At 59.6% G+C, this 54,413-nt stretch carries 64 protein-coding genes and 1 tRNA gene (2 of these 65 only partly in view); 8 read left to right on the forward strand and 57 right to left on the reverse strand.

Annotation, left to right across the window (positions count from 1 at the left end):
• From WDB88_RS12790 to crcB, 6 genes are all read right to left on the reverse strand, one after another.
• Positions 1 to 699, reverse strand: partial view of an ABC transporter permease subunit gene (locus tag WDB88_RS12790; RefSeq protein ID WP_339108054.1) — the 5' portion only. 555 nt of this gene lie to the left of the window's left edge; only the first 699 of its 1,254 coding nucleotides appear in the window; the start codon lies at positions 697 to 699; the stop codon falls past the left edge of the window.
• 130 nt (positions 700 to 829) lie between these two features.
• Positions 830 to 1,846 (reverse strand): amino acid ABC transporter substrate-binding protein, encoded by a 1,017-nt coding sequence (locus tag WDB88_RS12795; protein WP_339108055.1) that lies wholly within the window; start codon positions 1,844 to 1,846, stop codon positions 830 to 832.
• Positions 1,847 to 2,065: 219 nt separating this feature from the next.
• Positions 2,066 to 2,779: an ATP12 family protein gene (locus tag WDB88_RS12800; RefSeq protein WP_339108056.1), complete on the reverse strand. Its 714-nt coding sequence runs from the start codon at positions 2,777 to 2,779 to the stop codon at positions 2,066 to 2,068.
• Complete coding sequence (locus WDB88_RS12805; protein WP_339108057.1) at positions 2,776 to 3,438, reverse strand: HAD-IA family hydrolase; 663 nt, start codon at positions 3,436 to 3,438, stop codon at positions 2,776 to 2,778. The genes WDB88_RS12800 and WDB88_RS12805 overlap by 4 nt, the downstream gene beginning before the upstream one ends.
• Positions 3,438 to 4,493: an RluA family pseudouridine synthase gene (locus tag WDB88_RS12810; RefSeq protein ID WP_339108058.1), complete on the reverse strand. Its 1,056-nt coding sequence runs from the start codon at positions 4,491 to 4,493 to the stop codon at positions 3,438 to 3,440. The genes WDB88_RS12805 and WDB88_RS12810 overlap by 1 nt, the downstream gene beginning before the upstream one ends.
• Complete coding sequence (gene crcB / locus WDB88_RS12815; RefSeq protein WP_339108059.1) at positions 4,490 to 4,864, reverse strand: fluoride efflux transporter CrcB; 375 nt, start codon at positions 4,862 to 4,864, stop codon at positions 4,490 to 4,492. Before crcB ends, WDB88_RS12810 begins: the two co-directional genes overlap by 4 nt.
• A gap of 190 nt (positions 4,865 to 5,054) precedes the next feature.
• Here crcB and WDB88_RS12820 point away from each other — a divergent pair, with 190 nt between their 5' ends.
• The gene (locus tag WDB88_RS12820; protein ID WP_339109539.1) at positions 5,055 to 6,359 is read left to right on the forward strand and encodes a replication-associated recombination protein A; all 1,305 of its coding nucleotides are present in this window, start codon (positions 5,055 to 5,057) and stop codon (positions 6,357 to 6,359) included.
• On the opposite strand, the gene WDB88_RS12825 is transcribed toward WDB88_RS12820, so the two are convergent.
• The 30 genes from WDB88_RS12825 to rpsJ form a co-directional block, all read right to left on the reverse strand.
• On the reverse strand, positions 6,356 to 6,901 hold the full coding sequence (locus WDB88_RS12825; protein WP_339108060.1) for an autoinducer binding domain-containing protein: 546 nt from the start codon (positions 6,899 to 6,901) through the stop codon (positions 6,356 to 6,358). The genes WDB88_RS12820 and WDB88_RS12825 overlap by 4 nt on opposite strands.
• 273 nt (positions 6,902 to 7,174) lie before the next feature.
• Entirely contained in the window at positions 7,175 to 7,594 is a 420-nt protein-coding gene (gene rplQ, locus WDB88_RS12830; protein ID WP_339108061.1) for a 50S ribosomal protein L17, read from the reverse strand.
• Positions 7,595 to 7,749: 155 nt separating this feature from the next.
• Positions 7,750 to 8,766, reverse strand: coding sequence for a DNA-directed RNA polymerase subunit alpha (locus tag WDB88_RS12835; protein WP_339108062.1), 1,017 nt, complete (start codon positions 8,764 to 8,766; stop codon positions 7,750 to 7,752).
• 117 nt (positions 8,767 to 8,883) lie between these two features.
• Positions 8,884 to 9,273, reverse strand: a complete 390-nt coding sequence (rpsK, locus tag WDB88_RS12840; RefSeq protein ID WP_339108063.1) for a 30S ribosomal protein S11 — start codon at positions 9,271 to 9,273, stop codon at positions 8,884 to 8,886.
• Positions 9,274 to 9,288: 15 nt separating this feature from the next.
• Entirely contained in the window at positions 9,289 to 9,657 is a 369-nt protein-coding gene (gene rpsM, locus WDB88_RS12845) for a 30S ribosomal protein S13 (protein ID WP_339108064.1), read from the reverse strand.
• A gap of 181 nt (positions 9,658 to 9,838) precedes the next feature.
• Complete coding sequence (locus WDB88_RS12850) at positions 9,839 to 10,426, reverse strand: adenylate kinase (RefSeq protein ID WP_339108065.1); 588 nt, start codon at positions 10,424 to 10,426, stop codon at positions 9,839 to 9,841.
• A 13-nt stretch (positions 10,427 to 10,439) separates the two neighbouring features.
• Complete coding sequence (gene secY / locus WDB88_RS12855; protein ID WP_339108066.1) at positions 10,440 to 11,801, reverse strand: preprotein translocase subunit SecY; 1,362 nt, start codon at positions 11,799 to 11,801, stop codon at positions 10,440 to 10,442.
• 112 nt (positions 11,802 to 11,913) lie between these two features.
• Entirely contained in the window at positions 11,914 to 12,384 is a 471-nt protein-coding gene (rplO, locus tag WDB88_RS12860; protein ID WP_339108067.1) for a 50S ribosomal protein L15, read from the reverse strand.
• 150 nt (positions 12,385 to 12,534) lie between these two features.
• Complete coding sequence (locus tag WDB88_RS12865) at positions 12,535 to 12,927, reverse strand: hypothetical protein (RefSeq protein WP_339108068.1); 393 nt, start codon at positions 12,925 to 12,927, stop codon at positions 12,535 to 12,537.
• A 3-nt stretch (positions 12,928 to 12,930) separates the two neighbouring features.
• Positions 12,931 to 13,257, reverse strand: a complete 327-nt coding sequence (locus tag WDB88_RS12870) for a ribonuclease E inhibitor RraB (protein WP_339108069.1) — start codon at positions 13,255 to 13,257, stop codon at positions 12,931 to 12,933.
• 87 nt (positions 13,258 to 13,344) lie between these two features.
• The gene (rpmD, locus tag WDB88_RS12875) at positions 13,345 to 13,530 is read right to left on the reverse strand and encodes a 50S ribosomal protein L30 (RefSeq protein ID WP_339108070.1); all 186 of its coding nucleotides are present in this window, start codon (positions 13,528 to 13,530) and stop codon (positions 13,345 to 13,347) included.
• Between the two features lie 12 nt (positions 13,531 to 13,542).
• Entirely contained in the window at positions 13,543 to 14,097 is a 555-nt protein-coding gene (gene rpsE, locus WDB88_RS12880; protein WP_339108071.1) for a 30S ribosomal protein S5, read from the reverse strand.
• 155 nt (positions 14,098 to 14,252) lie between these two features.
• Positions 14,253 to 14,612 (reverse strand): 50S ribosomal protein L18, encoded by a 360-nt coding sequence (gene rplR / locus WDB88_RS12885; RefSeq protein ID WP_339108072.1) that lies wholly within the window; start codon positions 14,610 to 14,612, stop codon positions 14,253 to 14,255.
• Positions 14,613 to 14,623: 11 nt separating this feature from the next.
• Positions 14,624 to 15,157, reverse strand: coding sequence for a 50S ribosomal protein L6 (gene rplF, locus WDB88_RS12890; protein ID WP_339108073.1), 534 nt, complete (start codon positions 15,155 to 15,157; stop codon positions 14,624 to 14,626).
• Positions 15,158 to 15,168: 11 nt separating this feature from the next.
• The gene (gene rpsH, locus WDB88_RS12895) at positions 15,169 to 15,567 is read right to left on the reverse strand and encodes a 30S ribosomal protein S8 (RefSeq protein WP_339108074.1); all 399 of its coding nucleotides are present in this window, start codon (positions 15,565 to 15,567) and stop codon (positions 15,169 to 15,171) included.
• 11 nt (positions 15,568 to 15,578) lie between these two features.
• Positions 15,579 to 15,884 carry a 30S ribosomal protein S14 gene (gene rpsN / locus WDB88_RS12900; protein WP_339108075.1) on the reverse strand — a complete coding sequence of 102 codons (306 nt, stop codon included), beginning with the start codon at positions 15,882 to 15,884 and terminating at the stop codon, positions 15,579 to 15,581.
• A gap of 18 nt (positions 15,885 to 15,902) precedes the next feature.
• The gene (gene rplE, locus WDB88_RS12905) at positions 15,903 to 16,460 is read right to left on the reverse strand and encodes a 50S ribosomal protein L5 (RefSeq protein WP_339108076.1); all 558 of its coding nucleotides are present in this window, start codon (positions 16,458 to 16,460) and stop codon (positions 15,903 to 15,905) included.
• Positions 16,460 to 16,765, reverse strand: coding sequence for a 50S ribosomal protein L24 (gene rplX / locus WDB88_RS12910; RefSeq protein WP_339108077.1), 306 nt, complete (start codon positions 16,763 to 16,765; stop codon positions 16,460 to 16,462). The genes rplE and rplX overlap by 1 nt, the downstream gene beginning before the upstream one ends.
• A complete protein-coding gene (gene rplN, locus WDB88_RS12915) occupies positions 16,765 to 17,133 on the reverse strand; it encodes a 50S ribosomal protein L14 (protein WP_339108078.1) in 369 nt (122 codons plus the stop codon). Before rplN ends, rplX begins: the two co-directional genes overlap by 1 nt.
• A 96-nt stretch (positions 17,134 to 17,229) precedes the next feature.
• On the reverse strand, positions 17,230 to 17,463 hold the full coding sequence (gene rpsQ / locus WDB88_RS12920; RefSeq protein WP_339108079.1) for a 30S ribosomal protein S17: 234 nt from the start codon (positions 17,461 to 17,463) through the stop codon (positions 17,230 to 17,232).
• 11 nt (positions 17,464 to 17,474) lie between these two features.
• Positions 17,475 to 17,678, reverse strand: a complete 204-nt coding sequence (rpmC, locus tag WDB88_RS12925) for a 50S ribosomal protein L29 (protein WP_339108080.1) — start codon at positions 17,676 to 17,678, stop codon at positions 17,475 to 17,477.
• Between the two features lie 210 nt (positions 17,679 to 17,888).
• Positions 17,889 to 18,302 (reverse strand): 50S ribosomal protein L16, encoded by a 414-nt coding sequence (rplP, locus tag WDB88_RS12930; RefSeq protein WP_339108081.1) that lies wholly within the window; start codon positions 18,300 to 18,302, stop codon positions 17,889 to 17,891.
• A 13-nt stretch (positions 18,303 to 18,315) separates the two neighbouring features.
• On the reverse strand, positions 18,316 to 19,029 hold the full coding sequence (gene rpsC / locus WDB88_RS12935; protein WP_339108082.1) for a 30S ribosomal protein S3: 714 nt from the start codon (positions 19,027 to 19,029) through the stop codon (positions 18,316 to 18,318).
• Entirely contained in the window at positions 19,029 to 19,409 is a 381-nt protein-coding gene (gene rplV / locus WDB88_RS12940) for a 50S ribosomal protein L22 (protein WP_339108083.1), read from the reverse strand. Before rplV ends, rpsC begins: the two co-directional genes overlap by 1 nt.
• 5 nt (positions 19,410 to 19,414) lie before the next feature.
• Positions 19,415 to 19,693: a 30S ribosomal protein S19 gene (gene rpsS, locus WDB88_RS12945; RefSeq protein WP_339108084.1), complete on the reverse strand. Its 279-nt coding sequence runs from the start codon at positions 19,691 to 19,693 to the stop codon at positions 19,415 to 19,417.
• A 3-nt stretch (positions 19,694 to 19,696) separates the two neighbouring features.
• The gene (gene rplB / locus WDB88_RS12950) at positions 19,697 to 20,536 is read right to left on the reverse strand and encodes a 50S ribosomal protein L2 (RefSeq protein WP_339108085.1); all 840 of its coding nucleotides are present in this window, start codon (positions 20,534 to 20,536) and stop codon (positions 19,697 to 19,699) included.
• 304 nt (positions 20,537 to 20,840) lie between these two features.
• Positions 20,841 to 21,137, reverse strand: a complete 297-nt coding sequence (locus WDB88_RS12955; protein WP_339108086.1) for a 50S ribosomal protein L23 — start codon at positions 21,135 to 21,137, stop codon at positions 20,841 to 20,843.
• Positions 21,134 to 21,754 (reverse strand): 50S ribosomal protein L4, encoded by a 621-nt coding sequence (gene rplD / locus WDB88_RS12960; protein ID WP_339108087.1) that lies wholly within the window; start codon positions 21,752 to 21,754, stop codon positions 21,134 to 21,136. The genes WDB88_RS12955 and rplD overlap by 4 nt, the downstream gene beginning before the upstream one ends.
• Positions 21,751 to 22,470 (reverse strand): 50S ribosomal protein L3, encoded by a 720-nt coding sequence (gene rplC / locus WDB88_RS12965; protein WP_339108088.1) that lies wholly within the window; start codon positions 22,468 to 22,470, stop codon positions 21,751 to 21,753. Before rplC ends, rplD begins: the two co-directional genes overlap by 4 nt.
• 12 nt (positions 22,471 to 22,482) lie before the next feature.
• Positions 22,483 to 22,791, reverse strand: coding sequence for a 30S ribosomal protein S10 (rpsJ, locus tag WDB88_RS12970; RefSeq protein WP_339108089.1), 309 nt, complete (start codon positions 22,789 to 22,791; stop codon positions 22,483 to 22,485).
• 335 nt (positions 22,792 to 23,126) lie between these two features.
• Here rpsJ and WDB88_RS12975 point away from each other — a divergent pair, with 335 nt between their 5' ends.
• Positions 23,127 to 23,693 (forward strand): type 1 glutamine amidotransferase domain-containing protein, encoded by a 567-nt coding sequence (locus WDB88_RS12975; protein ID WP_339108090.1) that lies wholly within the window; start codon positions 23,127 to 23,129, stop codon positions 23,691 to 23,693.
• A 58-nt stretch (positions 23,694 to 23,751) separates the two neighbouring features.
• On the opposite strand, the gene WDB88_RS12980 is transcribed toward WDB88_RS12975, so the two are convergent.
• From WDB88_RS12980 to tuf (WDB88_RS13070), 19 genes are all read right to left on the reverse strand, one after another.
• Positions 23,752 to 24,744 carry a zinc transporter ZntB gene (locus WDB88_RS12980; protein WP_339108091.1) on the reverse strand — a complete coding sequence of 331 codons (993 nt, stop codon included), beginning with the start codon at positions 24,742 to 24,744 and terminating at the stop codon, positions 23,752 to 23,754.
• 171 nt (positions 24,745 to 24,915) lie between these two features.
• Positions 24,916 to 26,091: an elongation factor Tu gene (gene tuf / locus WDB88_RS12985; protein WP_339108092.1), complete on the reverse strand. Its 1,176-nt coding sequence runs from the start codon at positions 26,089 to 26,091 to the stop codon at positions 24,916 to 24,918.
• Between the two features lie 68 nt (positions 26,092 to 26,159).
• Entirely contained in the window at positions 26,160 to 28,283 is a 2,124-nt protein-coding gene (gene fusA / locus WDB88_RS12990; protein ID WP_339108093.1) for an elongation factor G, read from the reverse strand.
• A 20-nt stretch (positions 28,284 to 28,303) separates the two neighbouring features.
• Positions 28,304 to 28,774 carry a 30S ribosomal protein S7 gene (gene rpsG / locus WDB88_RS12995; RefSeq protein WP_339108094.1) on the reverse strand — a complete coding sequence of 157 codons (471 nt, stop codon included), beginning with the start codon at positions 28,772 to 28,774 and terminating at the stop codon, positions 28,304 to 28,306.
• 21 nt (positions 28,775 to 28,795) lie between these two features.
• The gene (rpsL, locus tag WDB88_RS13000; RefSeq protein WP_096433949.1) at positions 28,796 to 29,167 is read right to left on the reverse strand and encodes a 30S ribosomal protein S12; all 372 of its coding nucleotides are present in this window, start codon (positions 29,165 to 29,167) and stop codon (positions 28,796 to 28,798) included.
• A 208-nt stretch (positions 29,168 to 29,375) separates the two neighbouring features.
• The gene (locus WDB88_RS13005; RefSeq protein ID WP_339108095.1) at positions 29,376 to 30,128 is read right to left on the reverse strand and encodes a phosphatase PAP2 family protein; all 753 of its coding nucleotides are present in this window, start codon (positions 30,126 to 30,128) and stop codon (positions 29,376 to 29,378) included.
• Complete coding sequence (locus WDB88_RS13010) at positions 30,118 to 31,524, reverse strand: glycosyltransferase family 39 protein (RefSeq protein ID WP_339108096.1); 1,407 nt, start codon at positions 31,522 to 31,524, stop codon at positions 30,118 to 30,120. Before WDB88_RS13010 ends, WDB88_RS13005 begins: the two co-directional genes overlap by 11 nt.
• A complete protein-coding gene (locus WDB88_RS13015) occupies positions 31,514 to 31,822 on the reverse strand; it encodes a lipid-A-disaccharide synthase N-terminal domain-containing protein (RefSeq protein ID WP_339108097.1) in 309 nt (102 codons plus the stop codon). Before WDB88_RS13015 ends, WDB88_RS13010 begins: the two co-directional genes overlap by 11 nt.
• A complete protein-coding gene (locus WDB88_RS13020; protein WP_339108098.1) occupies positions 31,819 to 32,553 on the reverse strand; it encodes a glycosyltransferase family 2 protein in 735 nt (244 codons plus the stop codon). Before WDB88_RS13020 ends, WDB88_RS13015 begins: the two co-directional genes overlap by 4 nt.
• A 181-nt stretch (positions 32,554 to 32,734) precedes the next feature.
• Entirely contained in the window at positions 32,735 to 36,967 is a 4,233-nt protein-coding gene (rpoC, locus tag WDB88_RS13025; protein ID WP_339108099.1) for a DNA-directed RNA polymerase subunit beta', read from the reverse strand.
• Between the two features lie 56 nt (positions 36,968 to 37,023).
• Positions 37,024 to 41,160: a DNA-directed RNA polymerase subunit beta gene (rpoB, locus tag WDB88_RS13030; RefSeq protein WP_339108100.1), complete on the reverse strand. Its 4,137-nt coding sequence runs from the start codon at positions 41,158 to 41,160 to the stop codon at positions 37,024 to 37,026.
• A 240-nt stretch (positions 41,161 to 41,400) separates the two neighbouring features.
• Positions 41,401 to 41,772 (reverse strand): 50S ribosomal protein L7/L12, encoded by a 372-nt coding sequence (rplL, locus tag WDB88_RS13035; protein WP_339108101.1) that lies wholly within the window; start codon positions 41,770 to 41,772, stop codon positions 41,401 to 41,403.
• 72 nt (positions 41,773 to 41,844) lie between these two features.
• Positions 41,845 to 42,357, reverse strand: coding sequence for a 50S ribosomal protein L10 (gene rplJ / locus WDB88_RS13040; RefSeq protein ID WP_339108102.1), 513 nt, complete (start codon positions 42,355 to 42,357; stop codon positions 41,845 to 41,847).
• Between the two features lie 337 nt (positions 42,358 to 42,694).
• A complete protein-coding gene (gene rplA, locus WDB88_RS13045; protein ID WP_339108103.1) occupies positions 42,695 to 43,393 on the reverse strand; it encodes a 50S ribosomal protein L1 in 699 nt (232 codons plus the stop codon).
• Positions 43,394 to 43,396: 3 nt separating this feature from the next.
• Positions 43,397 to 43,849 (reverse strand): 50S ribosomal protein L11, encoded by a 453-nt coding sequence (rplK, locus tag WDB88_RS13050; protein ID WP_339108104.1) that lies wholly within the window; start codon positions 43,847 to 43,849, stop codon positions 43,397 to 43,399.
• Between the two features lie 84 nt (positions 43,850 to 43,933).
• Positions 43,934 to 44,476 carry a transcription termination/antitermination protein NusG gene (gene nusG, locus WDB88_RS13055; protein ID WP_339108105.1) on the reverse strand — a complete coding sequence of 181 codons (543 nt, stop codon included), beginning with the start codon at positions 44,474 to 44,476 and terminating at the stop codon, positions 43,934 to 43,936.
• A 202-nt stretch (positions 44,477 to 44,678) separates the two neighbouring features.
• The gene (gene secE / locus WDB88_RS13060) at positions 44,679 to 44,861 is read right to left on the reverse strand and encodes a preprotein translocase subunit SecE (protein WP_339108106.1); all 183 of its coding nucleotides are present in this window, start codon (positions 44,859 to 44,861) and stop codon (positions 44,679 to 44,681) included.
• Between the two features lie 117 nt (positions 44,862 to 44,978).
• Positions 44,979 to 45,054, reverse strand: a tRNA-Trp gene (locus tag WDB88_RS13065).
• A 249-nt stretch (positions 45,055 to 45,303) separates the two neighbouring features.
• Positions 45,304 to 46,479: an elongation factor Tu gene (gene tuf / locus WDB88_RS13070; RefSeq protein ID WP_339108092.1), complete on the reverse strand. Its 1,176-nt coding sequence runs from the start codon at positions 46,477 to 46,479 to the stop codon at positions 45,304 to 45,306.
• A 412-nt stretch (positions 46,480 to 46,891) separates the two neighbouring features.
• Here tuf (WDB88_RS13070) and WDB88_RS13075 point away from each other — a divergent pair, with 412 nt between their 5' ends.
• Entirely contained in the window at positions 46,892 to 47,743 is an 852-nt protein-coding gene (locus WDB88_RS13075; RefSeq protein ID WP_339108107.1) for a DUF533 domain-containing protein, read from the forward strand.
• 89 nt (positions 47,744 to 47,832) lie between these two features.
• On the opposite strand, the gene parC is transcribed toward WDB88_RS13075, so the two are convergent.
• Positions 47,833 to 50,091 (reverse strand): DNA topoisomerase IV subunit A, encoded by a 2,259-nt coding sequence (parC, locus tag WDB88_RS13080; protein ID WP_339108108.1) that lies wholly within the window; start codon positions 50,089 to 50,091, stop codon positions 47,833 to 47,835.
• Positions 50,092 to 50,249: 158 nt separating this feature from the next.
• On the opposite strand from parC, the gene WDB88_RS13085 reads away from it, so the two are divergent.
• The 5 genes from WDB88_RS13085 (at position 50,250) to WDB88_RS13105 (ending at position 54,213) form a co-directional block, all read left to right on the forward strand.
• On the forward strand, positions 50,250 to 50,804 hold the full coding sequence (locus tag WDB88_RS13085; RefSeq protein ID WP_339108109.1) for an SH3 domain-containing protein: 555 nt from the start codon (positions 50,250 to 50,252) through the stop codon (positions 50,802 to 50,804).
• A 112-nt stretch (positions 50,805 to 50,916) separates the two neighbouring features.
• On the forward strand, positions 50,917 to 51,756 hold the full coding sequence (locus WDB88_RS13090) for an SDR family NAD(P)-dependent oxidoreductase (protein ID WP_339108110.1): 840 nt from the start codon (positions 50,917 to 50,919) through the stop codon (positions 51,754 to 51,756).
• A 49-nt stretch (positions 51,757 to 51,805) separates the two neighbouring features.
• The gene (locus tag WDB88_RS13095) at positions 51,806 to 52,378 is read left to right on the forward strand and encodes a cob(I)yrinic acid a,c-diamide adenosyltransferase (RefSeq protein WP_339108111.1); all 573 of its coding nucleotides are present in this window, start codon (positions 51,806 to 51,808) and stop codon (positions 52,376 to 52,378) included.
• Between the two features lie 156 nt (positions 52,379 to 52,534).
• Positions 52,535 to 53,293, forward strand: coding sequence for an electron transfer flavoprotein subunit beta/FixA family protein (locus WDB88_RS13100; protein ID WP_339108113.1), 759 nt, complete (start codon positions 52,535 to 52,537; stop codon positions 53,291 to 53,293).
• On the forward strand, positions 53,293 to 54,213 hold the full coding sequence (locus tag WDB88_RS13105; protein WP_339108114.1) for an FAD-binding protein: 921 nt from the start codon (positions 53,293 to 53,295) through the stop codon (positions 54,211 to 54,213). Before WDB88_RS13100 ends, WDB88_RS13105 begins: the two co-directional genes overlap by 1 nt.
• 53 nt (positions 54,214 to 54,266) lie before the next feature.
• Here the strand turns inward: WDB88_RS13105 and WDB88_RS13110 are convergent, their stop codons facing one another.
• On the reverse strand, positions 54,267 to 54,413 hold the end of the coding sequence (locus tag WDB88_RS13110; protein ID WP_339108115.1) for a DUF6473 family protein. 675 nt of this gene lie beyond the right edge of the window; the window shows 147 of its 822 coding nt (coding positions 676-822); its start codon lies beyond the right edge, outside the window; it ends in the stop codon at positions 54,267 to 54,269.

The following is a 54,413-nucleotide window of genomic DNA, read 5'->3' on the forward strand; positions in this document are numbered from 1 at the left end:
TTGCACGCGGGCCGCATGGGCGCGCAGCTTGCGATTGGCCCAGAGCGACAGCAAGACCACAGCGGCGAAGGCGAGGAAGTTCAAAGAGATCGGCGCAAGCGGTGTATCGATCACGCCCAGACCGCGGGAAAATTCGACCCCCGGAATATGGGTGCCGCGATTGGTGAAGGCCACCGTATCAAACAGCAGCATCGAGGCCGCAGGATGCTCGCCGCGATAGGCCGCAGGCGACGGCGTCAACTCGGTCAGCACGGCCACAGCCACCAGAATCCAGAGCAGCACCGGCACATTGCGGAACGCTTCGACATAGATCGTCATCAGGCGCGAGATCAGCCAGTTTTTCGACAGCCGCAGGATCCCCGCGACCACGCCGAGGATGGTGGCCGCCACACAGCCAAGGAACGAGACCCAGAGCGTGTTCAGCAGCCCCACCAGCGCCGCGCGGGCATGGGTGTCATCATTGCTATAGGGGATCAGGGTCTGGGCGATGTCATAGCCCGCCCGCTGCCCCAGAAAGCTGAAATTAAAATCCTTGCCCAGCAGCGCGAAATTCGCGATCACGTTATCGACGAGCCAGAGCACGCCAAGCATCACGAGGATCAACGTGACGATCTGGATGGTCAGAGACCGGTAGCGCGTATCGTATATGAGATCGCTGAGCCGGAAGCCACGCTCCGGCCCATCATGCGCATTTGACATGAGTTATACCCCTGTATCCGGCAGAGCGGCGGATTGGTCGCCAATGAGGTCGTTGCCTCGCCTGCAGGCTTGTTTTTATTGGAATGGAAAAGGGGCGCCCGGTTGCCCTGCGCCCCTTCTCGCGTTGTGCTTAGCGGAAGGGCGGCGCGTAAAGCAGACCGCCTTGGGTCCACTGTGCGTTCAGCCCGCGCGCCAGACCGATCGGAGTGGATTCACCGATGGTGGCGGCGAAGATCTCGCCATAGTTGCCGCCCGCCTTGATGGCGCGCTTGGCCCATTCCGCGTCCAGACCGAACATCTTGCCCAGATCGCCCTCGGTACCCAGAATCCGGCGAATTTCCGGATTCTCGCTCGAGCTGGCCAGCTCGTCGGCATTGGTCGAGGTGATGCCGTATTCCTCGGCGGCGATCAGCGCGTTCAGCGTCCAGCGGACGATGTCGCCCCACTGGTTATCCCCATGACGCACCGACGGGCCAAGCGGCTCTTTGGAGATGATTTCCGGCAGGATGATGTAATCGCCCGGATTGGCGAAAGCGGCACGGGTGGCAGCCAGACCCGACGCGTCGGTGGTATAGGCGTCACAGGCCCCTGCGAGGAATTGCTGCTCGCCTTCCGAGTTGGTGTCGACCGAAACCGGATTATAGCTCATGCCATTGGCTTTGAAATAATCGGCAAGGTTCAGCTCGGTGGTGGTGCCGGTCTGGATACAGACGGTCGCACCATCAAGTTCCTTGGCCGAGGTCACGCCCAGATCCTTGCGGACCATGAAGCCCTGACCGTCATAATAGTTCACGCCCGCAAAATCGAGTTTCAGGTCGACATCGCGCGAGAAGGTCCAGGTGGTATTGCGCGACAGCAGGTCGATTTCGCCCGAGCTCAGCGCCGTGAAACGGTTCTGGCTGGATACCGGCACATAGGTGACCTTGCTGGCATCGCCCAGAACGGCGGCAGCAACGGCTTTACAGATCGCGACGTCGAAGCCGGTCCAGTTGCCATTCGCATCCGGCGTTGCAAAGCCCACCAGACCCGAGTTCACGCCACAGTTGAGCGTGCCGCGCGCCTTCACATCATCCAGCGTCGAAGCGGACGCGATGCCGGCGGTCAGACCGGTCGCGGCCAATGCGCCGAGAAGTGCAAGTTTAGTCATTATTACCTCTTCCTGAGTTGCCACTCTTTTGAGCGGTTCTTAAGCGGTTCTCTTCCGGTCATGTCTCCGCAAGAGACTGTGAGGTTATCCCCAGTGCCAGAATTGTGAGCGAGTTACCGCGCGGAGGTCAAGGGACCAATCCACTTTCAACCAAGAAAATCGCTCAGCGAATAGGCAAATGCTCAGGAAGAAATCGAAAACCTAGCCATTTAGACAGGCTTATTTACCATGTAATAAAAGCCAAAACCGCTCGGCATCCAGTAGCGCCTGTTTTTTGACCATATCTGCAAGATGGGCCTCTTCGTCCTGCCCCCACTCTTCGGCCTGAAAGCTTTCGTCGATCCGCGAAAGCGTGAAGGCAGATTCTGCCTGCAGATGGCCCTCGATGACTGCCAGCCCGAGAATCAACGACCCCGTGATTCCGACCAGATCATGCAGCGCCGAAAGCTGGAAAGGCGTCAGAGCCGCCACATGGGCACGCAGAACCTGCAGATCCGCCTCCGGTTGCGCCACCGGCAAAAGCCCCTGTGTCACGTTCAGCACGACCCCGAAACGGTCTTTGGCCCATGCCAGAAGCGGGTCCCAGCCCTGCGCCTGACGCTCGGCCAGAACGGCGGGCGTCGTCGCACGATAACACAGCAGATCGGTGCCGCCATATTCGGCGATATAGGCCGCAACTTCGGCATGCTGGCTGGCAACCTTGTCGATTGCGGCATTGGCAGCACGGGTCAGCGGCATGGTTTCGGGCCGGATCTCGCCCTCCTGCGCCTCCCATTCCGCAGCGATCGCCTGCGCCAATGCGCGGCTTGGCACGGCAAACGGTGCCTTGGCGGGGGTTTTCACCGCACGCCCATCCAGCGCCACGCCGAAGCCGTCATCATGCGCCGTAACGGTGGTCTCTTTCCAGAAACGTTTCGCAGTCCAGGTGCTCATTTTTGCGCCTCCGCCATATTGCCCAGAAGCTCCTCAAGCTCGTCAAAATCCGTCACGATACGGTCGGCCCCCACCTCGCGCAGCGCCTCGACAGGATGATAGCCCCAGGACACACCGATGGTCCGGACGCCCGCTGCCCGCCCCATCTGGATGTCATAGCTGGTATCGCCGATCATCACCGCCTGATCCGCCCTCATCCCCGTCTCGAGCAATGCCGCCTCGACCATCGAGGGATGCGGCTTCGACGGGTGGTCATCGGCACATTGCAGCGACTGGAAATGCGTCTCCAGCCCGTGATATTCCACCAGCGCCCGCAACCCGCGACGCGACTTTCCGGTGGCCACTGCCAGAACGGTATCCTCGCGCCGGTGGAGACGGTCCAGCAGCTCCCGCGCGCCCGGATAAAGCGGGGCCGGACTGGCGGCACGGGCGGATTTGTAACTGGCTTTATAGCCCGCAACCACCGCATCGCGGATCTCCTGCGAGGCCTCGGGCAACAGCCGCACCAGCGCCTCGGGCAGGGACAGCCCGACGATCGACAGCACTTCGGATGTCGGCAGCGGCGTCAGCCCAACGGCTTCGAACCCCATCGCCATCGCATGGGTAATATGGTGCTGACTGTCCGATATCGTGCCATCGACGTCGAAAATGGCCAGCATCACATCATATCCTCGAAGGGATCGGCGGGCACGTCATTCTCGTGCCAGTCCAAGAGCTTCCATGTCCGCTTCATATGCTCGGGCAGAGGTGCCTGAAGGGTGATGCGCTTGCCGGTGATGGGGTGGTCGAAACTGATCTGGCGGGCATGCAGATGCAGTTTGCGCGACACTTCGCCGCCCAGCTGCGCCCCCCAGCCATCGCCCATATTGTCCTGCCCCGAGCCGCCATATTTGCCATCCCCCACGATCGGGTTGCCCAGCTCGGCCATATGCGCACGCAACTGGTGGGTGCGCCCCGTGATCGGCACCAGCGCGACCCATGACAGGCGCTGCCCAAGGATATGCAGCGTGAAATAATCGGTGGTGGCGCGCTTGGCCTCGGGATGTTCGTTCATTTTGGCCGGATGCACGCAGATCATCTTCTCGCCCGCACCATGCGGCCCGTGCCCGCCCTGCTTTTCCAGACCATAGCGGATGGTGCCGAATTTCGGCTGCGGCGCACCGGCCACGGCAGCCCAGTAGATCTTGCGGGTGGTCTTGCGGCGGAAGGCCTCGGACAAGCGGCGCGCCACGCGGTCGGTGCGCGCCAGCAGCAGCACCCCCGAGGTATCCTTATCCAGACGGTGCACCAGCTTGGGGCGCTCCTTGTAGCCGAACATCAGCGCCTCAGCGAGGCCGTCCACATGGACATGCCCCTGCCCCGAGCCACCCTGCGACGGCAGCCCCGGCGGCTTGTTGAGAGCGATGATATGCTCGTCTTTCCAGATCACACAGGACTGGATCATCTTCTCCTGCTCGGGCGTGATTGGCCCGCGCGCGGCGCCATCGATCTTCGGCTCGGGACGTTCCTCGGGCAGCGGCGGCACGCGCACCTCTTGCCCTTCTTCCAGACGATGGGCCGGTTTCACCCGCCCGCCATCCACGCGGATCTGCCCCTTGCGGCAGAGCTTTTCGACCATGATCTGTGTGATCTGCGGGAAGCGCTTCTTGAGAAAGCGGTCCAGCCGCATCTCTGCCCCATCCGCGTCGACTTTGATGTTTTGAACCTTGCTCATGCCAGCACCCAGCGCATTACATGCACTCCGAAAATCAATCCAAGAAGAGACGCGATCAGCGAAATCGCGACATAGACACCCGCCAGACCGGTCTCTCCGCGCTCGATCAGCGTCCAGGTCTCCAGCGAGAAAGAGGAGAAGGTGGTGAACCCGCCCAGAATACCGGTCGCCAGAAAGGCGTTCCAGTGGGTCAGTTCCTTCTGCCCCAGAAAGGTGATCAGCGCGCCCATCAGAAACGAGCCGACGATATTGACGAAGATCACCCCCAACGGGATCTGTTGCGGCCCGATCAGCCGCAAGATCGCCACGCCGGACAGATAGCGCCCCGATGCCCCGATCGCGCCACCCAGCGCCACTTGTACTACCGTCATCAACATCCGCGTCTCCTGTCGTGGGCGCTCAAACCCCGCATACGGGCCGATGTCAACCGGTCGGCCCGCGCCTTGCCTGCGCGCTTGTGCCATATTCAAACCGTCAATGCACCGCAAATCCCGTATTCATCTCGTGCAATATCGGGATTACTGTGCCGATATGAGTGATCTGTTCGACAATAGCCCCGAGATGCCCGCCTCCACGCCGCCCGCCCGCGCCAGCGAATCGCGCGACCGGCCATTGGCGGATAGCCTGCGCCCGAAAGACCTGAGCGAGGTGATCGGCCAGACGCATATTCTTGCCCCCGATGCGCCTCTGGGGCGGATGCTGGCCACTGGCAAACTGTCCTCGATGATCCTCTGGGGGCCGCCGGGGGTGGGCAAGACAACCATCGCGCGGCTGCTGGCGGATGCCTCCGACCGCCACTTCGTCCAGATCAGCGCGATCTTTTCGGGTGTGCCCGAATTGCGCAAGGTGTTTGACGCCGCCAAGACCCGCCAGCGCGCGGGTCAGGGCACGCTGCTATTCGTGGACGAGATCCACCGCTTCAACAAGGCCCAGCAGGACGGCTTCCTGCCGCATATGGAGGATGGCACCATCGTGCTGGTGGGAGCGACCACCGAGAACCCCAGCTTCGAGCTGAACCGCGCCCTTCTGTCCCGCGCGCAGGTGATGGTGCTGCACCGGCTGGACGCAGCCGCGTTGGGCGAGCTGCTGACACGCGCCGAAGCCGCCCGCGGGACGCCCCTGCCCCTGACCGAGGAGGCGCGTGCCACGCTGGTGGCTATGGCCGATGGCGACGGGCGCGCGATGCTGAACCTTGTCGAACAGGTGGCCGCCATCCGCACCAGCCAGCCGATGGATGCCAAAGAGCTGGCCCAACGCCTGCAACGCCGCGCGGCCCAATATGACAAGACGGGAGACGAGCATTACAACCTGATCTCGGCGCTGCATAAATCGGTGCGCGGCTCCGACCCTGACGCCGCGCTCTACTGGTATGCGCGGATGCTGGAGGGCGGCGAAGACCCGCGCTATCTGGCGCGGCGCTTCGTGCGCATGGCGGTGGAAGATATCGGGCTGGCCGACCCACAGGCGCAAAGCCACGCGCTGCATGCATGGGAAATCTACGAGCGTATCGGTTCGCCTGAAGGCGAATTGGCGCTGGCGCAGACAGTGATCTATCTGGCCTTGGCCCCGAAATCCAATGCGGGCTATGTGGCCTATAAAGGGGCGCGGGCGCTGGCCAAGCAGACGGGGTCGGCCCCGCCGCCGAAACATATCCTCAATGCGCCGACCAGCCTGATGAAAGAGCAAGGCTATGGCGAGGGCTATGCCTATGACCATGATGCCGAAGACGGGTTCTCCGGTCAGAACTACTTCCCCGACAACGTTCCGCGAACGCAGCTTTACGACCCGCCCGACCGCGGGTTCGAACGCGAGATGCGCAAACGGATCGACTGGTTCGCCAAGCTACGCGCCAAAAGGACCCCCTAGATCAGGCGGTGTTCACGCGCCTTGCGGATCGCCTCTGACGTGGTGCGGGCACTCAACCGGATACGCGCCGATTTGAGCCGCGCCTTGAACGCGCTTTCGGTAATGCCCAAACGCGCCGCCGCCGCTGTATGCCGGTCCCCTGCGGCCAGAAGGCGCAGCGCCTCTGCCTGCGCATCGGTCAGCGAAAGACTTTCCTCGTGATGCTCGTGCAGGATATGGGTGATGCGCTCTAGCGTGGCCAGCTCGTCATCGGTAAATTCACGCGCGGTATGCGAAATCCCGACGATCGAACGCGACGACATCGGCCCGACCCCCGCAACCGCACCGTAATTCAGCCCGAAACGGCGCGCCTGCTCGAAGATGCCGAAAGGATCGGGAAACCGGATCTCGCTCCAGCGGACCCGCCCCGTATGGGAAATCCCCCAGAAGACCACGGGATCGCGCAGATAATAGGACCGCTCGTTGTAAAGCTGGATCCATTTGGGATCATAACTCGTATGATAAATGCGTGCCTGCGCAAAACGGACGTGCAAACCAACCATAAATCCGGCTGGCGCGAGCTCGTTGAGCTCATCAAGCAGACCTTGCGTTTTAGAATCAAAAGACATGGCAGCCTAACGTTTAACTAAAAGAAGCAGCCAGCCCAAGCCAAAGGCCTACCGGTCTGCCAAGAAATCAAACAGCGCACCAAATAATGCGCCACTTCACCAGTTGCGGCGCCCCCTATTTCAGCTTTCCACTAAAATCTTAAATAAACCATTGAAAAACCCCGCCCAAACGGGCGGGGTTTGATCTTATCAGACCGAAAGGTCCGATTATTCTGCCGCTGCTTCTTCAGCTTCGAGGCGCGCACGGTCTGCAGCACCTTTTGCCGAGGAATCGCGCTCGACGAACTCGATGATCGCCATCGGAGCCATATCGCCATAACGGAAGCCGGCTTTCAGAACGCGAACATAGCCACCTTGACGGTCTTTGAAACGCGGGCCGAGAACTTCGAAGAGTTTGGCCACGTCTTTGTCCTGCTTCAGCTGGGCTGCTGCCTGACGACGTGCGTGCAGGTCGCCGCGCTTTGCCAGCGTGATCAGCTTTTCGATCACCGGACGAAGCTCTTTTGCTTTCGGCAGGGTGGTTTTGATTTGCTCGTGCTCGATGAGCGAGCCAGCCATGTTCGAGAACAGCGCCTTGCGGTGTTCATGGGTACGGTTGAGACGGCGGTAACCGCGAGCGTGACGCATGTGAATTCTCCGTAATTGCGTTTTGCTTTGTCAGGGCGACCGATGCGTGCCGGTGCCTCAGTTGGGGCGGAGCCCGATATTCCCAGCCTGCGCTGGCATTGAATGGGGGGCGTGTAGCCCACGCCCCCCTATCCGTCAAGCCTGTAAGCGGAAGATCAGAACTGATCTTCGAAACGCTTGGCCAGATCTTCGATATTTTCCGGCGGCCAGTCTTCGACTTCCATCCCGAGATGCAGCCCCATGCCCGAAAGCACTTCCTTGATCTCGTTCAGCGACTTGCGGCCGAAGTTCGGGGTGCGGAGCATCTCGGCTTCGGTTTTCTGGATGAGGTCGCCGATATAGACGATATTGTCGTTCTTGAGGCAGTTTGCCGAACGGACCGACAGTTCCAGCTCGTCGACCTTCTTGAGAAGGAGCGGGTTGAACTCGAGGCCGTCTTCCGCGTCCTGCTTCGACGCCGATTCGGGCTCTTCGAAGTTGACGAAGATCGACAGCTGGTCCTGCAGGATACGCGCAGCAAAAGCCACGGCGTCTTCCGGCGTGATCGAGCCATCGGTTTCGATCTTCATGGTCAGCTTGTCATAGTCCAGCACCTGACCTTCACGGGTCGGGGTGACTTCGTAGGCGACCTTTTTCACCGGCGAATAGATCGCATCGATCGGGATCAGACCGATGGGCGCGTCTTCCGGACGGTTCTTATCGGCAGCGACATAGCCTTTGCCGGTATTGACGGTCAGCTCCATGAACAGGTCGGCACCATCATCAAGGTGGCAGATGACATGCTCTTTGTTCAGAACTTCGATGCCTGCGGTCTCGGAGATGTCGCCAGCGGTCACAACGCCCGGACCTTTGGCCGAGATCGACACGCGTTTGGGGCCTTCGACATCCATACGCAGCGACACGCCCTTGAGGTTCAGCACGATGTCGGTGACGTCTTCACGCACACCGGCCACGCTGGAGAACTCGTGGAGCACATTGTCGATTTGTACGCTGGTGATGGCCGCGCCTTGCAGCGAGGACAGCAGAACGCGGCGCAGCGCGTTCCCCAGGGTGAGACCAAAACCACGCTCAAGCGGTTCTGCAACGAGCGAAGCCTGACGCTCCGGATCGTTACCCGGTTTTACTTCCAGCTGCGTCGGCTTGATCAGCTCGGCCCAATTCTTGTGGATCATGCAGTGCCTCCATACCTGTTCCCAGCCCATGTCCTAAGCAGGGAACGCCCGAGGATAGAATGCGGACACGATTGGGCCGCGCGGGAAATCCCACACGGCCCAACCGGAATTCAGAAATCAGACGCGGCGGCGCTTCGGCGGACGGCAGCCGTTATGCGCGATCGGGGTGACGTCACGGATCGAGGTGACAGCCAGACCGACAGCAGCCAGTGCGCGCAGAGCCGACTCACGACCCGAACCGGGGCCTTGAACTTCGACGTCTACGGTGCGCAGACCGTGCTCTTGTGCTTTGCGTGCAGCATCTTCTGCAGCCATCTGAGCGGCGTAGGGGGTCGATTTACGCGAACCCTTGAAGCCCATGGTGCCCGAGGACGACCACGAGATGGCGTTGCCCTGAACGTCAGAGATCAGGATCTTGGTGTTGTTGAACGACGAGTTCACATGAACAACACCAGCGGCGATGTTCTTGCGCTCTTTACGCTTCGTGCGGACTTTATCACGTGCCATGTGTCAAGCCTCCCCTTACTTCTTCTTGCCAGCGATGGCTTTTGCCGGGCCCTTACGGGTACGAGCATTGGTATGGGTACGCTGACCGCGAACCGGCAGGTTCCGGCGGTGACGCAGACCGCGGTAGCAGCCCAGGTCCATCAGACGTTTGACGTTCATTTGAACTTCACGGCGCAGGTCACCTTCAACGGTGAGGTTTGCGTCGATATATTCGCGGATCGAAAGGACTTCCGCATCCGACAGCTCGTTCACACGACGGGTCACGTCGATGTTGACGGCTTCGCAGATTTTACGGGCGGTGTCGTTGCCGATACCGGTGATGTAGGTCAATGCGATCGGGACGCGTTTCCCGGTCGGAATGTTGACGCCAGCAATACGTGCCAAAGCGTTCTTCCTTCACGTTGCGGTTCCGTAGTACCAGAACCTTTTTTCACAACAGATGGCCCGAAACCTCATGTTCCGGACCCTGATTCCGACAGACCGACTGACCCATCGAAAAATTGATTCTCATAAGAGAGACTTGCACCTACGAGGTATCCTCCTTCAGGTCAAGCCTCTCTATGCATTATTCTTGCTGATCAAGGATCGCCGCGATCTGCGCCGAGACCGTGCCGATTTCAGCCAGACCATCAACGCGGAACAGATCGCCCGCGTGATAATAATAACCGATCAGCGGCGAGGTCTTTTTGTAATACTCGCGCAGGCGGTCGCCGAAGACTTCGGCATTGTCATCCTTACGGACCGGCTGACCTGCCGCACGGGCCTCTTCGGCGCGCCCGACAATGCGGTTCACCAGAACGGCATCATCGACAACCAGCTCGATCACGGCATCCAGCTTCTGCCCCATACGCGCCAGAAGCGCGTTCAGCGCATCCGCCTGCCCCAACGTGCGCGGGAAGCCGTCGAAGATGAACCCGTTGCCCTCGTCCGAGGACAGCTTCTCTTCGATCAGGCCGATCACGATATCATCGGTGACCAGCTCGCCACGATCCATCACCTCGGCAACCTTGTTGCCCATCTCGGTGCCGGAGGTCTTGGCCTCGCGCAGCATATCGCCAGTGGACAGCTGGACCATCCCGCGATCTGCGACAAGCTTACCTGCCTGGGTGCCTTTGCCGGCCCCGGGCGGGCCAAGCAAGATGATATTGGTCATGATGTCTTTCCTTTCAGCGGCGCGCGGGGGCCTTACGACCGGACTTCTTGCGCTTACCACGAAGTTGAGATTTTTCGATCAGACCTTCGTATTGGTGCGCAAGAAGATGCGACTGCACCTGATTGATCGTGTCCATCGTCACCGAAACGATGATCAGAACCGAGGTGCCGCCAAAATAGAACGGGATCGAAAGCGAAGAGCGGAGGATTTCCGGCAGCAGGCAGACCGCCGCCAGATATGCCGAACCGATCACCAGCACACGCGAAACCACGTAATCAAGGTAATCTTCGGTTTTCTTGCCGGGACGGATGCCCGGAATAAAACCGCCTTGGTTCTTGAGATTGTCCGCGACTTCATCCGATTTGAAAGAAACGTTCGCCGTGTAGAAATACGCGAAGAACACGATCATCGCCACGTAGAACAGCAGATAAAGCGGCTGACCCGGCCCGAAATAAGCCAGAATGGTCGACATCACGGGGCCGGTATTCCCGCCCGAGAATGTCGCAATGGTGGTCGGCAGCAGCAGAAGCGACGAGGCGAAGATCGCAGGGATAACACCTGCGGGGTTCACCTTGATCGGCAGGTGCGACGAGCCGCCATCATAGATTTTCATCCCCACCTGACGGCGCGGATATTGAATATGGATCTTGCGCAGAGCGCGTTCCATGAAGACCACGAAGCCGATGACCGCAATGATCATGACGATCACGGCAATGGTTGCCGGAAGCGAGATCGCCCCCGCACGGCCTTGCGCAAGGAAGCTTGCGAAATGCGCAGGAATCTCGGCCACGATGCCGACGAAGATGATCAGCGAGATGCCGTTACCGATACCGCGCGACGTGATCTGTTCGCCGACCCACATCAGGAACATGGTGCCGCCAACCAGCGTGATCACCACAGCCGCTTGGAAATACATGCCCGGATCATGCGCCAACCCACCGGCTTCCAGCGATTTTGCCAGACCGAAGGCCTGGAAGGTCGCAAGGGCCACGGTGCCATAGCGGGTAATCTGGTTGATCTTCTTGCGGCCCTGTTCGCCCTCTTTCTTCATCTGCTCCAGCGCCGGAACCATAGCGGCCAGCAACTGAACGATGATGGAGGCCGAGATATACGGCATGATGCCCAGAGCAAAAATACCCATGCGGCCAAGCGCACCGCCGGTGAACATCGACAGGATGCCCCCGAGACCCGAGCCTGCGTTCTCCATAAAGTCGCGCAGGGCCTGTGCGTCGATCCCCGGCACAGGGATATAGGTCCCCAACCGGTAGATGATCAGCAGACCGATGGTGAAGAAAATCCGTTGGCGAAGCTCGGTGGCCTTGCCCAGGGCGCCCCAAGAGAGGTTCGCCGCCATTTGCTCTGCAGCAGATGCCATATGCCTGTCTCTTTCATGTCAGCGCCGCCAGACCGGGTTCCCGATCGGCGGCGCCAGAAAACCTATGCCTATGTAAGCGGGCACGCGCCCGCTCACAACAGCTTATTCAGCCTTACTCGGCAGCGGCAGCCGCAACGGTGAGTTTACCGCCTGCTTTTTCGACAGCCTCAACAGCCGATTTCGAAGCACCGGTGACGTTCAGGGTCAGAGCGGATTTGACTTCGCCTTTTGCCAGAACGCGCACGCCGTCCAGTTTACGACGCACGAGACCCGAAGCAACCAGCACGTCTTCATTGATCTCTGCTTTCGCATCGATCTTGCCCGCTTCGATGAATTTCTCGATCAGGCCGAGGTTCACAACCGCGAAATGCTTGGCGTTCGGCTTGGTGAAGCCACGCTTCGGCAGACGACGGTAGAGCGGCATTTGGCCACCCTCGTAGCCGTTCAGTGCAACGCCCGAACGCGACTTCTGACCTTTGATACCGCGACCAGCGGTTTTACCTTTGCCCGAGCCCGGACCGCGTGCAACGCGTTTTTTCTTCTGGGCTGCGCCCGCGTTATCGCGGAGTTCGTGAAGTTTCATATCGCTTCTCCTCTCGCCGGACATGACCCCAGAAGCGTAGCTGGGCCAGACTCGGCATTTCTTGTTTTGCTTACGCAATTGATTCGAGGCCCCCGAAGGAGCCACGGGTCGCTATAGCAGAGGCCCTGCCCTGCAAGCAACCGCTTTGCATCACGTGCGACACTGAATTGTCACGTCATAATTGAACTGGGTCCCGCCCCCGATCTGGTAGACACTGGCCAGCACGCGACCGATTTCGCGATAGCCCGCAGAGCCACAGCTCTTTGTAGCCCTTCGCGCAATCTGCCGCTCCATCACCGCGTCCTGATCCCAAAGCGGGCTCGACCCTTTGGAGACACTCACCCGATGCACCGCACCGCCCGCCAAGACAGGAACCGCCGACGCAGGCACCGCCGACGTAGGCAACGCCGACGTAGGTGCGGACGACCACGCAGGCACCGCGCTGACAGCATAGGTGTCGCGTGTGTAGGTCTCGGGTGCCTGCGATGCCATACAGCCACCAAGCAGAACTGCCGCCGCCAAACCGGTAAGGAATGCCCTCATCTGTCAGCGTCCCGAAAAGGCCCAGCCATCCGGCGCGAAACCATGAATCGACGCCAGAAGCGTCAGCTTTTCCTCATGTGCCCAGAGGGTCTCGGCATCCAGCGTGATGACCGGCGTCGTGATCTCGGCCACGGCCTCATCCTCGTCATCCTGCGCCTCGTAGAACTCGACGCCATACCCAAGGGCCTCGGCCGCATCGGACAGGTCGTCCCAATTCGCCCCGTCATCATCCATGACAAACTGGAACGCCACGACGCCTTCGGCGGGCACAGCATCCATCTTGGCAATCTCGGCGAAAATCTGGAAGGTCTCGGCCTTCTGGTCTTTCATATCCATCTTCATACCTCTGGAAAGGGAGACAGGTACAAAAACGCCCCGGACGATGCCGGGGCGCTTTGTCAAAAACTCTGAATAAAATCAGGCTTTTTCTTCGATGATCGCAACGAGGTGCGGGATCGAGTTCACCATGCCGCGGACGGCGGGGGTGTCTTCGAGCTCGCGGGTGCGGTTCATCTTGTTCAGACCGAGGCCTTTCAGCGTAGCGCGCTGAGAAGCGGGACGGCGGATCGGCGAACCGATTTGTTTCACAACGATAGTAGCCATGTCCTGATCTCCTTACGCGTCAGCCGATTCGGCTTCCGGCTTCTTCAGGATGTCAGCCACTTTCTTGCCACGGCGAGCCGCGACGTTACGGGGGCTTTGTTCCTGACGAAGCGCATCAAGCGTCGCACGGATCATGTTGTAGGGGTTCTGCGAACCGGTCGACTTGGCAACCACGTCCTGAACGCCCAGCATTTCGAAGACGGCACGCATCGGACCACCCGCGATGATACCGGTACCGGCAGGTGCGGTGCGCATGATCACGCGGCCAGCGCCGTGACGGCCTTCGATATCGTGGTGCAGGGTACGCGCGTCACGCAGCGGAACACGGAACATGTTGCGCTTTGCTTGCTCGGTCGCCTTACGGATTGCCTCCGGCACCTCTTTCGCTTTGCCTTTGCCGAAACCGACGCGGCCGCGCTGGTCGCCAACGACGACGAGTGCTGCGAAGCCGAAACGTTTACCGCCTTTGACGGTTTTCGACACGCGGTTGATCGCGACAAGACGATCTGCGAATTCCGGGGTCTCTTCGCGCTCGCGGCGATCCCGGCGGTTTTCACGTTCTGCCATGAAAACATCTCCTGATATGGACCGAAGTCCTTTTCCCAATCCAAGTGGATTTGCATCCCTGGATCATCGAGGGGTTGCCCCCTGCTCTAAAATCGAAGGGCGCATTGCGGCGCCCTTCGCAAGATTTCGATCACCCTGCCTTGCGGCAGAGAGGATCAGAACTTCAGACCGCCTTCGCGAGCTGCATCGGCCAGTGCCTTGATTTTCCCGTGGAACAGGAAACCGCCACGGTCGAAATAGCACTCTTCGACGCCTGCAGCCTTGGCACGTTCCGCGATGGTTGCACCGATCTTGGTCGCTGCTTCCACGTTGTTTTTGCCAACGAGGCCCAGATCCTTCTCGAGGGTCGAAGCCGCTGCAAGGGTCACACCGTTCAGATCGTCGATCAGCTGGACGCTGATGTTTTTCGACGAGCGGTGAACCGACAGACGCGCACGGCCATTGGCCATTTTGCGCAGTTTGTTCCGCACGCGCAGGCGGCGCTTCAGGAACAGTTCTCTTTTCTTGTTCGCCATTTTCGCGCCCCTTACTTCTTCTTGCCTTCCTTACGGAAGACATACTCACCCTTGTAGCGGATGCCTTTGCCTTTATAGGGCTCGGGCGCACGCCACTCGCGGATATTCGCAGCAACCTGACCAACGAGCTGTTGGTCGATGCCTTCGATGACGATCTCGGTGTTTTTCGGCGAGGTGATGGTCACACCAGCCGGAACAGCGAAGTCCACATCATGCGAATAGCCCAGTGCCAGCTTCAGAGTGTTGCCCTGCATCGTGGCGCGGTAACCCACACCCTGAATTTCGAGCTCTTTCTTGAAGCCAACGGTGACGCCGGTCACAAGGTTCGCGATCATCGAGCGGGCCATACCCCACTGCTGACGCGCACGCTTGGACAGGCCACGCGGGGTCACGGAAACCGAAGAACCTTCAACCGAAAGGCTGACATCGTCGGTGGCGGTGAAGTGACGGGTCCCTTTCGGGCCTTTCACTTCGATGGTCTGGCCGGACACCGAAGCGGTCACACCGCTCGGAAGTTCCACTGCCTTCTTACCAATACGAGACATCGGCTACCTCCTTAGAAGACGGTGCAGAGGACTTCGCCGCCAACATTGGCGTTGCGAGCATCTGCATCCGACATCACGCCCTTGGACGTGGAGACGATGGAAACGCCGAGGCCCTGACGGACCGACGGGACGTCTTTCGCAGCCATGTACACACGACGGCCCGGGGTCGAAACGCGCTTGAGTTCGCGGATGACCGGGGTGCCTTCGTAGTATTTCAGGCTGATGGTGATTTCAGGCAGACCGCGCGAGTCGGTGGTCGACTCGTAGCCGCGGATGTAGCCTTCCGCTGCAAGCACATCGAGAACCCATGCGCGCAGTTTCGACGCGGGGGTTTTGACGGTGGACTTGCCGCGCATTTGCGCGTTGCGGATGCGGGTCAGCATATCGCCGAGAGGATCGTTCATAGACATACGAGACCTCCTTACCAGCTCGACTTGACCATGCCGGGGATCTGACCGAAGGAGGCCAGGTCACGCAGCTTGATACGCGAGACTTTGAGCTTACGGTAGTAAGCGTGGGGACGACCGGTCAGCTGGCAACGGTTGTGCAAGCGGACAGCCGAGGAGTTGCGCGGCAGTTCTGCCAGCTTCAGGGAAGCTTTGAAGCGCTCTTCCATCGGACGATCCTGATCGGCGATGACTTCTTTCAGTGCGGCGCGTTTCGCGGCGTATTGTTTAACAAGACGCTCACGCTTCACTTCGCGCGCAACCATGGATTTCTTAGCCATTGTTCACTCTCCTCGCGATCAGGCCGAGAACGGCATGTTGAAGTGCTTCAGAAGCGACTTCGCCTGCGCGTCATCATTGGTCGTGGTCACGATGATGATGTCCATACCCAGAACTTCGTCGACTTTGTCGAAATCGATCTCGGGGAACACGATCTGTTCTTTGAGACCCATTGCGAAGTTACCACGACCATCGAAGGACGGCTTCACGCCGCGGAAGTCGCGGACGCGCGGCAGTGCCACGTTGATCAGGCGGTCGAGGAATTCGTACATACGGGTGCCGCGCAGGGTCACCTTGCAGCCAAGCGGCATCTCTTCACGAACGCGGAAGCCTGCGATGGACTTCTTCGCTTTCGTCATGACAGCCTTCTGACCGGCGATGAGCGTCAGCTCTTCAGCGGCTTGCTTGACTTTTTTGGTGTCTTTCGTGGCTTCGCCAACGCCCATGTTGATCACGATCTTTTCGATCTTCGGGATCATCATGTCGTTTTTCAGACCGAACTCTTCCTTCATGGCAGCACGGATCTTGGATTCGTACTCGCCTTTCAGGCGCGGAGTGTAAGTTGCGAGGTCGAGCATCAGATAACGTCCCCCGTGGTCTTGGCGAAACGAACCTTTTTGCCGTCTTCCATGCGGAAGCCGACGCGGGTTGCTTTACCGTTTGCATCCAGCAGAGCGAGGTTCGACAGGTCGATCGGCATTGCCTTCGGCTGACGGCCACCTTGGCTCGTTTGGGTTTGGCGCGTGTGACGGATCGCGACGTTCACGCCATCGACCACGGCTTTGTTCGAAGCCGGCATAACCGAGGTGATCTCACCCTGTTTGCCTTTGTCCTTACCGGACAGAACAACAACCTTATCACCTTTGCGGAGTTTAGCAGCCATTACAGCACCTCCGGAGCAAGCGAGATAATTTTCATGAAGTTCTTGGCGCGCAGTTCGCGAACAACCGGTCCGAAGATACGGGTACCAACGGGCTCGCCGTTGTTGTTCAGGATAACTGCTGCGTTCGAGTCGAAACGGATGGCGGTGCCATCTTCACGACGAACTTCTTTGGCGGTGCGAACGACGACGGCTTTACGCACGTCCCCTTTTTTCACACGGCCACGCGGAATGGCTTCCTTGACGGAGACGACGATAATGTCGCCGACCGACGCATAGCGACGGTGCGAACCACCCAGAACCTTGATGCACTGAACTTTCCGAGCACCGGAATTGTCAGCAACATCCAGATTGGTCTGCATCTGGATCATAGGGTTACTCCCGACCTTTGGAGACGACCATGCAGTTGGCGCCCCAGGGTTTCGATAAACTGGTGTTTATCGCCGGGCCTGAATTCCTTGCGGAAATCAGGCTTCGACGACGACCGTCCAGCGCTTGGTCTTCGAAATCGGCGCGCACTCTTCGATACGAACAGTGTCACCTACCTTGAAAGCATTGTTCGCGTCATGCGCACGATACTTCTTGGATTTACGAATGGTCTTTTTCAGAACGGGGTGCGTGAAACGGCGCTCGACAGAGACGGTGATCGTCTGTTCGTTCTTGTCCGAGGTCACGACGCCTTGAAGGATACGTTTGGGCATGGGAAGATTCCTCAGTTCGCAGCAGCTTCAGCAGCTTTTTGGGTCAACACGGTTTTCACGCGGGCAACGTCACGACGGACGGCGCGCATGCGAGCGGTGTTTTCCAGCTGGTTGGTGGCTGCCTGAAAGCGGAGGTTAAACGCTTCCTTTTTCAGCGCGACAAGCTCGTCACGGAGCTCATCGGCCGTCTTGGCCTTGAGTTCTTGGGCTTTCATGCCTTTGGTCCTTTAAATGGCACCAGAGGGCCCCGCTTGGGTGCGTATACACGCTTGGGGTGACCCTGATTCTGGTGGGTTATGTCGATCCTGTTGCCAGGAACACCGGCCAACTACCATCATCGAGCCAATCTGGCAAGGGGTGTTGGAATAAAACAAGGCGCAGGAGAGAAATCCCCCGCGCCTTGCTTCAATTCAGGTGGACCGGACTTACCAGTCCTGACGCTCGACGATGCGGGTCGCGACCGGGAGCTTCGCAGCACCAAGGCGCAGGGCCTCACGTGCGATGGTCTCGTTCACGCCGTCGATTTCGAACATCACGCGGCCGGGCTTCACTTTCGCTGCCCAGAAATCCACGGAACCTTTACCTTTACCCATACGGACTTCGGTCGGTTTCGCGGTGACCGGGGTATCCGGGAAGATCCGGATCCAAACGCGGCCCTGGCGCTTCATGTGACGGTTGATTGCACGACGGGCAGCTTCGATCTGGCGCGCAGTAACACGCTCGGGCTCAATCGCCTTCAGACCAAAGTGACCAAAGTTCAGATCGGTGCCGCCTTTGGCTTCACCGTGGATCCGGCCTTTGTGCTGTTTGCGGAACTTCGTCCGTTTCGGTTGCAACATGGTCTAATACCCCTCAGCGCTCGCGCTCACGGCGCGGACCGCGCGGTGCCGGACCCTCTTGGGCTTCAGCAGCTTTGCGCTCACGTGCCTGCGGATCATGTTCCATGATCTCGCCTTTGAAGATCCACACTTTGACGCCGATGATCCCGTAGGGGGTCATTGCCTCGCAATGTGCATAGTCGATATCCGCACGCAGCGTGTGCAGCGGAACGCGACCTTCACGATACCATTCGGTACGCGCGATCTCGGCACCGCCCAGACGGCCGGCAACGTTTACACGGATACCAAGAGCACCCATGCGCATCGCGTTCTGAACGGTACGCTTCATCGCACGACGGAAGGACACACGACGCTCGAGCTGTTGGCAGATGGACTCTGCGGCCAGTTGCGCGTCGATTTCCGGCTTACGGACTTCAACGATGTTCAGGTGAAGTTCGCTGTCGGTGAAGTTTGCAAGCTTCTTGCGCAGAGCTTCGATATCGGCGCCTTTTTTGCCGATGATCACACCCGGACGTGCTGCGTGAATGGTCACACGGCACTTTTTGTGCGGGCGCTCGATGATCACGCGCGAGATGCCAGCTTGTTTCGCTTCGTCCTTGATGAACTCGCGGATCTTGATGTCTTCCAGAAGAAGATCACCGAAATCCTTGCTTTCAGCGAACCAGCGGCTGTCCCAGGTGCGGTTGACCTGGAGACGCATACCGATCGGATTTACCTTATGACCCATTATGCTTGCTCCTCAACCTGACGCACCTTGATGGTGAGCTCCGAAAACGGCTTCATGATCTTGCCGAAGCGACCACGGGCACGCGGGCGACCGCGCTTCATGACCAGGTTCTTACCAACCCATGCTTCCGCGACGACCAGCTCGTCAACGTCCAGACCGTGGTTGTTTTCCGCATTGGCGATAGCCGATTGCAGGCACTTCTTCACGTCGATCGCGATACGCTTCTTCGAGAAGGTCAGATCGGCCAGAGCCTTGTCGACCTTCTTGCCGCGGATCATCGCTGCAACGAGATTCAGTTTCTGCGGCGAGGTGCGAAGCATGCGCGATTTTGCCATTGCTTCGTTATCCGCCACGCGGCGCGGATTCTTTTCCTTACCCATGACGATTACTTCCTCTTGGCTTTCTTGTCAGCAGCGTGACCGTAATAGGTACGGGTCGGCGAATATTCACCGAACTTCTGACCGATCATTTCCTCGGTCACAGCGACCGGGATGTGCTTCTGACCATTGTAGACCCCGAAGGTGAGGCCAACGAATTGCGGCAGGATGGTCGAGCGACGCGACCAGATCTTGATCACTTCGCTTTTGCCCGACTCGCGCGCTTTCTCTGCTTTTTTCAGCAGATAGGCATCGACGAAGGGGCCTTTCCAAACAGAACGAGACATATCTTAACGACCCTTCTTCTTCGCGTGACGCGAGCGCAGGATATATTTATCCGTCGACTTGTTCGTACGGGTGCGTTTGCCCTTGGTCGGCTTGCCCCACGGGGTAACCGGGTGACGGCCACCGGAGGTCCGGCCTTCACCACCACCATGCGGGTGGTCGATCGGGTTCATTGCAACGCCGCGAACGGTCGGGCGGACGCCCATGTGACGCTTACGACCTGCTTTACCGAGGTTCTGGTTCGAGTGGTCATGGTTCGACACGGCACCGATGGTGGCCATGCATTCCTGACGCACAAGACGCAGCTCGCCCGAGGAAAGACGGATCTGAGCGTAGCCACCATCACGACCCACGAACTGGGCATAGGTGCCAGCTGCGCGTGCGATCTGACCGCCTTTACCCGGCTTCAGTTCGATGTTGTGAACGATGGTACCGATCGGCATACCCGAGAACGGCATTGCGTTACCCGGCTTGATATCGACCTTCTCGCCCGACACAACTTTATCGCCAAGAGCGAGACGTTGCGGTGCGAGGATATAAGCGGCTTCGCCATCTTCGTAGCGGATCAGCGCGATGAACGCGGTCCGGTTCGGGTCGTATTCGATGCGCTCGACGATAGCCGGAACGTCAAATTTGCGACGCTTGAAGTCAACGATACGGTAGAGACGCTTCGCGCCACCACCCTTGTGCCACATCGTGACGCGTCCGGTGTTGTTCCGGCCACCAGTCTTCGTCAAACCCTCGGTGAGGGCTTTGACCGGACGGCCTTTCCAAAGCTCCGAACGGTCGATCAGAACCAGCCCACGCTGGCCCGGCGTAGTCGGTTTATACGACTTAAGTGCCATGCTTTCTGTCTTCCGTTAGCTGAAGGCGGGTTGTACCGCCTTATGTGAAGGGCCCCTAAGGTCCCCAGATAACAACGCCAACCGGCCCCGGACGAATCCGAAGCCTCTGGCGATGCGCGTAGCTACCAAAAAGAAGCCAATCCGTCTACTGCTGAATTGGCCCATTTGGCGCTTTGTGACCTTATATTTAAGGCCACAAGCCAAGCCCTTGATGCAAGACGCTATTCTCTAGCCCCCTGCTCTATCGCCCAAAGAAAAGCCCCTGCAAATGCAGGGGCTCTCCGAAGTCATAAGGATCAACAGATCACAGACCGGTGGTCACGTCGATCGTGTTGCCTTCTTCGAGGGTCACATAGGCCTTCTTCACATCCGAGCGCTTGCCCGCGATACCGCGGAAACGCTTGTTCTTGCCTTTGGTGATCGTCGTGTTGACGGCTTTCACCTTGACATTGAAGAGGGTCTCGACCGCTGCCTTGATCTCGGGCTTCGAGGAGTCTTTGGCGACTTCGAAGACAACCGCACCGTTTTCCGACGCCAGCGTCGCTTTTTCGGTGATGATCGGCTTGACGATCACGTCGTAATGTTCGGGTTTCGCGCTCATTTCAGGCGAGCCTCCAGTGCTTCGACGCCCGCTTTGGTGAGGACCAGGGTCTCACGCTTGAGGATGTCATAAACGTTGGCGCCCATCGACGGCAGAACATCGATACCTTCGATGTTACGAGCTGCTTTCGCGAAGTTATCGTTCACGTCAGCACCGTCGATGATCAGGACCTTTTTCCAGCCCAGTTCCTTAGCCGCTTTAGCCAGCGCTTTGGTTTTCGATTCGCCGAGGTTGATATCCTCGAGAACCACCAGATTGCCGGTTGCCGCTTTGGACGACAGAGCATGCTTCAGACCCAGAGCGCGGAACTTCTTCGTCAGATCGTGCGCGTGCGAACGCGGGGTCGGACCCTTGTACACACCACCGTGACGGAAGATCGGAGCCTTCTTGGAACCGTGACGTGCGCCACCGGTGCCTTTTTGGCGGTAGATCTTCTTGGTCGAGTAGGACACGTCCGACTTGCCGAGCGTCGAGTGCGTACCGGCTTGCGCTTTCGCACGCTGCCAGCGAACAACGCGGTGCAGAATGTCTGCGCGCGGCTCGAGACCGAAGATGTCGTCTGCCAGTTCGATATCGCCAGCTTTGCCAGCGTCGAGCTTGATCACATCAAGTTTCATGCTTCACCCCCTTCTGCCGGAGCTTCTTCGGCAGGAGCAGCCGCGCCTTTCAGAGCCGCCGGCATCGGAACGTTCTCGGGCAGCGGTTTCTTGACCGCGTCCTTGATCGTGACCCAACCGCCTTTGGAACCCGGAACCGAACCTTTAACAAGGATCAGGCCGCGCTCTGCATCGGTGCGAACGACTTGCAGGTTCTGGGTGGTCACACGAACGGCACCAAGATGGCCAGCCATCTTCTTGCCTTTGAAGACCTTACCCGGATCCTGACATTGACCGGTCGAACCGTGCGAACGGTGCGAAATCGACACACCGTGCGATGCACGCAGACCGCCGAAGTTGTGGCGCTTCATCGCACCCGCAAAACCTTTACCGATGGAGGTGCCCGCGATATCCACGAACTGGCCTTCATTGTAGTGGTTTGCAGCGATTTCCGAACCGACTTCGATCAGGTTTTCTTCGGATACGCGGAATTCAGCAACCTTGCGCTTGGGCGCAACGGAAGCTTTCGCGAAGTGACCACGCTCAGCTGCGCTTACGCGCTTTGCTTTTGCGTCGCCTGCACCCAGCTGCACAGCAACGTAACCATCGCGATCGGTGGTACGTTGAGCAACGACTTGCAGGTTGTCGAGTTGAAGAACGGTAACAGGAACCTGCTTGCCGTCTTCAAGGAAAAGCCGGGTCATGCCCAGCTTCTTGGCGATAACACCAGTCCGCATCGTGACTCTCCCTTAGACCTTGATCTCGACATCCACGCCAGCGGCGAGGTCGAGCTTCATCAGTGCGTCAACGGTTTGCGGGGTCGGGTCGACGATGTCGAGCATACGCTTATGCGTACGGATTTCCCACTGGTCGCGCGACTTCTTGTCGATGTGCGGACCACGGAGAACCGTGAATTTCTCAACTTTGTTCGGCAGCGGAATCGGGCCGCGAACCTGTGCACCCGTGCGCTTTGCGGTGTTAACGATTTCCTGCGTGCTGGCATCCAGTACGCGGTAATCGAACGCCTTCAGCCGGATGCGGATGTTTTGACCGTTCATATGTCATGCCTCTCGCATGGCGTGAAGGTTGAGAGGCAGACAGCACCGTATGTGGTGCCTGCTTCGAACCTTTAGATCTTATGGATAGATCAGGCTGCGCCAATAGGCCCGATAAAGGATTCTGTCAACCCGTACTGGCCCATTGCCGTATTTTTTCTTGGCTCCTTCGTGCCACGGGCCGGAAGGGGGGCGCGAAGGGCCGTCCACCTCCATCGCGCGTGAGGCCCAGCGGAACAAGCCTCGCGCCCTTGCGTTGGGTCGGCAATCAGGGCCCGCGCTGCACCCGTTGCAAAACGGCCCACCCATCGCAACACCCATCGCAAAAGGAATAGACCATGCCCAAGATCACCGACAGCAAAATCCTTATCATCGCGACGGACGGGTTCGAGAAATCCGAACTGATGGTTCCACGGGATGCGCTCCGCGAGGCAGGCGCGCAGGTGGTGGTGGCATCGCCCGACGGGGCCGCGATCCGCAGTTGGGACGAAAAGGATTGGGGCGAAACCGTTGCCAGCGATCTTGCGATCAGCGATGTCAAACTGGAAGAGTTTGATGCGATTGTGCTGCCGGGCGGGCAGATCAACCCCGATATTCTCCGAACGAAGCCGGAGGCGGTAAATCTGATCCGCAACTTTTTTAACGCCAAGAAAATCGTCGCCGCCATCTGTCACGGACCTTGGCTCCTGATCGAGGCGGGGGTTGTTGCGGGGCGCCACGTCACCTCCTACCCGTCAATCAAGACAGACCTTCTCAATGCCGGTGCGCAGTGGCGCGATGCGGAGGTGGTGAATGATCTGGGGCTGATCACCTCGCGCAATCCCGGTGATCTGAAGGCTTTCGTGGGCAAGATTATCGAAGAGGTGGAGGAAGGCCCCCATCACCGTCGCGCCGAAGCCGCCTGAGCCAATCGCCGTTGCCCCCACGGGCAACGGCCGACCCTCTCTCCTATTGATAGCTCGCCTATTGACGGCCCAGCGTGAACAGCCGCCACATGAAGACCAGCTGCACCAGCACCAGCCCGATGCACCACAGGCAAAGCCACATGAAGGCATTATCGTCATTCAACCCCGGCATTCCGCCGATATTCACCCCGAAAAGCCCCGTCAGAAACCCGAGCGGTAGGAAAATTACCGACACCACGGACAGCACGAACGTATTGCGGTTCACCCGATCCGAAAGCTGGGTCGAAAGCTCTTCGCGCAGCACCTGCGCCTGATCGCGGAGCTCGTCCATGTCTTCCGAAATCCGCGTCATTTTCACGGCTTCTTCTTCCAGTTCCCGCCGGACCTCGGATGTCACAAGGGGGCAATTCGACTGTGCCGCCTTCAACAGCGCATCGCGTTGCGGCCCGAGATAGCGCCGGATCGCGATAACCTGCAGCCGCAGATCCAGCACATCGCGCCGCAAATGGTCCCCGCCCTGTCCGTAGACCTTATCCTCCAGCGCCTCGGCATGTTCGTCCAACTCGCTCTGGAACGTGCCGATCCGTTCGACGATATCCTCGGTCAGACGCACAACGAACAACCCTGCATCACCAGGCACCCGCCCCGCCCTGATCGCATCATCCATCCGCTCGATCGCGCGGACCCGCTTGCGCGCAATGGTCACGATCCGCCGTGCATCGGCATAGATACGGACCGACACCATGTCCTCGGGATCTTCCCCGTCATTGAAGTTGATCCCACGCAGGATAAGCAAAATGCCCTCGCCGATCACCGTGGTGCGCGGGCGCGTATCTCGGTCAAGCAGGGCCTCCACCGCTTGCGGTTCAAGATAGTCCAACTCCTGCCGGATCCAGTCCTGCGCTTCGGGATGGGTGCCATCTAGGTGCACCCAGGCCAGGCGCTCGTCGCGCAGGGCTTCAACGATCTGTGCCTCATCCGCCCCTTGCAGATCAGTGGCCGCCGCAGGACCGGTCAGGATATGCGAGAGTTTGATCGGGCTGGCAGGCATCGGCGCGCTCCTTCGGGGACTGCCCTCTATCTAGCGCGCGTCGCGGGCAGGAACAACGCTCAGAAGGGCATCGACCAAAAGCAGCGCCCCTCCCCTGCCAGACCACAAGGGGCGCAAAGCAAAAGGGCGGCCCAAAGGCCGCCCTTCCGTATCGCGCATTCTCCCGAAGGATTATGCGAGGATTTTCGACACAACGCCTGCGCCAACGGTACGACCGCCTTCGCGGATTGCGAAGCGCAGACCATCTTCCATAGCGATCGGTGCGATCAGTTCGACTTCGAACTTCAGGTTGTCGCCCGGCATAACCATCTCGGTGCCTTCCGGCAGCGTAACGGTCCCGGTGACGTCCGTGGTGCGGAAGTAGAACTGCGGACGGTAGTTCGCGAAGAACGGCGTGTGACGGCCACCTTCCTCTTTGGTGAGGATATAGGCTTCTGCTTCGAACTTGGTGTGCGGCTTGACCGAACCCGGCTTACACAGAACCTGACCACGCTCGACGCCTTCACGGTCGATACCGCGCAGCAGGGCGCCGATGTTGTCGCCTGCTTCACCACGATCCAGCAGCTTGCGGAACATTTCCACACCGGTGCAGGTCGTTTTCTTGGTGTCGCGGATACCAACGATTTCCAGTTCGTCGCCAACGTTGATCACGCCGCGCTCGACACGACCGGTCACAACGGTACCACGGCCCGAGATCGAGAACACGTCTTCGATCGGCATCAGGAAGGGCTGGTCAACAGCACGTGCCGGGGTCGGGATGTATTCGTCGACAGCTGCGATCAGCTCACGGATCGAGTTCTCGCCGATTTCCGGATCGCGACCTTCCAGAGCGGCCAGAGCCGAACCCTTGATGATCGGAATATCGTCGCCGGGGAAGTCGTAGGACGACAGAAGTTCACGAACTTCCATTTCCACCAGTTCCAGCAGCTCTTCGTCATCCACCTGGTCAACCTTGTTCAGGTAAACGACCATGTAGGGGATGCCAACCTGACGGCCCAGCAGGATGTGCTCGCGGGTCTGCGGCATCGGGCCGTCAGCTGCGTTCACAACCAGGATCGCGCCGTCCATCTGTGCCGCACCGGTGATCATGTTTTTCACATAGTCAGCGTGGCCGGGGCAGTCGACGTGCGCGTAGTGGCGGGTTTCCGACTCGTACTCGACGTGTGCGGTCGAGATGGTGATGCCGCGTGCTTTTTCTTCCGGTGCGCCGTCGATCTGGTCGTAGGCTTTGAAGTCACCGAAATATTTGGTGATTGCAGCGGTCAGCGTGGTTTTACCGTGGTCAACGTGGCCGATGGTGCCGATGTTGACGTGCGGTTTGTTACGTTCAAACTTTTCCTTTGCCATAATGGCCTCCTGTCACAGGGTACTGATCTAAGGGGTGCGCCCGCGGGGTCACCGCGGACGCATATAGATCAGGCGTATTGTTTCTGGATTTCGTCCGAGATGTTCTGCGGAACGGCTTCGTAATGCGCGAAGATCATCGTGAACACTGCGCGGCCCGAAGACATGGAGCGCAGGTTGTTGATGTAGCCGAACATATTGGCGAGCGGAACGAAGGCGTTGATGACATTCGCGTTGCCGCGGGTGTCTTGCCCTTGAACCATACCACGACGCGAGGTCAGGTCGCCGATGATCGAACCGGTATATTCTTCCGGCGTCACGACTTCCACTTTCATCATCGGCTCGAGCAGCTTTGCACCGGCCTTACGAAGACCTTCGCGCATTGCGGCACGGGTTGCGATTTCGAAGGCCAGAACGCTCGAGTCGACATCGTGGAACGCACCGTCAAGCAGAGCGACCTTGAAGTCGATAACCGGGAAGCCTGCCAGCGGACCGGAGTCCATAACCGACTGGATGCCCTTCTCGACGCCCGGGATGTATTCCTTCGGAACAGCACCACCAACGATTTTCGATTCGAACGAGTAACCTTCGCCCGGCTCGGTCGGAGTGATCGCCAGTTTCACGCGCGCGAACTGACCGGTACCACCGGTTTGTTTCTTGTGCGTGTAGTCGATCTCTGCCGGCATCGAGATGGTCTCGCGATACGCCACCTGCGGAGCACCGATATTCGCCTCGACCTTGAATTCGCGCTTCATGCGGTCAACAAGGATGTCGAGGTGAAGTTCGCCCATGCCCTTCATGATGGTCTGACCGGATTCGAAGTTGGTCTCGACGCGGAAGGACGGGTCTTCTGCTGCCAGGCGAGCCAGGGCGATGCCCATTTTCTCTTGGTCGGCTTTGGACTTCGGTTCCACGGCGATCTCGATCACCGGCTCCGGGAAGGTCATCGTTTCGAGAACGACGGGCTTGGATGCATCACAGAGGGTGTCACCGGTGGTGGTCTCTTTGAGGCCAGCCAGCGCGATGATGTCGCCTGCGAATGCTTCTTCGATCTCTTCACGGTTGATCGCGTGCATCATCATCATACGACCGATGCGCTCTTTCTTGCCCTTCGTGGAGTTCAGGACGGAATCGCCCTTCTTCAGCACGCCCGAGTAGATACGGGTGAAGGTCAGCGAGCCCACGAAGGGGTCGTTCATGATTTTGAACGCGAGACCCGAGAAGGGTTCCTCATCGGACGCATGACGTTCGATGTTACGCGTTTCGGTCTCGTCGTCGGGTGCGAAGCCGGTATAGGCGGGCACGTCGAGCGGCGAGGGAAGGAAATCGATAACCGCGTTCAGCAGCGGTTGGACGCCCTTGTTCTTGAAGGCCGAACCGGCGAAAACCGGCACGAACGAAAGCGACAGGGTGCCCTTACGGATCAGTTTCCGCAGGGTGTCCTCGTCGGGCTCGTTGCCTTCGAGATAGGCTTCCATCGCATCATCGTCTTGCTCTACAGCAATCTCGATGAGGTTGGCGCGCCACTCGTCTGCCATGTCCTGAAGATCGGCACGGATCGGTTCACGAGCCCAGCTTGCGCCGAGGTCTTCACCTTTCCAGACCCATTCTTCCATCTTGATCAGGTCGATGATGCCTTCAAGCTTATCTTCTGCGCCGATCGGCAGACAGACGGGTGCCGGGGTGGCACCGGTGCGGTCCTTGATCATTTTGACGCAGTTGAAGTAATCCGCACCGATCTTGTCCATCTTGTTGACGAACACGATCCGCGGAACCTTGTAGCGGTCAGCCTGACGCCAAACGGTTTCGGTCTGCGGTTCAACGCCTGCGTTGGCGTCGAGAAGGCAAACTGCGCCGTCAAGCACGGCCAGCGAACGTTCCACCTCGATGGTGAAGTCCACGTGGCCGGGGGTGTCGATGATGTTGAAGCGGTACTTGGTGTCCGAGGTGCCTTCTGCGGTCGGATCTTCCTGACGCTGCCAGAAAGTCGTGGTCGCAGCAGACGTGATCGTGATGCCGCGTTCCTGCTCCTGCTCCATCCAGTCCATGGTTGCGGCGCCGTCGTGGACTTCGCCGATTTTGTGGGACTTGCCGGTGTAGTAGAGGATCCGCTCCGTCGTGGTGGTCTTGCCCGCATCGATGTGGGCCATGATCCCGAAGTTGCGGTACCGCTGAAGGGGATAGTCGCGTGCCATAGGGCGTCCTTCCGTTGGGTTTACCAGCGATAATGGCTGAACGCTTTGTTCGCGTCGGCCATTTTATGCGTGTCTTCGCGTTTCTTAACTGCCGTACCGCGCGAATTCACCGCGTCCAGAAGTTCGCCTGCAAGACGCTCTTCCATGGTGTTTTCATTGCGACCACGTGCAGCCGAGATCAGCCAGCGGATTGCCAGCGCCTCGCGGCGTGCCGGACGAACTTCGACCGGAACTTGGTAGGTTGCACCACCCACACGACGCGAACGGACTTCAACAGCCGGCTTCACGTTGTCGAGGGCTTCGTGGAACACTTCGATCGGCTCGCGCTTGAGCTTGCCTTCGACGCGATCCAGTGCGTTGTAGACGATGCGTTCGGCGGTAGATTTCTTACCGTCGATCATCAGGTTGTTCATGAACTTGGTCAGAACGCGGTCACCAAATTTGGCGTCCGGGAGAACTTCGCGCTTCTCAGCGGCGTGACGACGAGACATATGTGTATCCCTTTCCTACGATCACTTCGGACGCTTCGCGCCGTATTTGGAGCGACGTTGACGACGATCTTTAACACCTTGGGTATCCAGCACACCGCGCAGGATGTGGTAACGGACACCCGGAAGGTCTTTCACACGGCCGCCGCGGATCAGAACAACAGAGTGCTCTTGCAGGTTGTGCTTTTCGCCCGGGATGTAGGAAATGACCTCGAAGCCATTCGTCAGACGCACTTTGGCGACTTTACGCATAGCGGAGTTCGGTTTCTTCGGCGTGGTGGTGTACACACGCGTGCAGACGCCACGTTTTTGCGGGCACTGCTGGAGGTGCTGCGACTTAGAGCGCTGCACTTTCGGCTGACGCGGTTTGCGGATCAGCTGCTGGATTGTCGGCATTCGGTTCCCCGTTCGCTTTCTATCAGGTTGTCAATACTCGCCACCGGGATGATGGCGCCACTTCTCGACAGCGTCATGCGCCCATTCGCACAAACGCCAAATCGCAATCTCCGTCCGCATGTCGCTTCGGAAGACTGCGTGCGAAACACGGGAGGACGGACATGGGTCCGGAGTGATACCACCGATGTTTCAGTCTCCCACACGGTTTTCAGGCCCGTGGGGATGGGCGGCGTATAGGCTCTTGCCCCGCCTTTGTCAACTCTGCACGGCGTTTGCCGCCGTTCTGCAAAAGCCCCCAGAGCGCCCAAGCGATTGTCAGCGATATCAGCGCCGCAAATGTCAGATCCGACAGGAAATGTCGCCCTGTAACAAGGCGTTGTAGCAGCACAAAGACCGAAAGCCCCCACGCCCAGCCTGTCGCGCGGGCCTGACCGCGCGCGCCACACCAGCGCCGCCCGACCAGCCAGAGCCCCAAGGACAGAATCACGACCGCCGCCCCCTCGCCCGAAACGAAGGAGCAGTTGCTTGTGCATTGATCCGCGAATTGCCACGCCCTTGTAAACAGGTGTTCGCCGCCGAAAGGCAGGATCTCGGCAGGTCTGGCGCGCCCCGAATAGGCTTTGAACAGGCCATTGACCAAGATCACCGGCCCGATGAGATAGCTGAGCATGATCCATGCCCAATCGCGCAAGGTCAGGCGCAGCAGCGGGCGGCGCAAGACGGCGCAGAGCCCGACCATGACCAGCGAGACCACGGCCAGAAGGACCGAAAGATCCCAGATCCGTTGCCGCAGATATTCCAGCACCGGATCCAGCCACCCCGCCGTAAACCCGAGCTTTGGCGTGTAGAATAACGCCGTCACCCAGAGATCGATCTGCGGAAAGGCTTCGAACAGACAGACCGCCACCGTCCACATGATCAAAAGCCAAAGACCGGTCCGGCGATAGGTATCAGCGCGCATACAGACACTCCGCCTCAACATACCACGCCCGCATATCATAGCGCGCCCAGTAGCCGCTGCGCGGAAGTGCCGCGCTTTCGCCCCCCTGACAGGCTCCGGGTGGTTGCGTAGCAATCAGAAGCACTGGCCCTAACCCCTCGGGCATGGCGCGCATCTGTTCGTAATAGCTGCGCGGACGTCCCTCGGGCGGCACGGCATAGATCGGCACCTGACCATCGCGCCCCTGATAGAACAGATCGGCCAGAACATCGCGATTGTCCGACACCAGTGGCAGACCGGCGCTATGGGCCAGCGATAATGCCGCCTTGCTCAATTCGGCGCGGCCAAGATAGCGCTGCAGAAGCGGCTTGCCGCCAACCTCCGGCCAGGGGGCCAGCAATGTCAGGACAGGCAGCAGCACACAGGGCACCAGATTGACGGCAACGGCGATCCTGCGCCAGCGCGGTGCCAGCACCGAAACCGCCAGAATGGTCCCCGCGAAATAGGCACCGACCGCCCAATTCGCATAGGCACGGTCCAGCAACGCCTGCACCAGAACCACCGCCAAGGCAGGGATCGACAGCAGCGCCAGCGCCTTCTGTGGGCCATTGGCCGGACGCAGATAGCCCCATAGCAGGGCCAGCATGGACACCGGCCCGAACACCCCGAACTGGCTGGCAAAGAATTCCCCCAGCGACCCCCAGTTCAGATGGGCCCCCGTTCGCACCCAGCCCGCATTATCCATCGTATGTTCGACGGTCGTCAGGTCATGGGTCAGGTTCCAGAGCACATTGGGCGCAATCACCCCCCCGAAGGCCACGACCATCAACAGACTGTTGCGCCAGCCGGGGCGGAAGTCGCGCAGGACAAGCGCCGCCAGTAGCGCGCCGGGGATCAGATAGATCGCGGCATATTTCGCCATGAAGCCCGCACCGGCACAGAGCCCCGTCAGCACCGCGCTCCCTGCCCCGCGCGTCTGGCAGGTCCGGACAAAGAACAGGATCGCGCCGGCAAAAAACGGCGCCATGACGGTATCGGTCGATATCAGCAACGACCCGAGCGCCACGAATGGCAGGGTCACATAGGTCAGCGCGGTCCAGAAGGCCGTGCGCGCATCGAAGAGCCGCGCGGCGGTCAGGCCCAGAACCAGTGCTGTCACGCCATGCAGGACCGCTCCCGGCATCCGCACCCAGAACGGGCTGGAACTGCCCGCCAGATCGGTTACCGCACGGATCAGCCAGCCGATCAGCGGCGGCTTGGAATAGTACCCGAAATCGAAATTCTGGCCCCAGAACCAATATTGGGTCTCGTCAACAAAGAGCTCTGCCTTGTTGAAGGCCAGCGCCAGCAGCCGCAGCGCCGTAATGAGCGCGACAACCGCCAGCGCGCGCGGCCACCATGCCTTCTCAGCTGTCACGACGGCGTTTTGCATGGATCAGCCATAGATTACGTGAATAGATCACCACCCCAAGCGCCTGCCCGAGCACAAAGACCGGATCATGGCGATAAAGCGCGTAAGACAGCAGCATCACCCCGCCCAGAAGCGAGAAATACCAAAACGCCACCGGCATCACCGAATCCTGTGCCTTTTCAGAGGCGATCCATTGCACCAGAAAGCGCGCGGTAAACATCAGCTGTGCCGACAGGCCGAACAGCACCCACGCCAGCTCTGTGCCATTCTCGACATGGAACAGCTTCAACAGATGGTCGATCATAGGCCGGTCTCCTTGACCAGAATCTCGGTCGGGCGGGCGGTCTTTTTCCGGCGCAGCAACCATGCCACACCGCACAGATCGACAATCCCGACCATCGCACGCTGGAAATTGTTATAGTTGGACTGCCCGCCAAGACGCGGGCGATGGCTGACATCGACCAGAAGCACCCGTAGCCCTTCGCGCGCGAAGAGCGCGGGCAGATAGCGGTGCATATGGTTGAAGAAAGGCATCAGCAAAAACGCATCGCGGCGGAACGCCTTGAGGCCACAGCCCGTGTCGCGCGTGCCATCCTGCAAAACCCGCGCCCGCAGCGCATTGGCAAATTTCGAAGCATAGCGCTTCGACCATGTGTCCTGCCGCCCGACCCGCTGGCCCGCAACAAGCCCCGCCTCGGGATCGGCCAGCAGCGCATCGACGAGTTTCGGAATGTCGGGGGGCGGGTTCTGCCCGTCGCCATCCAGCGTGCAGCAGATCCGCCCGCGCGCAGCAAGCACACCGCTATGGACGGCCGCACTTTGCCCACCAGACTGCCGGTTGGACAACAGCCGCAACCGCGCATCGCTTTGCAGGCGCTCCGCGAGGATCTGTCCAGTCGCATCGGTAGAACCGTCATCAATGACGATCACCTCGTAGTCATACCGTGCCTCACACACGCTATGGATCTCATCGACCAGCGCCGCAATATTCTCGGCTTCGTTCTTGGCGGGAATTATTATCGTCAGCTCTGTCATCTACCGCAGCATTCGTTTCTTGATCGCGCTCTTGCCATTCCCCTGTAACACTGGGGTGACAGCCATGTCATGTATATCTTGCGCTGTCTCTAACGGGGACGCAGCCCGACCGCTATACACGTTCACGACAAAGGGCCCCGCTGATGCAGCGAGGCCCCATGCCAGTTCAGTCAGACCGGTCTCAGTCGCGGCTTTCCGGCGTTTCGACAACACCGAAATCGGCACCGCTATCGGTGTTCGACGGTGCAGCAAGCGCAACCGCCTGCTCTGCCTCGGCGCGCTTGGCCTCGATCACGACACTGTCGCGCTCGCTTGCCACACGACGGACCTGGCTGGTGGCCCCGCCCGTCCCTGCCGGGATCAGACGACCCACGATGACGTTTTCTTTCAGGCCAACCAGCTTGTCGCGCTTACCTTGGACGGATGCCTCGGTGAGAACGCGGGTGGTTTCCTGGAAGGACGCCGCCGAGATGAACGAACGGGTCTGCAGCGAGGCTTTGGTAATCCCCAGCAGAACCGGCTCGCCATGCGCCGGACGAACCCCACGGGCCTCTGCCTTGGCATTGACCTCGTCGAACTCGACCTTGTCGACATGCTCGCCCTTGAGAAGCGTGGTGTCGCCGGAATCCAGCACCTCGATCTTCTGCAGCATCTGGCGCACGATCACTTCGATATGCTTATCGTTGATCTTCACACCTTGCAGACGATAGACGTCCTGCACTTCGTTGATGAGGTATCCGGCCAGAGCCTCGATCCCCATGATGCGCAGAATGTCATGCGGTGCCGGGTTACCGTCCATGATGTAGTCACCCTTCTGCACGAAGTCGCCTTCCTGCACCGGGATGTGCTTGCCTTTCGGCACCATGTATTCGACGGCATCCAGACCTTCTTCACGCGGTTCGATCGCAATGCGGCGCTTGTTCTTGTAGTCTTTCCCAAAGCGCACATAGCCATCGATCTCGGCGATGATCGCGTGATCCTTCGGACGACGGGCTTCGAAGAGTTCGGCCACACGCGGCAGACCACCGGTAATGTCCTTCGTCTTCGCGCCTTCGCGCGGGATACGGGCGACCACGTCACCGGCACGGATGTCCTGCCCCTCGTCAACCGAAAGGATCGCATCGACCGACATCGGATAGATCACCGGGTGACCCGCATCATTGCGGACCGGCTCGCCATCCTGATCAACGATGAAGATCTCCGGCTTGAGGTCTTTTGCACGCGACGACGAACGCCAGTCGGACACGATCTTCTGCGTCATACCGGTTGCTTCGTCCGTGTCCTCGCGCAGCGACAGACCCGCGATGAGGTCCACGAGCTTCGCTTTACCGGCCTTCTCGGCGATGATCGGCAGGGTATAGGGGTCCCATTCGAACAGCTTGGTGCCGCGCTTGACCACATCGCCTTCTTTCACAAAGACATGGGTACCATAGCCGACCTTGTGGCTTGCCAGTTCCTCGCCGTGGTCATTGACGATCACGATCTGCATGTTCCGGCCCATGATGATCTGCTCACCATTCGCGTTCTCAAGCAGCGACGGATTGCGGAACTCGATCTTACCCTCTTGGCTTGCCTCGAGGAAGGATTGCGAGCCACCCTGAGCCACACCGCCGATGTGGAAGGTCCGCATCGTCAGCTGGGTCCCGGGTTCACCGATGGACTGTGCCGCGATGATACCGACGGCCTCGCCCTGGTTGACCATGGTCCCGCGCGCAAGGTCACGACCATAGCAGAGTGCGCAAACGCCCTCTTCCGCCTCACAGGTCAGCGCCGAACGGATACGGATCGACTGCACGCCGGCCGCCTCGATCTGATCGGCTTTACGCTCGTCGATCAGTTCGTTGCGGCGCACCAGCACCTCGTCCGAGCCCGGAACCAGAACGTCATCTGCAGCCACACGGCCCAGAACACGCTCGGACAGCGGCGCAACCACTTCACCATCGTTGATCGCTGCCGAAGCCGTGATCCCCTTATCGGTGCCGCAATCATGCGCACGCACGATGCAGTCCTGCGCCACGTCCACCAGACGACGGGTCAGGTAACCCGAGTTTGCCGTCTTCAGTGCCGTATCCGACAGACCTTTACGGGCGCCGTGGGTCGAGTTGAAGTATTCAAGAACGGTCAGACCTTCCTTGAAGTTCGAGATGATCGGCGTCTCGATGATCTCGCCGTTCGGCTTGGCCATAAGGCCGCGCATACCGCCCAGCTGCTTCATCTGCGTGACCGAGCCCCGTGCACCGGAGTGGGCCATCATATAGACCGAGTTCGGTTCCATCTCGGCACCGTTCTCGTCATATTTCGCAGCCGAAATGGTCGACATCATGGCTTCGGTGACCTGATCGTTACATTTCGACCATGCATCGACAACCTTGTTATACTTCTCGCCCTGAGTGATCAGGCCGTCCATATACTGCTGTTCGAAATCCTTCACCTGATCGCGGACATCATTGACGATGGTCCACTTGGTATCCGGAATCACCATATCGTCCTTACCGAACGAGATCCCTGCCTTGAACGCTTCCTTGAAGCCCATCGACATGATCTGGTCACAGAAGATCACCGACTCTTTCTGGCCGCAATAACGGTAGACGGTGTCGATGACATTCTGCACGTCTTTCTTCCGCAGAAGACGGTTCACCAGATCGAAGGGTGCTTTCGCGTTCAGCGGCAAGAGCGACCCAAGGCGCAGACGGCCCGGAGTGGTCTCGAAGCGGATGAACACTTCGTTGCCGGTCTCGTCGATCTGCTTCACGCGGGCGTGGATCTTGGCATGCAGATGCAGCTCACCCGCGTTCAGCGCGTGCTCCATCTCTTCGATCGAGCCGAAGACCATGCCTTCGCCCTTCATGCCTTTGCGCTCCATGGTCAGGTAGTAAAGACCAAGGATCATATCCTGCGACGGAACGATGATCGGCGCGCCGTTTGCGGGCGACAGAACGTTGTTCGTCGACATCATCAGGACGCGCGCTTCCAGCTGGGCTTCAAGGCTCAGCGGGACGTGCACAGCCATCTGGTCACCGTCGAAGTCCGCGTTGAACGCCGAGCAGACAAGCGGGTGCAGCTGGATGGCCTTACCTTCGATCAGCGTCGGTTCGAACGCCTGGAAGCCAAGACGGTGCAGCGTCGGTGCGCGGTTCAGGAAGACGGGGTGTTCGCGGATGACCTCGTCGAGGATATCCCAAACTTCCGGACGCTCTTTTTCGACAAGCTTCTTCGCCTGTTTCACGGTGCTCGACAGGCCTTTGGCCTCGAGGCGCGAATAGATGAAGGGCTTGAAGAGTTCCAAAGCCATCTTCTTCGGCAGACCACACTGGTGCAGCTTGAGTTCCGGACCGGTCACAATAACCGAACGACCCGAGAAGTCGACGCGCTTACCGAGCAAGTTCTGACGGAAGCGGCCCTGCTTACCTTTGAGCATGTCCGACAGCGATTTCAGCGGGCGACGGTTGGTGCCCGTGATCACGCGGCCACGACGGCCGTTGTCGAACAGCGCATCGACCGATTCCTGCAGCATACGCTTTTCGTTGCGCACGATGATATCGGGCGCACGCAGTTCGATCAGGCGCTTCAGACGGTTGTTCCGGTTGATCACGCGGCGATAGAGATCGTTCAGATCCGAGGTCGCGAAGCGGCCACCATCCAGCGGCACAAGCGGACGCAGTTCCGGCGGGATCACCGGAAGAACGGTCAGCACCATCCACTCGGGACGGTTGCCCGACTCGAGGAAATTCTCGACGATCTTCAGACGCTTGATGATCTTCTTCGGCTTCAGCTCGCCGGTCGCTTCTTTCAGCTCTTCGCGCAGGGTCTCTGCGGTGGCTTCCAGATCGATCCCTGCCAGCATCTCGCGGATCGCTTCAGCACCGATATTGGCGGTGAAAGCATCTGCGCCATACTGGTCCTGCGCGTCGAGATATTCGTCTTCGGTCATCAACTGGCCATACATCAGGTCGGTCAGACCCGGCTCGATGACAACATAGTTTTCGAAGTAGAGAATACGCTCGAGGTCACGCAGCGTCATGTCCAGCATCAGGCCGATGCGCGAGGGCAGCGACTTGAGGAACCAGATATGGGCGCAGGGTGCGGCCAGTTCGATATGGCCCATACGCTCGCGACGGACCTTTTGCAGCGTGACTTCCACACCGCATTTCTCGCAGACAACGCCGCGATATTTCATGCGCTTATATTTGCCGCAGAGGCATTCGTAGTCTTTGATCGGGCCAAAGATACGGGCGCAGAACAGACCGTCACGCTCGGGTTTGAACGTGCGGTAGTTGATGGTTTCCGGCTTTTTGATCTCGCCGTAGGACCACGAGAGGATCCGTTCCGGCGATGCCAGCGACACCTTGATCTCGTCAAACTGCTTGGGCTGTGCCAGCGGGTTGAACGGATTGGTCGTGATTTCCTGGTTCATCTGAAAATCCTTGTTAGGGGGCAGCAGAGGCGGGGGAAAGTAAGGGGGAGGCCCCCTTACTCGTCATCCTCCGCATCCAGGAGTTCCATGTTGAGGCCAAGGCCCCGGACCTCTTTGACGAGAACGTTGAAGGATTCCGGCACGCCGGCTTCAAAGTTGTCCTCGCCCTTGACGATCGATTCATAGACCTTCGTCCGGCCTGCCACGTCATCCGACTTGACGGTGAGCATCTCTTGCAGGGTGTAGGCGGCACCATAAGCTTCCAGAGCCCAGACCTCCATCTCCCCGAGACGCTGACCACCGAACTGCGCCTTACCACCCAGCGGCTGCTGGGTAACAAGCGAGTACGGACCGGTCGAACGCGCGTGCATCTTGTCGTCGACGAGGTGGTGAAGCTTCAGGAAGTACTTCACGCCCACGGTGACCTTACGAGCGAATTGCTCACCGGTCCGACCGTCGAAGACCACCGACTGACCCGAAGTGTCGAAGCCCGCACGACGCAGCGCATCATTGATGTCTTCTTCCTTCGCACCGTCGAAGACCGGCGTGGCAATCGGAACCCCCGTGCGTACGGTCTCTGCCGCTTCCACGAAACGCTCGTCTTCCATCTCGGCGAAGGCGTCCTCATAGGTCTCGTCGCCATAGCCATAGCGCATCGCTTCGCGCACCGGCGTCAGATCGCCCGACTTGCGATAGTCTTTCAACGCCTCGTCGATGCGAAGGCCCAGACCGCGCGAGGCCCAACCCATGTGGGTTTCAAGGATCTGACCGACGTTCATCCGCGAAGGCACGCCCAGCGGGTTCAGAACGAGGTCGACCGGCGTACCATCGGCCAGGAACGGCATGTCTTCAGCCGGAACGACTTTCGACACAACCCCCTTGTTCCCGTGGCGGCCTGCCATCTTGTCGCCTGCCTGAAGCTTGCGCTTCACAGCCACGAAGACCTTGACCATCTTCATCACGCCCGGAGGCAGATCGTCGCCCTGACGGACTTTCTCGACCTTGTCTTCGAAACGCAGATCCAGCGCCTTCTTCTGCGCCTCGTACTGGTCGTTCAGAGCCTCGACTTCTTTCGCGTCGGCTTCGTCTTCCAGTGCGAGCTGCCAGTATTGGCCGCGCGACAGGGTTGCCAGCAGGTCAACCGTGATCTCGGAACCCGGCTTGATGCCTTTGGGGCCCTTGACCGCAGTCTTGCCGATGATCATCGAACGCAGACGGGCGTAGATGTTGCGCTCGAGAATGGCGAGCTCGTCATCGCGGTCGCGACCCAGACGTTCGACTTCCTCACGCTCGATCTGCAGCGCACGTTCGTCCTTGTCCACACCATGACGGTTGAAGACGCGGACTTCCACGATGGTCCCATAGGCACCCGGCGGCAGACGCAGCGAGGTATCGCGCACGTCGGACGCTTTCTCACCGAAGATGGCGCGCAGAAGTTTTTCTTCCGGCGTCATCGGGCTTTCACCCTTCGGCGTGATCTTACCGACAAGAATGTCACCCGGGCCGACTTCGGCACCGATATAGACGATACCGGCTTCGTCGAGGTTGCGCAGGGCTTCCTCACCGACGTTCGGGATATCGCGGGTGATCTCCTCCGGACCAAGCTTCGTATCACGTGCCGCAACTTCGTATTCATCGATATGGATCGAGGTGAACACGTCGTCTTTGTGGATACGCTCGGAGATCAGGATCGAGTCTTCGTAGTTGTAGCCATTCCACGGCATGAAGGCCACGACCACGTTCCGGCCGATGGCCAGATCGCCGTGATCGGTGGAGGGACCGTCAGCGATAACCTGACCCTTCACGACCGACTCGCCCACTTTCACCAGCGGGCGCTGGTTGATCGTGGAGGATTGGTTCGAACGTTTGAACTTGCGCAGACGGTAGATATCGACGCCCGGATCGCCCGGCTCGAGGTCTTCGGTCGCACGGATAACGATACGTGCCGCATCGACCTGGTCGATGATGCCCGAACGGTCCGCCGAGATCGCAGCCCCCGAATCGCGCGCCACGGTCGCTTCCATACCGGTACCCACGAAGGGCGCTTCGGCACGGATCAGCGGCACGGCCTGACGTTGCATGTTCGCCCCCATCAGGGCGCGGTTCGCGTCGTCGTTTTCAAGGAACGGAATCAGTGCCGCACCGACCGAAACAAGCTGCTTCGGCGAAACGTCGATCAGATCGACCGCTTCGTTCGGGTTGAGCATGAATTCGCCGCCCTGACGGGTCGAGACGAGTTCGTTCTTGAAGCGGCCTTCCTCGTCGAGGTCAGCGTTTGCCTGAGCCACGGTGTGGCGCATCTCTTCGGTAGCCGACATATAGACCACGTCATCCGTGACCTTGCCGTCTTCAACCTTGCGATACGGGGTTTCGATGAAACCGTATTTGTTCACACGGGCGAAGGTTGCCAGCGAGTTGATCAGACCGATGTTCTGACCTTCCGGCGTCTCAATGGGACACATCCGGCCATAATGGGTCGGGTGAACGTCGCGCACCTCGAAGCCTGCACGTTCACGCGTCAGACCGCCCGGGCCGAGGGCCGAGAGACGACGCTTGTGCGTGACTTCCGAAAGCGGGTTGGTCTGGTCCATGAACTGCGACAGCTGCGAGGAGCCGAAGAATTCACGCACAGCCGCCGCTGCCGGTTTCGCGTTGATCAGATCCTGCGGCATCACGGTGTCGATCTCGACCGAGGACATACGTTCCTTGATCGCACGCTCCATGCGCAGCAGACCGACGCGATACTGGTTTTCCATCAGCTCGCCGACCGAACGGACACGACGGTTGCCGAGGTGGTCGATATCGTCGATCTCGCCCTTGCCGTCGCGCAGCTCCACCAGACCCTTGATGCAGGCCACGATATCTGCCGGACGCAGCGTCCGTTGGGTATCGGGGGCATCCAGATCCAGACGCATATTCATCTTCACGCGGCCAACAGCGGAAAGATCGTAACGCTCGCTGTCGAAGAACATCGAATCGAACAGATTCGACGCGGCCTCGACGGTCGGCGGCTCACCCGGACGCATGACGCGGTAGATATCCATAAGCGCGCCATCGCGGTTCATGTTCTTATCGGCGGCCAGCGTGTTACGGATATAGGGACCGACATTGACGTTATCGATGTCCAGCACCGGAATCTCGGTGATGCCATTATCGATCAGGGTCTTGACCGAACCACCCACCAGATCGCCATCGCGGTCATATTCCGCGGTCAGCTCGTCGCCTGCTTCGATATAGATGAAGCCGGTCTGGTCGTTGACGATATCCTTGGCGCAGAAGCGACCCAGAATATGGTCGAAGGGCACCAGAAGATCGGTGATCTGACCTTCGTCCTTGATCTTCTTGACCATACGCGGGGTCATCTTGTCGCCCGCTTTGCAGATCACTTCGCCCGAATCCGCATCGACCAGATCATAGGTCGGACGGGTGCCACGCACACGATCGGGGAAGAATTTGGTGACCCAGCCCTGACGCCCTTTGGAGGTGTAGGTTACAGTGTCATAATAGGCATCCATGATGCCTTCCTGATCCATACCAAGCGCATAGAGCAGCGTCGTCACCGGCAGTTTCCGGCGGCGGTCGATCCGTGCGAACACGAGGTCCTTGGCGTCGAATTCGAAATCGAGCCACGACCCGCGATACGGAATGATCCGGCATGCGAACAGCAGCTTGCCCGAGGAATGGGTCTTGCCGCGGTCGTGGTCGAAGAACACGCCCGGGCTACGGTGCATCTGGCTGACGATAACCCGCTCGGTCCCGTTCACGACGAAGGTCCCGTTTTTGGTCATCAGGGGCATGTCGCCCATGAACACGTCTTGTTCCTTGATGTCCTTCACGGAACGCGCACCGGTGTTCTCGTCGACATCGAATACGATGAGGCGCAGGGTGACCTTCAGCGGGGCGCTGTAGGTCATGTCGCGCTGCTGGCATTCCTCAACGTCGTATTTCGGCTTTTCGAGCTCGTATTTCACGAACTCCAAAATCGCATTATCATTGAAATCTTTGATCGGGAAAACCGACTGGAAAACACCCTTGATGCCTTCGCCATCCAGATGCCCCTCCCCTTCGCCGGAGCGCAGGAACAGATCATAGGATGCTTTTTGAACCTCGATGAGGTTCGGCATTTCGAGGACTTCGCGGATCTTACCGTAGTAGCGGCGAATGCGCTTTTGACCAACGTAAGCTTGAGCCATGCTCGTCGTCACCTTTCGTCTTTTCGCGTGCGGCGCAATGTCGGGGCCCATTGCGCAACGCCTGGCGATAAGGGGGGCGGCTCCATACCTGCCAACCGTCCCACCGGTCAGCTCCCGAGCCGCGAACGCCGCCTTGGAGAACACTTTTCAGCAAAAGCACTCTCCGAGACAGGTTCGGCTGGGCCCGGAAACTCCGGACCCAGCCTAGTGTCAAACTCGATGCATACGCACCGAACCCAATTACTTGAGTTCGACTTTTGCGCCTGCTTCTTCGAGCTTTTTCTTGATTTCTTCGGCTTCCGCTTTGTTGGCGCCTTCTTTGACTTTGCCGCCGCCTTCAACGAGTTCTTTGGCTTCTTTCAGGCCAAGACCGGTGATGCCGCGAACTTCTTTGATGACGTTGATTTTCTTGTCACCAGCGTCAACCAGAACGACGTCGAATTCGTCTTTTTCTTCAGCCGCTTCAGCAGCTGCTGCCGGGCCAGCCATCATGACGGCGCCACCGGCTGCCGGCTCGATGCCGTACTCGTCTTTCAGGATGGTTTTCAGCTCTTGCGCTTCCAGCAGCGTCAGAGCAACGATTTCTTCGGCGAGTTTTTTCAGATCAGCCATTTTACTCAGTTCCTAAGGTTTGGGTTTTCCAACGTCGGGCTTCAAGCCACAACGAAGGCCATAACAGTTTGCTTACGCAGCTTTCTCTTCGATGGTCGAGAGAATGCCCGCGATGTTCGAAGCAGGCGCGCCAATGGCACCGGCGATGTTCGAAGCGGGTGCACCCAGGCACGACACGATCTGAGCGATAAGCTCTTCACGCGACGGCATAGCTGCAACGGCTTTAACACCGGCGACGTCAAGTGCATCATTCCCCATAGCGCCGCCGAGGATCGAGAGTTTCTCGTTCCCTTTGGCGTATTCCACGATCACTTTCGCAGCTGCGACCGGATCTTCGGAATAGGAAAGCACAGTCATGCCCGTGAGGTACTGAGCGATGCTTTCGCACGGCTTGTCCGCAAGGGCGATCTTGGCGAGCTTGTTCTTGGCAACGCGCACAGACCCGCCTGCTTCACGCATTTTCGCGCGCAGGTCCTGCATTTCAGCAACCGTCAGGCCTTCGTAGTGGGCAACCACCACGACGCCAGAGCTTTCGAAGATCTGGCCGAGCTCGTCGACCACTTTCTCTTTCTGGGCTCTATCCACAGTTACACTCCAAGTTGGGAGGTTTGACCCTCCGGCTCATTTTGCCGGGGCAGCTGCCCCGACTCGGGGTCCGCAACGGTCCGTCCAAGATCACCTTTGGGGCTTCATGCAAAGCACCTTGGAAATCTGGTCCTTCCCGTCTCAGGCAGGATTTATTAGGTTTGCACCCCACCCACCGTCTCGGACGAATCGTTCCACCATGACCATCAGGCCAGAGGTGCAACAGGCTGCGTTCCTACACCGTCACGCAACACTTGTGAAGCTTTAATTTTCGCTCAACATATAAAAAGAAAGGGCGGCCCGAAGACCGCCCCTCCCCTATCTTTCCGGACCGTGCTTAGTTGCCGGTTGCCGAAGTCAGGTCGATCGACACGCCCGGACCCATGGTCGAGGAGATCGAGACCTTTTTCAGGTAGTTGCCTTTTGCACCAGCCGGTTTGGCTTTTGCAACAGCTTCCACGAACGCGCGAACGTTCTGTGCCAGCTGCTCTTCCGAGAAGGACACTTTGCCGATGCCGCCGTGGATCACACCGGCTTTTTCGACTTTGAACTGGACTTCACCACCTTTGGCAGCTTCCACGGCCGCTTTCACGTCCATGGTCACGGTGCCGACTTTGGGGTTCGGCATCAGGTTGCGCGGGCCGAGGATCTTACCCAGACGGCCGACGATCGGCATCATGTCCGGGGTCGCGATGCAGCGATCGAATTCGATCTTGCCCGACTGGATGGTTTCCATCAGGTCTTCTGCGCCAACGATGTCCGCGCCTGCAGCCTTGGCTTCGTCAGCTTTCGGGCCACGTGCGAAAACAGCAACACGAACCGTTTTACCGGTGCCGTTCGGCAGGGTCACAACGCCACGGACCATCTGGTCTGCGTAACGCGGATCAACGCCAAGGTTCATTGCGATTTCGAGCGTCTCGTCGAATTTTGCTTTTGCATTGGTTTTCACCAGTGCAACTGCGTCCTCGACGGTGATCAGTTCTTTGCCTGCGAATGCTTCGCGTGCGGCTTTGGTGCGTTTACCGAGCTTTGCCATGACTTAGCCTTTCACCTCGATACCGATCGACTTCGCGGAGCCGAGGATGATGTTCATCGCGCCTTCGATGTCGTTGGCGTTCAGGTCCGACATTTTCGCTTCCGCGATCTGACGGACTTGGGCTGCGGTGATGGTGCCTGCAACTTCACGACCCGGTGCAACCGACCCCTTCGGGCGGTTACGCTTGCCAACCGGCTTCAGGCCAGCAGCTTGCTTGATGAAGAAGGACGCGGTCGGTTGCTTCACTTCGAAAGTGAACGACTTGTCGGCATAGTAGGTGATGACCGTCGGGATCTTCGCCTGCTTGTCCATTTCCTGCGTCTTGGCGTTGAACGCCTTGCAGAATTCCATGATATTGATGCCGCGCTGACCCAGTGCCGGGCCTACGGGCGGGGACGGGTTCGCGGAACCCGCTGCGATTTGCAGCTTCAGCTGCCCAACCACTTTCTTAGCCATTTGGCTGCTCCTTCATCACTCTGCCCCGAAGGGCAAGTTTAGTGGTCACGGCGCGGGCTCATTCCCGACACCTCCCACACTCGCTCAGGCGATTTTCTGCACCTGAGTGAATTCCAACTCGACCGGGGTCGGACGACCGAAGATCGATACCGTCACTTTCAGGCGGCTCGCAACGTCGTCAACTTCCTCGACCATCCCCGAGAAGCCCTCGAAGGGCCCGTCGGTCACATTCACATTCTCGCCCACCTCGAAGGTGATCAGGCTGCGCGGCTCGGCCTTCTCGGCCGAAGCGCTCCCACCGCGATTCAGCATGCGGTTCACTTCCGCATCCGACATCGGCATCGGCTTACCCTGATGGCCAAGGAAGCCCGTCACGCGGTTGGTCGAGTTGATCAGGTGATAGCCCTGATCGGTCATATCCATCCGCACCAGCACATAGCCCGGCATGAAGCGGCGCTCCGAGGTGACTTTCTTGCCACGGCGCACTTCGATCACTTCTTCGGTCGGAACGAGAACTTCCTCGATCTCGTCCTCAAGGCCCTTCTCGGCAACGGACTGCCGGATCTGCTCGGCAACCTTCTTCTCGAAATTCGAGAGAACCATCACCGAATACCAACGCTTCGCCATGCTCGAGCCTGCCTTTTCCTCATTCGACGCCCAAGACGCCGCGAATTCCCATTTTGTCGCGCCGTTGCCTTGCGGCCCGACCCCGACACCGAAACAAAACGAGCGCGCACGATCCGAATCGATGCACGCCCTTTTCCGGAGAGTCATGCTCCCATACAGACGTCGCAGGGCTTTTTCAAGCCCGCTCCACCCTATTGGAAGATCAGCCGATCAGCTGGCCGACTCCCAGTCGAATTACGAAATCGACCCCCGAGAAGAACAACGCCGTCAGCGCCGTCAAGACGAGAACCATAACCGAGGTCAGCACCACCTCGCGACGCGACGGCCAAGAAATCTTGCCGGTTTCCGAACGCACCTGCTGCAAGAACCGAAGGGGATTTGCCATTATGCCATCTTCCTCTAGTCGCCCGAAACAGGCTGGCTACATTCACGCGCCGCTACACTCCTGTAGCGCCGACCGTCACCAGCCCGCCAACATGAGCACTTCATCGAAGGAAAGGACTGGCAGGGGCAGAGGGACTCGAACCCGCGACCCTCGGTTTTGGAGACCGATGCTCTACCAACTGAGCTATACCCCTAGGCCGTGAGCGGGAGATACAGACCCCCAAGAGGGAAATCAAGAGACATTTTCAAGGAATCGCCCCTCGGTGTCATTTTCTTCCCCGCCACAGGCCAACCCTTTCCAGCTGCTTGAAATATCCCGGGGTGAATTGGGGCCGCCCCGGCCCCAAGAGGGGCAGCGCCCCTCCCCCGCCAGACCACAAGGGGCGCAAAGCAAAAGGGCGACCCAAAGGCCGCCCTTCCGTATCGCGCATTCTCCCGAAGGATTATGCGAGGATTTTCGACACAACGCCTGCGCCAACGGTACGACCGCCTTCGCGGATTGCGAAGCGCAGACCGTCTTCCATAGCGATCGGTGCGATCAGTTCGACTTCGAACTTCAGGTTGTCGCCCGGCATAACCATCTCGGTGCCTTCCGGCAGCGTAACGGTCCCGGTGACGTCCGTGGTGCGGAAGTAGAACTGCGGACGGTAGTTCGCGAAGAACGGCGTGTGACGGCCACCTTCCTCTTTGGTGAGGATATAGGCTTCTGCTTCGAACTTGGTGTGCGGCTTGACCGAACCCGGCTTACACAGAACCTGACCACGCTCGACGCCTTCACGGTCGATACCGCGCAGCAGGGCGCCGATGTTGTCGCCTGCTTCACCACGATCCAGCAGCTTGCGGAACATTTCCACACCGGTGCAGGTCGTTTTCTTGGTGTCGCGGATACCAACGATTTCCAGTTCGTCGCCAACGTTGATCACGCCGCGCTCGACACGACCGGTCACAACGGTACCACGGCCCGAGATCGAGAACACGTCTTCGATCGGCATCAGGAAGGGCTGGTCAACAGCACGTGCCGGGGTCGGGATGTATTCGTCGACAGCTGCGATCAGCTCACGGATCGAGTTCTCGCCGATTTCCGGATCGCGACCTTCCAGAGCGGCCAGAGCCGAACCCTTGATGATCGGAATATCGTCGCCGGGGAAGTCGTAGGACGACAGAAGTTCACGAACTTCCATTTCCACCAGTTCCAGCAGCTCTTCGTCATCCACCTGGTCAACCTTGTTCAGGTAAACGACCATGTAGGGGATGCCAACCTGACGGCCCAGCAGGATGTGCTCGCGGGTCTGCGGCATCGGGCCGTCAGCTGCGTTCACAACCAGGATCGCGCCGTCCATCTGTGCCGCACCGGTGATCATGTTTTTCACATAGTCAGCGTGGCCGGGGCAGTCGACGTGCGCGTAGTGGCGGGTTTCCGACTCGTACTCGACGTGTGCGGTCGAGATGGTGATGCCGCGTGCTTTTTCTTCCGGTGCGCCGTCGATCTGGTCGTAGGCTTTGAAGTCACCGAAATATTTGGTGATTGCAGCGGTCAGCGTGGTTTTACCGTGGTCAACGTGGCCGATGGTGCCGATGTTGACGTGCGGTTTGTTACGTTCAAACTTTTCCTTTGCCATCTCGCGGGACGCCTCTGGTTTGGGGGGCCGGCTGAAGGCCCGTGACAATATCGCGGGCTAGATATTTCCCCACAGCAGAAAAATCAAGCGGGATAAGTGCATTCGCGCAGCTTTCAGCCATAGTTTTCCTGCCGGAGCATACAGAAGCTTCCCGCGCCGTCTTCCCAACGGGGTCCGCCGTCATCGGCCAAGCGCGACAAAAGCGCACGGCAGGGCCGGACCCTGCGTCAGGAAGATTGCACAAAATGTGAAATCCGGCATGATATTTGTGCAAATTGTTCACTTCATACGCTCGAGTGGCGAATTCTTGCGTAGCCCGCAAGTCACAGTCCCACAGGAGAGGAACCCCTCCCCCTGACTTTTCGTAAGCTACGTCATACACTCGTCATATCTGATACTGCAGGAGGCCATCATGTCATTCGTCGGAACACTCGCCAAAGTTGCCTTGGGAATGTCCCAAGCAAAAGGCGGCTCCAATCTTGCCCGTGCGGGCAGGGGTGAGGTTGGTGGCTCTGGTGGTCTCTTGAATGGTGACGTTGACGGCACCGGCGAAGAGCGCATTGCCAATCTGCTGGGCGGCAAAGTGAATCACCTTGGCCAGTTCAGCGGCAACAGCATGGGCGCCATGCTGGAGCGCCTGGGCCGCAGCGCCTCGCTGGTGCGCCATCGCTCCAGCTCTGCCGGCAGTGGCGGAATGAGCGATGCGATCTCGCAACTGTCGCGCAATATGTGCGGCGCGCGTGGCGGGCTTGGCAAATTGCTGGAACAGCTCTCCGATGCGACCAGCAGTGAATGTCTGGGCAAAACACCGGCGCAGCGCGTCACCTCGGAACGATCCTTCGGTGAAGAGCTGAACTCGGCCTTCGCCAGCGGTGCAGAACCGTGGAAAAAGCCCTCCCCCGCGCAGAATGTCGCGGCCGCTGTTCTGGTGAAAGCACTGCTGCAATCCGCCAAGGCCGATGAGGTCATCGACCAGACCGAGCGTGAAAGACTTCTGTCCAAGCTTGACGGCATGCATGGCGAAGAACGCGCCTTTGTCAAACACGTGCTGGAGGCCCCTATCGATATCGAGCGCCTGACCTCGAAGATCCCGTCGGGTCTGGAGCCGCAGGCCTATGCCGTGTCGGTAATGGCCGCAGACCCTGACTGTGCGAAAGACACCGCTTACCTCGAAGAATTCGCAAATGCGCTCGGTCTGCCCGAGGCCGTCATCGAAAAGGTCCATACCGAGCTGGGCGTTGCCCCTCTGGCCGTGGCCGCCTGATCCACCGGACATCAACGAAAAGGCGGCCCGAAAGGCCGCCTTTTTTATGGCTCATGCGGTAAAGGGGCACCGTGACGCCCCCTCCCCGATCAGTTGAACTTATTGTCGCGCGGGAACCCGCGCGGGGCCATACGCCCCGCCGTCGCCCGCTTGGCTTCCCATTCCGAAAGATCTGTCTCGGTACGGGTGCGCCCTGCCGGATCCTTCCAGCTCAGGCCCTCGGCGGCTGTGAACGTGCGGATGTCGGACAGGCCGCCATCCTTGTATTTCTGCAGGCGCACGCCCTTGCCCTTCGCCATTTCAGGCAGCTCGCCCAGCGGGAAGACAAGCACCTTGCGGTTCTCGCCCACCACGGCCACCATATCCCCAGACACCGGCACACAGGCCGCGGTCTGGTCAGGGGCTTTCACATTCAGCACCTGCTTGCCGCTCTTGGTCTGGGCGATCAGCTCTTCTGCCGGACAGATGAACCCGTCCCCCGCCGTCGAGGCCAGCAGATATTTCTCGCCCTCTTTCGGCACCAGAACATGGGTGATCTCCACCTCGTTCGGGATATCGGCCATCAGACGGACCGGCTCGCCCATACCCCGCCCGCCGGGCAGATTGGCCCCCAGCACGGTATAGGCACGACCATTCGCGCCCAGCATCACAATGCGGTCGGTCGTCTCGGCATGCAGCGCAAAGCGCGGGCCATCGCCATCCTTGAACTTCACTTCGGCATCAAGCGCATTATGGCCCCGCATCGCGCGGATCCAGCCCATCTGCGACAGGATCACGGTGATCGGCTCGCGCTCGATCATCGCTTCGATCGGTACCTCCTCGACCTCGCCCGCATCGGCAAAGCTGGTGCGGCGGGCGCCAATCGCAGTGCCCTTGCCGAATTGCTTGCGCATATCCTTCAGCTCGGTGCCGATGGCCTTCCACTGCAGCTTCTCCGAGCCCAGAAGCTCTTCAAGACCTGCCCGTTCGGCCAGAAGGTTATCGCGTTCCTGCCGCAGCTCCATCTCTTCGAGACGGCGCAAGGACCGCAGGCGCATATTCAGGATCGCCTCGGCCTGCACTTCCGTCAGGAAGACAGCCGCGCCATCGGTCACGGCCCAATTCTCGCGCATAAGCGCGGGCTTGGCCTCATCCTCGGTGCGGATGATCTCGATCACGCGGTCAAGGTTGAGATAGGCGATGATATAGCCGTTCAGGACCTCAAGGCGGTGGGCGATCTTGTCGAGACGATGCTGCGAACGACGGCACAGCACATCGCGGCGGTGATCCAGAAACGCCCGCAGCACCTCCTTGAGCGAGCAGACCTTGGGCACCCGCCCGTCGATCAGCACGTTCATATTCATCGAGAACCGGACCTCGAGATCCGAATTCTTGAACAGCATCCCCATCAGCATCTCGGGCGCGACCGTCTTGGTCTTGGGCTCGAGCACGATGCGCACATCCTCGGCGGATTCGTCACGCACATCAGCCAGCGCCGGCACCTTCTTGGTCTGGATGACCTCGGCCAGACGCTCGATCAGCTTGGATTTCTGCACCTGATAGGGGATCTCGGTGACAATCACCTGCCATTGGCCGCGACCAAGGTCCTCGACCTCCCATTTCGCCCGCAGACGGAACGCGCCGCGCCCCGTGCGATAGGCGGTCAGGATATTCTCGCGCGGCTCGACGATCACGCCGCCGGTCGGGAAATCCGGGCCCGGGATAAAGTCGATCAGCGCGTCATCCTCGATCGCGGGCTTGGCAATCATCGCCAGACAGGCCTCGACCAGCTCGTCAAGGTTATGCGGCGGGATATTGGTCGCCATCCCTACGGCAATCCCCGAAGCCCCATTGGCCAGCAGGTTCGGGAAGGCGGCGGGCAGAACCACCGGCTCTTCCAGCGTGCCGTCATAATTGGGGCGGAAATCGACGGCGTTCTCGGCCAGCCCTTCCAGCAGGCTTTCCGAGGGCTTGGCCATCCGCGCCTCGGTATAGCGCGAGGCGGCGGGGTTATCGCCGTCGATATTGCCGAAGTTACCCTGACCGTCGACCAGCGGATAGCGCATGGCGAAATCCTGCGCCAGACGCGCCATCGCATCATAGATCGCCGCATCGCCGTGAGGGTGATAGTTGCCCATCACGTCACCGGAAATCTTGGCCGACTTCCGGAAGCCCCCCGTCGAGGACAGTTTCAATTCGCGCATCGCATATAGAATGCGGCGATGCACGGGTTTCAGCCCGTCTCGTGCATCGGGCAGCGCCCGGTGCATGATCGTGGATAGCGCATAGGTCAGATACCGGTCGCCGATTGCACGGCTTAACGGCTCGGAGGACAGCGCCGAAGGAATCTCATCATCATGCTCGCTCATGGGCCAAATCTCTAAAGCGGCAGCGGCTTTCGGTCCAGCCGCAATTTCAAACTGCTGCGGAACCCGAACGGCCTTGACGCGTTAGCCCCGAAAGCGCAATCACGGGCATGTTATCATCCGTGGGTTCTGCCAGACCCGCGGACAGGGGGAATTGTTAAATGTTGAAATTGACGTTCAATACGTTAGTCGCTCTTTTTTTAGTCATGGTGATTGCGGGCCGCGAGGACAAACCGGCACAGATCGCACAGGCACCGGCCACAGGCGCGCAGGCTGCAAGCGGGCTGATCCAAGCCGCCGTGTTGACCGATGAAACGGTGAATGCCGCGCTTGTCACCCCTGCGGCGGCAGCCACGGTCCCGCAAGACGCCGCCGCGCCGGTACATACGCCGAAATCCGCCGCCATTACCCGCGCCTTTCCGAAACCGATGCCCGGCCCTGCCCTGCGCAGCTCGCCCGAGTATCGCGACCTCCACGCCGAGGCAGCCAGCACCTTTGGTCAGGAGACTCCGGCCGATATGCAGGTCTGGCGGGTGACGGCCGGCGCGCTCAATGTGCGGTCGGGGCCTGCGGCCTCGTATCAGCGCGTCGATGGGGTCACACGCGGCGAGGAAGTCCAGATGATTGCCCAGAACGGCGGCTGGGCAAAAATCCGCATCGAAGGCGATGGCATCGAGGGATGGGTGTCCAAACGCTTCCTCTCGCCCGCCAATTAATCCGCCGTTCCAGACAGCAGGCACAAGGCCGCAGTCCCACAGGCTGCGGCTTTTTCTTGCGCCCCTGTGCAGGAGTGCCTACGCAGTTTCCGTCATTTCAAGGAGAACCGGCATGGCCAAAACGATCCTGATCACAGGCTGCTCTTCCGGCATCGGCTATGATGCGGCGCATGGGCTGAAAGCGGCAGGCTGGACCGTGATCGCCAGTGCCCGCAAACCCGAAGACTGCGACAGGCTGCGTGCCGAGGGGCTGCAATGCGTGCAACTCGACATGGCCGACCCCACCTCTATCGCACGCGGTTTCGCACAGGCCCTGGAGCTGACCGGCGGGCGGCTGGATGCGCTTTACAACAATGCGGCCTTCGCCTGCCCCGGTGCCGCCGAAGACCTGCCCGCAGGGGCGCTGCGCGAGATCTTCGAGACCAACCTCTTCGGCCTGCATGATCTGACCTGCCGCGCGATCAAGGTGATGCGCCAGCAGGGCGAGAATGGCGAGGGGCGTATTCTGCAATGTTCCTCGGTGCTTGGCCTAGTGGGCGTGCGCTGGCGGGCGGCCTATGTGTCGACGAAATTCGCCCTTGAGGGGCTGACCGATGTGATGCGGCAGGAAATGAAGGACACCGGCATCAAGTTCGTGCTGATCGAACCCGGCCCCATTACCTCCCGCATCCGCGCCAATTCGATCCCGCATTTCGAACGCTGGATCGACTGGCGCGCCTCGCCGCGCCGCGCACAATATGAAGCGAGCCTGCTCAAACGCCTTTATGAACCCAAACAGGGCCCCGACAGATTCGAGCTTCCGGCCTCTGCCGTGACACGGAAAATCCTGACCGCGCTCACCGCACAGCATCCACGCGCACGCTATGCGATCACGGTTCCGACCCATATTATGGCCATTGCCCGCCGATTTTTGCCGGTGCGTGCCCTTGATTGGCTTGCAAGCAAAGGTTGACGCCCTAAGATGCGCCCGACGTAACACCCTGTTCGGAAAGAGGAACCAGATGGTCGTCTTGAACAAGATTTACACCCGCACCGGCGATGGCGGACAAACCGCGCTGGTCGACGGGCAACGCGTCGCGAAATCCTCTGCGCGCGTGAACAGCTATGGCACGGTCGATGAGCTGAATGCCGTGCTCGGGCTGGCGCGGCTCCATGCCCAAGGCGATCTGCAGGACCAGATTGCGCGCATCCAGAACGACCTGTTCGACCTCGGTGCCGATCTGGCGCGGCCCGATCCGGAGCGCGATGAGCAAGCGGGCTACGAGGTTTTGCGTATCCTCCAAAGCCAGACCGACCGGCTGGAGACCGAAATTGACGCAATGACCGCCGTGCTGGAGCCCCTGCGCAGCTTCATCCTCCCCGGCGGCACGGCCTGCGCGGCGCATCTCCACCATGCCCGCACCGTGGCCCGCCGCGCGGAACGCGAAGCCGTGGCCCTGATGGAGGTGGAACAGGTCAACCCACATTCTGTCAAATATCTCAATCGTCTATCGGATTGGCTCTTTGCCGCAGCGCGGATGGCCAATGACGAAGGGCGCAGCGATATCCTCTGGGTTCCCGGCGCGAACCGGTAGCAGGAACATTCCGTATAGCAGACGCGACTCCATGCCGCAGCGAGACTAAGGTGGGTCGGTTTTCCCCTGTTTCTCTGCAGCGCCGCGTTGTAACAATAACCCCGAACTCCAATTTAAGCCCCGTAAGGGCCAGAAAACTAAGGGAGCACCACGCATATGAAGGTCCTCGTACCCGTCAAGCGCGTGATCGATTATAACGTGAAAGTCCGTGTGAAAGCGGATGGGAGCGGTGTCGATCTGGCGAATGTGAAAATGTCGATGAACCCGTTCGACGAAATCGCCGTGGAAGAGGCGATCCGCCTGAAGGAAAAGGGCGCGGCGACGGAGATCGTCGTGGTGTCGATCGGCGTCAAGCAGGCGCAGGACACGCTGCGCACCGCACTCGCCATGGGCGCGGATCGTGCGATCCTTGTTGAGGCCGCCGAGGATGTTCACACCGATATCGAGCCGCTCGCTGTCGCCAAAATTCTGGCCAAAGTGGTGGCCGAAGAGGCCCCCGGCCTGGTGATTGCTGGCAAGCAAGCCATTGATAATGATATGAATGCTACGGGCCAGATGCTTTCGGCTCTGCTGGGCTGGTCGCAGGCCACCTTCGCGTCTTCGGTGGAAATCACCGGCGACGAGGCACAGGTGACGCGCGAGGTCGATGGCGGCTTGCAGACCATCAAGGTCAAGCTTCCCGCGATCATTACCGCCGACCTGCGCCTAAACGAGCCGCGCTATGCGTCGCTGCCCAACATCATGAAGGCAAAGAAAAAGCCGCTGGAAGCGAAAACCGCGGCCGATTACGGCGTCGATGTCGCGCCGCGTCTCGAAATCGTCAAAACTGCCGAGCCCGCAGGCCGCGCCGCAGGCGTGAAGGTCGGGTCGGTCGACGAGCTGGTGACGAAACTCAAAGAAGCGGGGGCTCTGTAATGGCTGTTCTTCTGATTGCAGAAATCGCAGGCAAAGAGGTCGCGCTGGACGCCACCGCAAAGGCGCTTTCGGCGGCTGTGGCCTTGGGCGACGTGACCGTTCTGGTCGCGGGTGAAGGTGTGGATGCCTCCACCGTGGCCGGACTGTCGGGTGTCAGCAAAGTCGTGAATGTCGATGATGCGGCCTATGCCCACGGTCTTGCCGAACCGCTGGCCGATCTGATCGTCGCGATGGCGGGCGGGTTCAGCCATATCGTTGCGCCCTCGACAGCCTCGGCCAAAAACGTGCTGCCGCGCGTGGCGGCCCTGCTGGACGTGATGGTGCTCTCGGATGTGACGGCCGTTATCGATGCCGATACGTTCGAACGCCCCGTCTATGCCGGAAACGCCATCCAGACCGTGAAGTCGAAGGATGCGACCAAAGTTCTGACCGTGCGCACCGCATCTTTCGAAGCGGCTCCGGCAGGCGGAGCAGCCGCCATCGAAGCCGGTGCGGCAACGGGCGACAAAGCCCTGTCCGCTTGGGTCGAGGACCGCGTTGCCGAAAGCGACCGTCCGGAACTGACCTCTGCCAAAATCGTGGTCTCGGGTGGCCGCGGCGTTGGGTCGGAAGAGGATTTCGCGATCATCTCCGCATTGGCCGACAAGCTGGGCGCGGCAGTTGGTGCATCGCGCGCCGCCGTCGACTCGGGATTTGCGCCGAATGATTGGCAAGTGGGTCAGACCGGCAAGGTCGTTGCCCCCGATCTTTATATCGCCTGCGGTATTTCGGGTGCGATCCAGCACTTGGCGGGGATGAAGGATTCGAAGGTGATCGTCGCGATCAACAAGGACGAAGAAGCACCGATCTTCCAAGTGGCCGATTACGGTCTGGTGGCGGATCTCTTCACGGCTGTTCCGGAACTCACCTCGAAAATCTGATCCACTAGATCAGCGAAAGCTAGAAAGGGGGGCCTTACGCCCCCCTTTTTGCATCAGATCATCTTTGCCAGAACCGGGGCAAGCGCCTCGGCGATTTCGTCATGCACCTGTGGTCCCGGCATGGTCAAAGCTGCGGGCTCTTCCATCGCGGCGAAATGCATCCCCTCGGTCCCCGACCGGCGCGCCTGCATCGACGGCTC

The sequence above is a fragment of the Thioclava sp. GXIMD4216 genome, from assembly GCF_037949285.1.
GTDB classification, from domain to species: Bacteria; Pseudomonadota; Alphaproteobacteria; order Rhodobacterales; family Rhodobacteraceae; genus Thioclava; species Thioclava litoralis.

Excerpts from the sequence above, each read along its gene's own strand:
- WDB88_RS13005 (WP_339108095.1), bottom strand. The coding sequence starts at position 30,128 with ATGCGCGCTGATACCTATCGCCGGACCGGTCTTTGGCTTTTGATCATG.
- crcB (WP_339108059.1), bottom strand. The coding sequence starts at position 4,864 with ATGACGGTAGTACAAGTGGCGCTGGGTGGCGCGATCGGGGCATCGGGG.
- rpmC (WP_339108080.1), bottom strand. The coding sequence starts at position 17,678 with ATGAAAGCCCAAGAACTCAAGGCCAAGACGGCCGATGAGCTCCGTGAC.
- rplA (WP_339108103.1), bottom strand. The coding sequence starts at position 43,393 with ATGGCAAAGCTCGGTAAACGCACCAAAGCCGCACGCGAAGCATTCGCA.
- secE (WP_339108106.1), bottom strand. The coding sequence starts at position 44,861 with ATGGCAAATCCCCTTCGGTTCTTGCAGCAGGTGCGTTCGGAAACCGGC.
- rplK (WP_339108104.1), bottom strand. The coding sequence starts at position 43,849 with ATGGCTAAGAAAGTGGTTGGGCAGCTGAAGCTGCAAATCGCAGCGGGT.
- WDB88_RS13085 (WP_339108109.1), top strand. The coding sequence starts at position 50,250 with ATGTTGAAATTGACGTTCAATACGTTAGTCGCTCTTTTTTTAGTCATG.
- parC (WP_339108108.1), bottom strand. The coding sequence starts at position 50,091 with ATGAGCGAGCATGATGATGAGATTCCTTCGGCGCTGTCCTCCGAGCCG.
- rpoB (WP_339108100.1), bottom strand. The coding sequence starts at position 41,160 with ATGGCTCAAGCTTACGTTGGTCAAAAGCGCATTCGCCGCTACTACGGT.
- WDB88_RS12850 (WP_339108065.1), bottom strand. The coding sequence starts at position 10,426 with ATGACCAATATCATCTTGCTTGGCCCGCCCGGGGCCGGCAAAGGCACC.
- rpsN (WP_339108075.1), bottom strand. The coding sequence starts at position 15,884 with ATGGCTAAGAAATCCATGGTTGCGCGCGAAGTGAAGCGTGAGCGTCTT.
- rpsC (WP_339108082.1), bottom strand. The coding sequence starts at position 19,029 with ATGGGTCATAAGGTAAATCCGATCGGTATGCGTCTCCAGGTCAACCGC.
- rplV (WP_339108083.1), bottom strand. The coding sequence starts at position 19,409 with ATGGGTAAGGAAAAGAATCCGCGCCGCGTGGCGGATAACGAAGCAATG.
- secY (WP_339108066.1), bottom strand. The coding sequence starts at position 11,801 with ATGGCATCTGCTGCAGAGCAAATGGCGGCGAACCTCTCTTGGGGCGCC.
- WDB88_RS12975 (WP_339108090.1), top strand. The coding sequence starts at position 23,127 with ATGCCCAAGATCACCGACAGCAAAATCCTTATCATCGCGACGGACGGG.
- rplX (WP_339108077.1), bottom strand. The coding sequence starts at position 16,765 with ATGGCTGCTAAACTCCGCAAAGGTGATAAGGTTGTTGTTCTGTCCGGT.
- rpsS (WP_339108084.1), bottom strand. The coding sequence starts at position 19,693 with ATGTCTCGTTCTGTTTGGAAAGGCCCCTTCGTCGATGCCTATCTGCTG.
- WDB88_RS12810 (WP_339108058.1), bottom strand. The coding sequence starts at position 4,493 with ATGAGCAAGGTTCAAAACATCAAAGTCGACGCGGATGGGGCAGAGATG.
- rpsE (WP_339108071.1), bottom strand. The coding sequence starts at position 14,097 with ATGGCAGAACGTGAAAACCGCCGGGATCGCCGCGAGCGCGAAGAGACC.
- WDB88_RS13100 (WP_339108113.1), top strand. The coding sequence starts at position 52,535 with ATGAAGGTCCTCGTACCCGTCAAGCGCGTGATCGATTATAACGTGAAA.
- WDB88_RS12800 (WP_339108056.1), bottom strand. The coding sequence starts at position 2,779 with ATGAGCACCTGGACTGCGAAACGTTTCTGGAAAGAGACCACCGTTACG.
- rplD (WP_339108087.1), bottom strand. The coding sequence starts at position 21,754 with ATGAAACTTGATGTGATCAAGCTCGACGCTGGCAAAGCTGGCGATATC.
- WDB88_RS13020 (WP_339108098.1), bottom strand. The coding sequence starts at position 32,553 with ATGACAGAGCTGACGATAATAATTCCCGCCAAGAACGAAGCCGAGAAT.
- rplN (WP_339108078.1), bottom strand. The coding sequence starts at position 17,133 with ATGATCCAGATGCAGACCAATCTGGATGTTGCTGACAATTCCGGTGCT.
- WDB88_RS12955 (WP_339108086.1), bottom strand. The coding sequence starts at position 21,137 with ATGAGCGCGAAACCCGAACATTACGACGTGATCGTCAAGCCGATCATC.
- rpsH (WP_339108074.1), bottom strand. The coding sequence starts at position 15,567 with ATGTCTATGAACGATCCTCTCGGCGATATGCTGACCCGCATCCGCAAC.
- rplO (WP_339108067.1), bottom strand. The coding sequence starts at position 12,384 with ATGAAACTTCACGAACTCCGCGATAACGCGGGCGCAGCCCAGAAGAAA.
- WDB88_RS13095 (WP_339108111.1), top strand. The coding sequence starts at position 51,806 with ATGGTCGTCTTGAACAAGATTTACACCCGCACCGGCGATGGCGGACAA.
- rpsG (WP_339108094.1), bottom strand. The coding sequence starts at position 28,774 with ATGTCTCGTCGTCACGCCGCTGAGAAGCGCGAAGTTCTCCCGGACGCC.
- rplQ (WP_339108061.1), bottom strand. The coding sequence starts at position 7,594 with ATGCGTCACGCTCGCGGTTACCGCCGTCTCAACCGTACCCATGAACAC.
- WDB88_RS13015 (WP_339108097.1), bottom strand. The coding sequence starts at position 31,822 with ATGATCGACCATCTGTTGAAGCTGTTCCATGTCGAGAATGGCACAGAG.
- rpsQ (WP_339108079.1), bottom strand. The coding sequence starts at position 17,463 with ATGCCCAAACGTATCCTTCAAGGCGTCGTGACCTCGGACAAGAACGAA.
- WDB88_RS12980 (WP_339108091.1), bottom strand. The coding sequence starts at position 24,744 with ATGCCTGCCAGCCCGATCAAACTCTCGCATATCCTGACCGGTCCTGCG.
- WDB88_RS12795 (WP_339108055.1), bottom strand. The coding sequence starts at position 1,846 with ATGACTAAACTTGCACTTCTCGGCGCATTGGCCGCGACCGGTCTGACC.
- rpsK (WP_339108063.1), bottom strand. The coding sequence starts at position 9,273 with ATGGCACGTGATAAAGTCCGCACGAAGCGTAAAGAGCGCAAGAACATC.
- tuf (WP_339108092.1), bottom strand. The coding sequence starts at position 26,091 with ATGGCAAAGGAAAAGTTTGAACGTAACAAACCGCACGTCAACATCGGC.
- rplB (WP_339108085.1), bottom strand. The coding sequence starts at position 20,536 with ATGGCACTTAAGTCGTATAAACCGACTACGCCGGGCCAGCGTGGGCTG.
- rplP (WP_339108081.1), bottom strand. The coding sequence starts at position 18,302 with ATGTTGCAACCGAAACGGACGAAGTTCCGCAAACAGCACAAAGGCCGG.
- rplC (WP_339108088.1), bottom strand. The coding sequence starts at position 22,470 with ATGCGGACTGGTGTTATCGCCAAGAAGCTGGGCATGACCCGGCTTTTC.
- rplE (WP_339108076.1), bottom strand. The coding sequence starts at position 16,460 with ATGCTCGACCTCGCAACTTACACTCCGCGCCTGAAAGGCGAGTACGAA.
- rpmD (WP_339108070.1), bottom strand. The coding sequence starts at position 13,530 with ATGGCTACTATCGTTGTGAAACAAATCGGTTCGCCGATCCGCCGTCCC.
- rplF (WP_339108073.1), bottom strand. The coding sequence starts at position 15,157 with ATGTCTCGTATTGGTAAGAAGGCAGTGGAACTTCCGAGCGGTGTGACC.
- WDB88_RS13075 (WP_339108107.1), top strand. The coding sequence starts at position 46,892 with ATGTCATTCGTCGGAACACTCGCCAAAGTTGCCTTGGGAATGTCCCAA.
- WDB88_RS12820 (WP_339109539.1), top strand. The coding sequence starts at position 5,055 with ATGCCCGCCTCCACGCCGCCCGCCCGCGCCAGCGAATCGCGCGACCGG.
- WDB88_RS12825 (WP_339108060.1), bottom strand. The coding sequence starts at position 6,901 with ATGGTTGGTTTGCACGTCCGTTTTGCGCAGGCACGCATTTATCATACG.
- WDB88_RS13105 (WP_339108114.1), top strand. The coding sequence starts at position 53,293 with ATGGCTGTTCTTCTGATTGCAGAAATCGCAGGCAAAGAGGTCGCGCTG.
- rpoC (WP_339108099.1), bottom strand. The coding sequence starts at position 36,967 with ATGAACCAGGAAATCACGACCAATCCGTTCAACCCGCTGGCACAGCCC.
- fusA (WP_339108093.1), bottom strand. The coding sequence starts at position 28,283 with ATGGCACGCGACTATCCCCTTCAGCGGTACCGCAACTTCGGGATCATG.
- tuf (WP_339108092.1), bottom strand. The coding sequence starts at position 46,479 with ATGGCAAAGGAAAAGTTTGAACGTAACAAACCGCACGTCAACATCGGC.
- rpsJ (WP_339108089.1), bottom strand. The coding sequence starts at position 22,791 with ATGAACGGTCAAAACATCCGCATCCGGCTGAAGGCGTTCGATTACCGC.
- WDB88_RS12835 (WP_339108062.1), bottom strand. The coding sequence starts at position 8,766 with ATGATCCACAAGAATTGGGCCGAGCTGATCAAGCCGACGCAGCTGGAA.
- rplR (WP_339108072.1), bottom strand. The coding sequence starts at position 14,612 with ATGGCGAACAAGAAAAGAGAACTGTTCCTGAAGCGCCGCCTGCGCGTG.
- WDB88_RS12805 (WP_339108057.1), bottom strand. The coding sequence starts at position 3,438 with ATGCTGGCCATTTTCGACGTCGATGGCACGATATCGGACAGTCAGCAC.
- rpsL (WP_096433949.1), bottom strand. The coding sequence starts at position 29,167 with ATGCCGACAATCCAGCAGCTGATCCGCAAACCGCGTCAGCCGAAAGTG.
- nusG (WP_339108105.1), bottom strand. The coding sequence starts at position 44,476 with ATGGCGAAGCGTTGGTATTCGGTGATGGTTCTCTCGAATTTCGAGAAG.
- rplL (WP_339108101.1), bottom strand. The coding sequence starts at position 41,772 with ATGGCTGATCTGAAAAAACTCGCCGAAGAAATCGTTGCTCTGACGCTG.
- WDB88_RS13090 (WP_339108110.1), top strand. The coding sequence starts at position 50,917 with ATGGCCAAAACGATCCTGATCACAGGCTGCTCTTCCGGCATCGGCTAT.
- WDB88_RS12870 (WP_339108069.1), bottom strand. The coding sequence starts at position 13,257 with ATGAAAGACCAGAAGGCCGAGACCTTCCAGATTTTCGCCGAGATTGCC.
- WDB88_RS12865 (WP_339108068.1), bottom strand. The coding sequence starts at position 12,927 with ATGAGGGCATTCCTTACCGGTTTGGCGGCGGCAGTTCTGCTTGGTGGC.